The organism is Alteromonas sp. MmMcT2-5 (assembly GCF_022348315.1).
GTDB classification, from domain to species: Bacteria; Pseudomonadota; Gammaproteobacteria; order Enterobacterales; family Alteromonadaceae; genus Alteromonas; species Alteromonas macleodii.
In genome coordinates this window covers 1-53,241 of record NZ_JAKRFB010000030.1, presented here as the reverse complement: position 1 = coordinate 53,241, position 53,241 = coordinate 1, and the positions used below count along the sequence as shown (strand labels likewise).

At 45.6% G+C, this 53,241-nt stretch carries 50 protein-coding genes and 2 tRNA genes; 33 read left to right on the top strand and 19 right to left on the bottom strand.

The genetic code is table 11. The features are described from left to right. Positions 1 to 102 precede the first annotated feature (102 nt). Complete coding sequence (locus tag MHN09_RS13585) at positions 103 to 630, bottom strand: hypothetical protein (RefSeq protein ID WP_239241073.1); 528 nt, start codon at positions 628 to 630, stop codon at positions 103 to 105. Between the two features lie 437 nt (positions 631 to 1,067). On the opposite strand from MHN09_RS13585, the gene MHN09_RS13580 reads away from it, so the two are divergent. The 3 genes from MHN09_RS13580 (at position 1,068) to MHN09_RS13570 (ending at position 3,340) form a co-directional block, all read left to right on the top strand. Beyond that, positions 1,068 to 2,543: a catalase gene (locus MHN09_RS13580; protein ID WP_168533880.1), complete on the top strand. Its 1,476-nt coding sequence runs from the start codon at positions 1,068 to 1,070 to the stop codon at positions 2,541 to 2,543. Positions 2,544 to 2,806: 263 nt separating this feature from the next. Beyond that, on the top strand, positions 2,807 to 2,974 hold the full coding sequence (locus MHN09_RS13575; protein WP_014978132.1) for a DUF1328 domain-containing protein: 168 nt from the start codon (positions 2,807 to 2,809) through the stop codon (positions 2,972 to 2,974). A gap of 120 nt (positions 2,975 to 3,094) precedes the next feature. After that, positions 3,095 to 3,340, top strand: a complete 246-nt coding sequence (locus tag MHN09_RS13570; RefSeq protein ID WP_168533878.1) for a DUF4235 domain-containing protein — start codon at positions 3,095 to 3,097, stop codon at positions 3,338 to 3,340. 189 nt (positions 3,341 to 3,529) lie between these two features. Here MHN09_RS13570 and MHN09_RS13565 read toward each other — a convergent pair whose 3' ends face one another. From MHN09_RS13565 to argC, 7 genes are all read right to left on the bottom strand, one after another. After that, on the bottom strand, positions 3,530 to 4,426 hold the full coding sequence (locus tag MHN09_RS13565; protein ID WP_168533876.1) for an alpha/beta fold hydrolase: 897 nt from the start codon (positions 4,424 to 4,426) through the stop codon (positions 3,530 to 3,532). A gap of 185 nt (positions 4,427 to 4,611) precedes the next feature. After that, a complete protein-coding gene (gene argA, locus MHN09_RS13560) occupies positions 4,612 to 5,922 on the bottom strand; it encodes an amino-acid N-acetyltransferase (protein ID WP_168533874.1) in 1,311 nt (436 codons plus the stop codon). An 18-nt stretch (positions 5,923 to 5,940) separates the two neighbouring features. After that, positions 5,941 to 7,323: an argininosuccinate lyase gene (gene argH, locus MHN09_RS13555; protein WP_168533872.1), complete on the bottom strand. Its 1,383-nt coding sequence runs from the start codon at positions 7,321 to 7,323 to the stop codon at positions 5,941 to 5,943. A 53-nt stretch (positions 7,324 to 7,376) separates the two neighbouring features. Further along, the gene (locus MHN09_RS13550; RefSeq protein WP_110289422.1) at positions 7,377 to 8,588 is read right to left on the bottom strand and encodes an argininosuccinate synthase; all 1,212 of its coding nucleotides are present in this window, start codon (positions 8,586 to 8,588) and stop codon (positions 7,377 to 7,379) included. Between the two features lie 37 nt (positions 8,589 to 8,625). Then, positions 8,626 to 9,537 carry an ornithine carbamoyltransferase gene (locus tag MHN09_RS13545; protein ID WP_069943625.1) on the bottom strand — a complete coding sequence of 304 codons (912 nt, stop codon included), beginning with the start codon at positions 9,535 to 9,537 and terminating at the stop codon, positions 8,626 to 8,628. Further along, entirely contained in the window at positions 9,534 to 10,379 is an 846-nt protein-coding gene (gene argB, locus MHN09_RS13540; RefSeq protein ID WP_168533868.1) for an acetylglutamate kinase, read from the bottom strand. The genes MHN09_RS13545 and argB overlap by 4 nt, the downstream gene beginning before the upstream one ends. Further along, complete coding sequence (gene argC, locus MHN09_RS13535; protein WP_014948053.1) at positions 10,376 to 11,389, bottom strand: N-acetyl-gamma-glutamyl-phosphate reductase; 1,014 nt, start codon at positions 11,387 to 11,389, stop codon at positions 10,376 to 10,378. Before argC ends, argB begins: the two co-directional genes overlap by 4 nt. A 614-nt stretch (positions 11,390 to 12,003) precedes the next feature. Here argC and MHN09_RS13530 point away from each other — a divergent pair. Then, on the top strand, positions 12,004 to 12,414 hold the full coding sequence (locus MHN09_RS13530; protein ID WP_014948054.1) for a methylglyoxal synthase: 411 nt from the start codon (positions 12,004 to 12,006) through the stop codon (positions 12,412 to 12,414). Positions 12,415 to 12,467: 53 nt separating this feature from the next. On the opposite strand, the gene MHN09_RS13525 is transcribed toward MHN09_RS13530, so the two are convergent. Then, on the bottom strand, positions 12,468 to 13,424 hold the full coding sequence (locus MHN09_RS13525) for a hypothetical protein (RefSeq protein WP_239241071.1): 957 nt from the start codon (positions 13,422 to 13,424) through the stop codon (positions 12,468 to 12,470). 161 nt (positions 13,425 to 13,585) lie between these two features. Here MHN09_RS13525 and MHN09_RS13520 point away from each other — a divergent pair, with 161 nt between their 5' ends. Next, on the top strand, positions 13,586 to 14,335 hold the full coding sequence (locus MHN09_RS13520) for a flagellar basal body L-ring protein FlgH (protein ID WP_239241070.1): 750 nt from the start codon (positions 13,586 to 13,588) through the stop codon (positions 14,333 to 14,335). Between the two features lie 5 nt (positions 14,336 to 14,340). Continuing rightward, positions 14,341 to 15,594, top strand: coding sequence for a flagellar assembly protein T N-terminal domain-containing protein (locus MHN09_RS13515; protein ID WP_239241069.1), 1,254 nt, complete (start codon positions 14,341 to 14,343; stop codon positions 15,592 to 15,594). Between the two features lie 54 nt (positions 15,595 to 15,648). On the opposite strand, the gene MHN09_RS13510 is transcribed toward MHN09_RS13515, so the two are convergent. Beyond that, a complete protein-coding gene (locus MHN09_RS13510; RefSeq protein ID WP_239241068.1) occupies positions 15,649 to 16,530 on the bottom strand; it encodes a Spy/CpxP family protein refolding chaperone in 882 nt (293 codons plus the stop codon). 256 nt (positions 16,531 to 16,786) lie between these two features. Between MHN09_RS13510 and MHN09_RS13505 the strand changes: the two genes are divergently transcribed. The 7 genes from MHN09_RS13505 to MHN09_RS13475 all read left to right on the top strand — a co-directional run bounded on the left by MHN09_RS13505 (position 16,787) and on the right by MHN09_RS13475 (position 25,257). Then, positions 16,787 to 17,500, top strand: a complete 714-nt coding sequence (locus MHN09_RS13505; RefSeq protein WP_039225152.1) for a response regulator transcription factor — start codon at positions 16,787 to 16,789, stop codon at positions 17,498 to 17,500. Then, on the top strand, positions 17,500 to 18,861 hold the full coding sequence (locus MHN09_RS13500; RefSeq protein WP_014948060.1) for an ATP-binding protein: 1,362 nt from the start codon (positions 17,500 to 17,502) through the stop codon (positions 18,859 to 18,861). Before MHN09_RS13505 ends, MHN09_RS13500 begins: the two co-directional genes overlap by 1 nt. A 64-nt stretch (positions 18,862 to 18,925) precedes the next feature. After that, the gene (locus MHN09_RS13495; protein ID WP_239241067.1) at positions 18,926 to 19,903 is read left to right on the top strand and encodes an alpha/beta fold hydrolase; all 978 of its coding nucleotides are present in this window, start codon (positions 18,926 to 18,928) and stop codon (positions 19,901 to 19,903) included. 152 nt (positions 19,904 to 20,055) lie between these two features. After that, complete coding sequence (trmL, locus tag MHN09_RS13490) at positions 20,056 to 20,520, top strand: tRNA (uridine(34)/cytosine(34)/5-carboxymethylaminomethyluridine(34)-2'-O)-methyltransferase TrmL (RefSeq protein WP_039225063.1); 465 nt, start codon at positions 20,056 to 20,058, stop codon at positions 20,518 to 20,520. Positions 20,521 to 20,692: 172 nt separating this feature from the next. After that, complete coding sequence (locus MHN09_RS13485; RefSeq protein ID WP_239241066.1) at positions 20,693 to 21,871, top strand: efflux RND transporter periplasmic adaptor subunit; 1,179 nt, start codon at positions 20,693 to 20,695, stop codon at positions 21,869 to 21,871. 1 nt (position 21,872) lies between these two features. Continuing rightward, on the top strand, positions 21,873 to 23,843 hold the full coding sequence (locus tag MHN09_RS13480) for a MacB family efflux pump subunit (protein WP_239241065.1): 1,971 nt from the start codon (positions 21,873 to 21,875) through the stop codon (positions 23,841 to 23,843). Positions 23,844 to 23,847: 4 nt separating this feature from the next. After that, on the top strand, positions 23,848 to 25,257 hold the full coding sequence (locus tag MHN09_RS13475; RefSeq protein ID WP_239241064.1) for a TolC family protein: 1,410 nt from the start codon (positions 23,848 to 23,850) through the stop codon (positions 25,255 to 25,257). 58 nt (positions 25,258 to 25,315) lie between these two features. Here the strand turns inward: MHN09_RS13475 and gpsA are convergent, their stop codons facing one another. From gpsA to MHN09_RS13455, 4 genes are all read right to left on the bottom strand, one after another. Beyond that, positions 25,316 to 26,347 carry an NAD(P)H-dependent glycerol-3-phosphate dehydrogenase gene (gene gpsA / locus MHN09_RS13470; protein WP_014975504.1) on the bottom strand — a complete coding sequence of 344 codons (1,032 nt, stop codon included), beginning with the start codon at positions 26,345 to 26,347 and terminating at the stop codon, positions 25,316 to 25,318. Positions 26,348 to 26,357: 10 nt separating this feature from the next. Further along, complete coding sequence (secB, locus tag MHN09_RS13465) at positions 26,358 to 26,867, bottom strand: protein-export chaperone SecB (protein WP_014948068.1); 510 nt, start codon at positions 26,865 to 26,867, stop codon at positions 26,358 to 26,360. Between the two features lie 62 nt (positions 26,868 to 26,929). Further along, entirely contained in the window at positions 26,930 to 27,190 is a 261-nt protein-coding gene (grxC, locus tag MHN09_RS13460) for a glutaredoxin 3 (RefSeq protein ID WP_168533854.1), read from the bottom strand. Between the two features lie 12 nt (positions 27,191 to 27,202). Next, complete coding sequence (locus MHN09_RS13455; RefSeq protein WP_168533852.1) at positions 27,203 to 27,628, bottom strand: rhodanese-like domain-containing protein; 426 nt, start codon at positions 27,626 to 27,628, stop codon at positions 27,203 to 27,205. A gap of 253 nt (positions 27,629 to 27,881) precedes the next feature. Here MHN09_RS13455 and MHN09_RS13450 point away from each other — a divergent pair, with 253 nt between their 5' ends. The 3 genes from MHN09_RS13450 (at position 27,882) to MHN09_RS13440 (ending at position 30,662) form a co-directional block, all read left to right on the top strand. After that, positions 27,882 to 29,045: a peptidoglycan DD-metalloendopeptidase family protein gene (locus MHN09_RS13450; protein WP_039225056.1), complete on the top strand. Its 1,164-nt coding sequence runs from the start codon at positions 27,882 to 27,884 to the stop codon at positions 29,043 to 29,045. Positions 29,046 to 29,168: 123 nt separating this feature from the next. Further along, entirely contained in the window at positions 29,169 to 30,077 is a 909-nt protein-coding gene (locus MHN09_RS13445; RefSeq protein ID WP_168533850.1) for a divergent polysaccharide deacetylase family protein, read from the top strand. A 156-nt stretch (positions 30,078 to 30,233) separates the two neighbouring features. Further along, on the top strand, positions 30,234 to 30,662 hold the full coding sequence (locus tag MHN09_RS13440; protein WP_014948073.1) for a MerC domain-containing protein: 429 nt from the start codon (positions 30,234 to 30,236) through the stop codon (positions 30,660 to 30,662). Between the two features lie 122 nt (positions 30,663 to 30,784). Here MHN09_RS13440 and MHN09_RS13435 read toward each other — a convergent pair whose 3' ends face one another. The 4 genes from MHN09_RS13435 to rsgA all read right to left on the bottom strand — a co-directional run bounded on the left by MHN09_RS13435 (position 30,785) and on the right by rsgA (position 34,628). After that, positions 30,785 to 31,477 (bottom strand): glycerophosphodiester phosphodiesterase, encoded by a 693-nt coding sequence (locus MHN09_RS13435; RefSeq protein ID WP_342339960.1) that lies wholly within the window; start codon positions 31,475 to 31,477, stop codon positions 30,785 to 30,787. 32 nt (positions 31,478 to 31,509) lie between these two features. Further along, positions 31,510 to 32,385, bottom strand: coding sequence for a DMT family transporter (locus MHN09_RS13430; protein ID WP_014948075.1), 876 nt, complete (start codon positions 32,383 to 32,385; stop codon positions 31,510 to 31,512). 3 nt (positions 32,386 to 32,388) lie between these two features. Continuing rightward, a complete protein-coding gene (gene asd / locus MHN09_RS13425) occupies positions 32,389 to 33,336 on the bottom strand; it encodes an archaetidylserine decarboxylase (protein ID WP_239241062.1) in 948 nt (315 codons plus the stop codon). 248 nt (positions 33,337 to 33,584) lie between these two features. After that, the gene (rsgA, locus tag MHN09_RS13420; protein WP_039225052.1) at positions 33,585 to 34,628 is read right to left on the bottom strand and encodes a small ribosomal subunit biogenesis GTPase RsgA; all 1,044 of its coding nucleotides are present in this window, start codon (positions 34,626 to 34,628) and stop codon (positions 33,585 to 33,587) included. An 87-nt stretch (positions 34,629 to 34,715) separates the two neighbouring features. Here rsgA and orn point away from each other — a divergent pair, with 87 nt between their 5' ends. The 10 genes from orn to ilvN all read left to right on the top strand — a co-directional run bounded on the left by orn (position 34,716) and on the right by ilvN (position 46,215). Beyond that, on the top strand, positions 34,716 to 35,261 hold the full coding sequence (orn, locus tag MHN09_RS13415) for an oligoribonuclease (RefSeq protein ID WP_239241060.1): 546 nt from the start codon (positions 34,716 to 34,718) through the stop codon (positions 35,259 to 35,261). Between the two features lie 101 nt (positions 35,262 to 35,362). Continuing rightward, positions 35,363 to 35,438, top strand: a tRNA-Gly gene (locus MHN09_RS13410). Positions 35,439 to 35,491: 53 nt separating this feature from the next. Beyond that, positions 35,492 to 35,567, top strand: a tRNA-Gly gene (locus MHN09_RS13405). Positions 35,568 to 36,181: 614 nt separating this feature from the next. Beyond that, on the top strand, positions 36,182 to 38,653 hold the full coding sequence (locus MHN09_RS13400; RefSeq protein ID WP_239241058.1) for a TonB-dependent receptor: 2,472 nt from the start codon (positions 36,182 to 36,184) through the stop codon (positions 38,651 to 38,653). Between the two features lie 93 nt (positions 38,654 to 38,746). Beyond that, entirely contained in the window at positions 38,747 to 40,312 is a 1,566-nt protein-coding gene (locus tag MHN09_RS13395) for a tetratricopeptide repeat-containing sulfotransferase family protein (RefSeq protein WP_239241056.1), read from the top strand. A gap of 104 nt (positions 40,313 to 40,416) precedes the next feature. Next, positions 40,417 to 42,411, top strand: coding sequence for an alpha-amylase family protein (locus MHN09_RS13390; protein WP_239241054.1), 1,995 nt, complete (start codon positions 40,417 to 40,419; stop codon positions 42,409 to 42,411). Between the two features lie 242 nt (positions 42,412 to 42,653). Further along, entirely contained in the window at positions 42,654 to 43,115 is a 462-nt protein-coding gene (locus MHN09_RS13385; RefSeq protein ID WP_239241052.1) for a hotdog fold domain-containing protein, read from the top strand. Between the two features lie 233 nt (positions 43,116 to 43,348). Continuing rightward, on the top strand, positions 43,349 to 43,726 hold the full coding sequence (locus MHN09_RS13380; RefSeq protein WP_239241050.1) for a DUF413 domain-containing protein: 378 nt from the start codon (positions 43,349 to 43,351) through the stop codon (positions 43,724 to 43,726). Positions 43,727 to 43,999: 273 nt separating this feature from the next. Next, positions 44,000 to 45,718 (top strand): acetolactate synthase 3 large subunit, encoded by a 1,719-nt coding sequence (locus MHN09_RS13375; protein WP_039225051.1) that lies wholly within the window; start codon positions 44,000 to 44,002, stop codon positions 45,716 to 45,718. Beyond that, a complete protein-coding gene (ilvN, locus tag MHN09_RS13370) occupies positions 45,718 to 46,215 on the top strand; it encodes an acetolactate synthase small subunit (RefSeq protein ID WP_014975513.1) in 498 nt (165 codons plus the stop codon). Before MHN09_RS13375 ends, ilvN begins: the two co-directional genes overlap by 1 nt. Before the next feature lie 80 nt (positions 46,216 to 46,295). Here the strand turns inward: ilvN and MHN09_RS13365 are convergent, their stop codons facing one another. Continuing rightward, positions 46,296 to 47,357, bottom strand: coding sequence for a hypothetical protein (locus MHN09_RS13365; RefSeq protein WP_239241048.1), 1,062 nt, complete (start codon positions 47,355 to 47,357; stop codon positions 46,296 to 46,298). Between the two features lie 177 nt (positions 47,358 to 47,534). On the opposite strand from MHN09_RS13365, the gene tatA reads away from it, so the two are divergent. The 7 genes from tatA to hemB are packed head-to-tail and all read left to right on the top strand — an operon-like array spanning position 47,535 to position 53,098. Further along, entirely contained in the window at positions 47,535 to 47,780 is a 246-nt protein-coding gene (gene tatA / locus MHN09_RS13360; protein WP_230633705.1) for a Sec-independent protein translocase subunit TatA, read from the top strand. Next, positions 47,780 to 48,079 (top strand): Sec-independent protein translocase protein TatB, encoded by a 300-nt coding sequence (gene tatB, locus MHN09_RS13355; RefSeq protein ID WP_014948087.1) that lies wholly within the window; start codon positions 47,780 to 47,782, stop codon positions 48,077 to 48,079. Before tatA ends, tatB begins: the two co-directional genes overlap by 1 nt. Continuing rightward, on the top strand, positions 48,080 to 48,835 hold the full coding sequence (gene tatC, locus MHN09_RS13350) for a twin-arginine translocase subunit TatC (RefSeq protein WP_014948088.1): 756 nt from the start codon (positions 48,080 to 48,082) through the stop codon (positions 48,833 to 48,835). It abuts the gene before it with no gap. Between the two features lie 25 nt (positions 48,836 to 48,860). Continuing rightward, positions 48,861 to 49,403, top strand: coding sequence for a hypothetical protein (locus MHN09_RS13345; RefSeq protein WP_014948089.1), 543 nt, complete (start codon positions 48,861 to 48,863; stop codon positions 49,401 to 49,403). After that, a complete protein-coding gene (locus MHN09_RS13340) occupies positions 49,404 to 50,180 on the top strand; it encodes a TatD family hydrolase (protein WP_239241046.1) in 777 nt (258 codons plus the stop codon). Positions 50,181 to 50,192: 12 nt separating this feature from the next. Continuing rightward, on the top strand, positions 50,193 to 52,091 hold the full coding sequence (locus tag MHN09_RS13335) for a diguanylate cyclase (RefSeq protein ID WP_239241044.1): 1,899 nt from the start codon (positions 50,193 to 50,195) through the stop codon (positions 52,089 to 52,091). Then, entirely contained in the window at positions 52,088 to 53,098 is a 1,011-nt protein-coding gene (gene hemB / locus MHN09_RS13330; RefSeq protein ID WP_039225046.1) for a porphobilinogen synthase, read from the top strand. The genes MHN09_RS13335 and hemB overlap by 4 nt, the downstream gene beginning before the upstream one ends. Positions 53,099 to 53,241: the final 143 nt, after the last annotated feature.

Genomic DNA, 53,241 nt, shown 5'->3' with positions numbered 1-53,241 from the left:
GAAAACTGCACTCAAATGGTACAGCTCCATAGTCGACGGGGCCTGGACCGCAGGCACATGGAATTAAATTCGTGGGGATCCCTCAGACTCTGACCCCAATTTTCAGATGAGCTCTGCAACACTCTTTAAATAGGCTTTTTGAAGTGGTGTGAAATCCCACTCATTCAAAGCTTCATTAAATTCAAAATTGCCCACACGACCTCGCCAGCGTTCACTGGGTACTGCCGGCCAATTTTTCATATACACCAGCTTTCCATGAAGGCAGTGCAACACTTCAATTTGTGGTGATTTGGTATCGGCGTAAGTTACTTTCTCAGAGACAATAGCGCCTTCTTCACAATCTTGGTCGAAAAACACAAAGCCGCGATAGCTGCCGTTTTCTGTAATCGTAATGAGCGATGCATATTCTTTGCTCTTAGATACTTTTCTCAGCGCAGGCAAATAGCCATCGACTCGTTTTATTTGAAGCCCCTGAGATTTGTTGTGCCATTGCCATCCTGAGCTGCCCATAAAAGAAAGCTCGTTATTTTTATCGTTGAAATGGCTTAATGTTTCAAAGGTTTTCCAAGACGCAAAAGTGATAATGCACAGCATTAAAAAACCAGTAATGAAGATGAGTGGCTTTGCCATGTCTCAAGCCCTTTGCATTAGACAAACGTTTGTCTCTTTAGTTACAGACAAAGATCTAAGCTAGACTTTCATTGCAAAAAAGTAATACGCAGAGAGACAAATGTGCTGTGACCTTAAAGCGTCCTTGTGCTGGCTTAATAACAGGCGAGACGCCGCTTAACGCTTACCTGACATTAAATACAGCGACCTAAAAAGCCTCGCGTATTCATTGTCTCGATGTCACCACATCAATACATCCTAAGCATGAAACTAATTTTGGACAATGATTCAGTAATTACGATTAGAACTATCTATTTTGTTTACTTTAATTGTTTTATTAAATCAGCGACTATCTCTTTAAACGAAAAGCGTAATTAACACCATTTCTTTAATCACACACTGACACCCAATTTTAGTAAGACTAAAAATCGGTGAGAAATAAACAGAAGGAATTCGCAATGAGTAAGTGTCCATTTTCAGGTGCAGCTATAAAACCTACTACGCTAACGTCTAGCAATGGTGCGCCCGTTGCCAATGATAATCAGAGTCGAACAGCGGGGCCACGCGGGCCGGTGACTTTCGACAACCATTATTTGTTTGAGAAGCTTGCGCACTTTAATCGCGAGCGAATTCCAGAGCGCGTAGTTCACGCAAGGGGCAGTGCTGCGTATGGCACCTTTACGCTAACTAAAAGCTTATCTGACTACACGATCGCAGACTTCCTGCAGAAAGAAGGGCAGAAAACCGATGTGTTTTTGCGCTTTTCTACCGTAGGTGGTGGTCAGGATTCAAGTGACTATGCCCGTGATCCTCGTGGTTTCTCAGTGAAGTTTTATACCGAACAGGGAAACTGGGACATGGTAGGAAATAATACCCCGGTATTCTTCTTACGAGATGGCATCAAGTTTCCTGACTTCATTCACAGTCAAAAGAAAAACCCGCGTACGAACTTGCCGGATCCGCAGGCCGTGTACGAGTTTTGGGCGAACAACCCTCAGTCATTACACCAATCGACAATCTTGATGTCTGATCGCGGTATTCCACTTTCATATCGTCATGTGAATGGCTATAGCTCTCATACGTTGAGTTTCTGGAATAACGCAGGCGAACGCTATTGGGTGAAATGGCACTTTAAAACTAACCAAGGTATTAAAACGCTAACTAGCGAAGAAGCGGCAAAGATGCCTGCTTATGGCGCTCAGCAAGACTTGGTCGAAAGCATTGATAACGGAGAATTTCCATCGTGGACCGTGAATGTGCAGATTATGACTGAAGAGGAAGCGCGTAATTACCACATTAACCCGTTTGATCTAACGAAGGTGTGGCCTCACAGCGACTTTCCATTAATTGAAGTAGGGCAGTTGGAGTTAAACCGTAATGTTGATAACTACTTTGCAGAAACTGAGCAAGCAGCGTTCGCGCCGAGCAATTTGGTACCGGGTATTGGTGCGTCGCCAGACAGAATGCTTCAAGCGCGACTAATTGGATATCAAGATGCGCACAGATACCGTATTGGTGCAAACTACAACCAAATACCGGTAAACGCGCCGCGTTGTCCAGTGCACAATTATCAACGAGATGGAGCCTTTGCGGGAATTAACCCAGCACTTGCAGGAAGTGGAGCCAACTTCTATCCAAATAATCGCGCGCGAGTTGGTGAGCCGGCTGAAGCACCAGAGGTTCAAGAGCCGCCTATGCCGCTAGAGCAAGACGCATGGTTAGATATTTACGATAACCGTGACGAAGATAACTACTCACAGGCCGGTGACCTTTACCGCATTATGAGTGAAGATCAAAAACAGCAGCTGGTAAACAACATTGCTGACGGCTTAAGCCAAGCTACTAAGGACGTTCAAGAGGCAATGTTCGTTCAATACGACCTAGCTGATAGCGACTATGGTGAACGGGTGAGAAAAGCGGTAGCAAATAAATAGTAATTGTGGGGGAATCAGAGTTAATTAATGAAAATTACTCTGATTCTTTGTATTCGAGAAATATTTACAATTTTAAAGGTAAGAAAGCCTGAATATTTTGAAATAAGAGTCACGGCAGCGATAAAACGCATTTCCTTTCATTAACTATAATCAGCCTGTAAGCCTTATGGGCTGCGTGATAGCTAATATCAAGTCTCAAATAGGCCCATGGTTTGCTACTAGAATACTGAACGACTTTGAATGATGAAATAAGGAGATACATTATGTTACGTTGGGCTTTAATATTTTTAGTTGTCGCATTAATTGCTGCGGTTTTAGGATTTGGTGGAATCGCTGGCTCTGCAGCGGGTATTGCCAAAATTATATTTGGTGTTTTCGTTATTTTACTGATTATTTCAGTTGTCATGAATTTGGTTAGGGGCAAAAGTTGAATCACTGCCTGATCTAAACTTCATATTACGAATAGAAAAAGACAGCTGTTAGTCGTTTGGTAGTAGGCGGCTGTTTTTTATCTTTAGCCACATCAGCGGACAAAACTAATGGAGGCTACCGTGAGTAATAAACAGTTCATTACGAACGTAGGCATTGGACTCGCCGCAGCGTCTGCAGGAATTCTTGCGAGAAAAACGCTGCAAAAGTCTTGGGAAAAGGTAATTGATCAACCTGCATCTAAAGATAAACAAAGTGAAAATACAGACCTTAAAGAAGCCGTTACTTGGGCTGTGGTGTCTGGCATTGGAGCAGGTCTTGCACGGATGGCTGTTCAATATGCACTGGACAAGCGTAATCCAAAGTAGCACAACAAAGTTGTGCTGTTGAGTTGCTATACGGGCGAAAACGTGCAGGCGAATGGCTTGAAGCGCACGTTCTTTCCAATTGTTCCAAGTAAAACGGTTACTAATTTCGTGCTGATACAACGTATTCTCTAAGTAAGTATTGTTAGCAAACAGAATCACGTTGTCACGATGCCGCAACAACGTGTTGACTCACACATACTGATTAAAATAATCGGTAACCTTAGGCCATAAATGGTGACATTTACGGGAAAAAAACTTCATGTGACCTATTTCTTTTACGTCACAGGCCTGTGGATCTAGCTCCTCAACTTCTGCTTCCATATTGGGGAAAACGCTAATCATATCGTGAACGTTATGAATATTAGCAATATCGTCGTCGCTGGCGAGCAGCCATTTAGAAGGTATCTGAATGGTGTTGTAGTGGTGCTCGTTAACATCACTGCCAAAGCCTGTTTTTACGTAGCCTTTACCGTTACACCATTTTTGCCACTGGCGGGCCACTTTTTTAGGTAGTGGCTCTCCCATGCCTACCCACTGAGATTTAGTATGGCCGAACAGTAAATTACTCACGGGAATGTAGAAATTCATGAAGAAATGGGCTTTTAGCAAATAGCTTTTACGCATGTTTCTCAGACTGCCCGAAGAGCTACCAAAATTACAAAAGGCAGTAAGGTCGTGCACATTATGCATCAAACCCAGCAGCTGACCACCTGCACTATGACCAACAAGAAAGTAGGGGACGTTAGGGAAATGAATTTTCAATGTCTCTAGCACCGCTGGCATATCTTGCTCGCCCCATGTTACCAACGTCGCATCGCTTTGTTTAACGCTGCTTTTTACCGAACCGCCAATACCTCTGTTATCGAAGGTGATAACACCAAAGCCTTGTTCACATAAATAGGCGGCAAAAGCGCTGTAGAATTGCCGTTTTATACCCGTTGCAGGGCCAATCATAACTGCAGCTTTAGGGGAAGTGGTTGGAGAGAAAAGGGAAGCTGCAAGCGGCGTGTTATCCGCACAGACAATGGTGATATCTTCTACTTGGATGCTAGTGGCGGTAGCGTATTGCTTTGAAGTGCTCGACATGGAAAGTCTCGTGAACTCATCTGGTCAAACCAGTAAACCTTTTGCATGAATAAAATGCAATATTTTGACTATTTATTTTGCTGATAATTGGCGCTAAGCGAAAAGGTATGTGCGCTGAACACGCAAATGCTATCGCGTAGCTGGGATAAGTACGCCATAGCATGCACGCTTTAAAAAAGATTTCCTCACACGTTCAAAGTGAACACCTTAGAATTACGCTGGAAGTTATATAGCTCTTTCTTCACGGCAGGTAGCGCACTTATGTCAGCAGGTTCAAACCCTTGCTCTAAAAACCAGTGTGCGGTAACTGTGGTCAGTACAAAAATTCTGTTAATACCGGCTTCTTTAGCACGGGCGCGCACTTCATCTAAAATCCGTTCGCCACGGTTTTTGCCTCGATAGTCTTGATGGGTTGCCACGCAGGCTAACTCGGCACAGCCGTCTTCAGGGTATAAATACAAGGCTGCACAGGCGATGATCATGCCGTCGCGCACTATCACTATAAACTGGTTAATTTCGTTCTCTAGACGCTCACGAGAACGCTTTACCAATACGCCGCTTTCTTCTAGTGGTTTTATCAGCTTTAAGATACCGCCCACATCTTCGATGGTCGCTGCACGCAGTTGTTCATAATGATGTTCCATTACTAACGAGCCCGTACCGTCGCGAGTGAACAGCTCTTGAAGCAAGGCGCCGTCTTTTTCAAAGCTGATGCAGTGGGCACGGGGAACACCTGCAGCAACGCTGGTGGTAAGGGCACTTAACACCGTATCTTCGGTGGTAATGTCGCCTGCCATGATAAGCTGTTCTAATTGAGGGCGTTCAATGGTGCGAAGTAAACGACCTTCGCGGTTGTATACACCATCAAAATTCGAAAATACGATAAGTTTGTCAGCTTTAAGGGCTATAGCCGCCTGCGTAGCTACATCTTCGTGAGATAAGTTAAACACTTCTCCCGTTGATGAATAGCCCATAGGCGATAGCAGCACAATTGAGCCATCGTTTAAATGATCGTTAATGCCGGTCGTATCAATACGACGCACTAAACCGGTGTTTTCAAAATCAACGCCGCCTCGCACGCCCATTGGCTTGGCAACGACCAAGTTGCCCGAGCACACGCGTATTTGCGAGCCGTGCATAGGTGAGTTTGGTAGCCCCATAGTCAATAAGGCTTCTACCTGAGAGCGTACCGAGCCGGCGGCATCTTTAACGCACTCAAGGGTTTGTTTGTCGGTAATGCGTACACCGCTTTCAAAGCGACCTTCGATGTTGCGAAGGGCAACGCGCTGATCAATCTGTGGGCGGGCACCGTGCACTACGACCACGCGCACGCCCAAGCTGTTAAGCAGGGCAATGTCGTGAATAATATTAGGGAAATTAGGATGTTCGATGGCTTCGCCACCGAACATCAATACGAAGGTCTTTCCCTGGTGAGCATTAATATAGGGCAGTGAACTGCGAAACAGTTTTATGCCGTCATGATGCGCTAATACCATCTAAGCAGTTCCTTGTCGCTACCCTTGCTTATCCAAGTCTTCCAGCTCTTGATACAGTGCTTTCGTCACGGTTTCTTTGCTGGTGCCGCCCAAGATATTGCGTTGATTCACGCCGTACTCTAGCTGTAGTACCGGGTATACGTCGTCTTCAATTTTATCGCAAATAGCCTGCATGTCGCTTAGTGGTAAATCTTCAATGGCACAGCCTTTGTCAATGGCCTGAAGCACAACTCGTCCTGCAATATCGTGGCCTGTTCTAAACGGTACACCTTTACCTACCAGATAATCGGCAAGTTCAGTGGCGTTAGAGAACCCTTGGGTTGCCGCAACACGACAGCGCTCTTCGTTTAACTGCAGTGAATCAAGCACTTCGCTGGCAATACATAAACAAATATGCCACTGATTAACCGTATCGATAGCGCCTTCTTTGTCTTCTTGCATGTCTTTGTTGTACGCAAGTGGAAGGCCTTTCATGGTAACCAATAGTGCCTGCAAAGAACCAAACACACGGCCACATTTGCCGCGCATTAATTCAAGCGCATCAGGGTTTTTCTTCTGCGGCATAAGCGATGAACCAGAGGTTACACTATCGCCAAGCTGTAAGAATCCTGCTTCGCCAGAGTTATAGAAAATCATGTCTTCGGCAAGACGTGACAAGTGCATCATGCTAGTGCTGGCTACAAATAAAAGCTCTAGCACAAAGTCTCTGTCCGACACAGCGTCTAGGCTGTTAAGGCATGGAGAATCAAAACCCAGTTCTTCAGCAATGGCGTGACGGTCTACAGGGAAAGTAGTACCTGCCAATGCGCCTGAACCTAAAGGGCACTGATTCATGCGTACTTTCAAGTCGTCTAAACGGCTTAAGTCACGCTTTAGCATTTCAACGTAAGCCAAGCACCAGTGTGCAAAGTGAATAGGCTGTGCACGCTGTAAGTGGGTGTAACCTGGGATTATCGCTTCTTGATGACGGCTAGCGGCATTAAGAAGCGACTTTACTACACCTAAAACATCAGCGCGAAGTGAGGCAATATGTTCACGTACCCACAAGCGAAAGTCGGTGGCAACCTGATCGTTTCGGCTACGCCCGGTATGAAGCTTACGACCAATGTCACCAAGCTTCTCTATAAGCGCTGCTTCAACAAAGCTGTGAATGTCTTCTTCGCTAGATGCGTTAAAGTCTAGTTCACCTGCATCAGCTTTCGCTTTTAACTCGCTCAATGCAGACTCAAGCTGGGCTTGTTCATCAACGGCCAATACGCCTGCTTTTTGCAGCGCACGCGACCAACTGATAGAGCCTTGAATATCTTGGCTTGCCATAACTTGGTCAAACGGCAGCGAATCGTTAACCTGTTTAAACATACTACTTGCACCGGATTCAAACCGGCCACCCCACAACGCCATGTGATGCTCCTTAAATGCTGTTCTGATTTAAGCTTTACTTTTGTAGGTAAAGCTTATTGTTCACCTTGTTTTTTCAGTGCTTCAATACGACTTGAAAGGCTGAACAGGCGGATAAAGCCTTCAGCGTGCTTCTGGTCGTAAACATCGTCAGCACCAAAGGTGGCAAAGTCTTCAGAGTAAAGGCTGTTCGGCGATTTACGCTGGGTAACCGTAGCTTGGCCTTTATAAAGCTTAACCACGATATCGCCTGTCACTTTCTTAGCAAAAGACGCAGCGCCAGCAAGCAGTGCATCGTTAAGGGCAGTGAACCAACGGCCGTCGTACATCACGTGTGAGAACTCAAGACCAATCTGCTCACGGTATTTAAGCGCAGCTTTATCTAGCACCATAGTTTCTAGGGCTTTATACGCTTTAAGCAGTACGGTGCCTCCTGGGGTTTCATAACAGCCGCGTGACTTCATACCTACAAGGCGGTTCTCAACAATGTCGATACGTCCAACACCATGCGCCGCAGCAACAGTATTAAGTTTAACTAGCGCTTGATACGGCGAGAGTGCCTCACCATCAACATGAGTCAGTTTACCTTCGTCAAAAGACAGGGTTACGCGCTCTGGAGTATCAGGTGCATCTTCAGGATCAACGGTCATGGTCCACACTTGCTTGGTAGGCTCTTGCCATGGATCTTCAAGCTCGCCACCTTCGTGTGAAATGTGCCATGCGTTTGCATCGCGGCTGTAAATTTTGGTTGCTGATGCCGTGGTTGGAATATTGCGCTCAGCTAGATAAGCCAATAGATCTTCACGGCTTACCATGTCCCATTCACGCCATGGCGCGATTACCGTAAGGTCTGGGGCTAGGGCAGCAAAGGTACTTTCAAAGCGGACCTGATCGTTACCTTTACCTGTACAGCCATGGCATAGTGCGTCGGCACCTACTTTGCGCGCAATCTCAACTTGCGCTTTGGCGATGACCGGGCGTGCCATTGACGTACCCAGTAGGTATTCACCTTCGTAAACTGCACCAGTAGTAATAGTTGGGAAGATATATTCGCTTACGAACTCTTCTTTCAAATCAACAATGTGGCATTCGCTTGCGCCAGATGCGATAGCTTTTTCATGAAGCCCTTCTAGTTCTTCATCACCTTGACCCACATCTGCTGCAAACGCGACAACTTCACAGCCATAGTTTTCTTTAAGCCATGGAATGATGGCTGATGTATCAAGCCCGCCTGAATAGGCCAGCACGATTTTTTTAACGTTTTGCATCTAAATAATCCTTCTAAGCGTCTTTTTAGGCGTCTTTTTAAGCGTTAAGTAATTGAGTAAGAATGGCGTTTTGGCCATGCATTCTATTTTCGGCTTGCTGCATTAATAGCGATTTATCGCTATCAATCAACGAGCCCGTAATTTCTAAATCGCGATGGGCAGGTTGGCAGTGCATAACGTAGCTAGCACCGGTTGCATCCATCAACGCTTCGTTCACCTGATAAGGCATGAACTTTTCTTTGATCACTTCAAGTGGCGTCTCGTCACCCATTGAAAGCCATGTATCTGCATAGATAACGTCTGCGCCGTTAGCAGCACTAAGCTCAGTGCTTTCAACAATCGATACACCCGTTTTCTCGGCAATCGCTTTGGCTTGCGCCACAATTTCAGGTGCCGCTTCGTGCCCCTCTGGCGTGACTACAACTTGGTTGCAACCTAGAAGCGCCCCAACAATTAACAGAGAATGGGTTACATTGTTGCCGTCGCCTACATAGGCCATGGTAAGACCTTCGGTTTTGCCGAAGCGTTCAAACATTGTGAGGTAGTCGGCAAGGCCTTGGCATGGGTGGTACTTATCGCACAGCGCATTGATAACCGGCACGTTTGCCGCCTTAGAAAAGGTTTCTAGCGTATCGTGAGAAAATACGCGAGCAACAATGGCGTCAGCCCAGCACGCAAGGTTAGCGGCGGTGTCTACTGCGTCTTCACGGCCCGCTAATTTGCCCGACTGCACATCTAAATACACCATGTGGCCGCCAAGCTTGTTGATACCAATATCGAAGCTAACGCGGGTTCGCAAAGACGGCTTTTCAAACAGGGCAACAATTGACTTCCCCGCTAGCACGTTGCTGTAACTTGCTGGGGCTTGTTTAATTTCTACAGCCAATTGCAGCAAGTTTTTCATTGCGTCGGGTGTCCAGTCTGCAAAGGTTAGTAGGTCCTGTTTCATTGTACTTCTCCGGCGTTGCCTTTTGTAAAGTCGGTGTGGGGTAAATCAGCGTTTTTTGACGGTGTATTTGTCAGGGCTGAGGGCAGTATTTGCGTGCCCGTTTTCTTATCTAAAATGTCGTTGATGTCGGCGGCCCAACTCGCGATGTAAACTGCGCGGCCTAAATTCTCTGCAGACGCGAGTGCCGCATCCACTTTTACTTTCATCCCGTCGGTGATAACGCCTTCATCTGCGTACTTCGATATGCTTGCTGCGTTAAGTTCGCTAATAAGCAATTTGTCGCCATCAAGCACACCGTCAACATTGGAAAGGAGTAAAAGTTCAGCGTTAAGAAGCTCGGCAATAACCGTTGCGGCTTGGTCGGCGTTTACATTTAGTAATCTGCCTTGTGGGCTTGAACCAATAGAACTGATAACCGGTAGTGTTGACTGGGCTAATACGCTTTTTAGAAATGATGCGTCTGCTGTCGACGGCACGCCCACGGCACCATACTGGTCAGCTAGAGGCTCACACACCACCATATTACCGTCTAACAACGACAAACCAACAGGGGTTAAGCCTGAAGCCAAAGCCGCTGCGCATAGTTGCTTATTGGCAGAGCCTGCAAGCGCTCCGCAGATATAAGGCATATGTTCATCGGGCGTAACCCGAAGGCCATCTATTTTTGTGCTTTGAAGACCAAGACTCGCCATTAGCGTTTCCACTAATGGTCCGCCTCCGTGAACCACTACGACGGGGCGTGTGGCCTGCACGTCTTTTACGCTTAGAAATAAACGTGTCATTGCGGCGGTGTCGTCGAGTAATGCACCGCCAACTTTAATTACAATTGGTGAAACACTCATAGTACTAACCCTGTCTCTACTGGTTGTTTCGTCATTATGTTAAGGCACTGTATTGCCTGAGAGGCAGCACCTTTCATTACGTTGTCGATTGCAGCGGTAATCACTGCGTATCCAGATGCTTCATCTAACTTCCAATGCAGATCAACAAATGGGGTATGAGCAACGTCATCAATTTTTGGAAAACTCTTGCGCAAACGCACAATGGGTTTATCAGCATAGGCGTCAGTGTACGCTTGTTCAAGTTGTGCGCTGGTGGTACCAGCTTTAACCTTAACGGTTACGGTCGCCAAAATTCCTCTTTTAAAATTACCTAAGTGCGGCGTAAAGATAACGGGGGTACCCAAGTAAGCTTCAATTTCAGGGGTATGACGGTGACCTAGCACGCCATATGCCTGCAGACTAACTTCAAAAAAGCTTGTGGTTAGGCTGGCTTTCCTACCTGCACCCGATACGCCGGAAACAGCGTTAATTACGGGGCGTACGCTTTCATCTAGTAAATTGTTGTGAGCAAGAGGTTTAAGTGCACTAAGGCTCGCAGTGGGATAGCAACCCGGCACAGCGATAACGTCGGCAGAGGCAATTTGCGCTTCGTGCCACTCGGCAAGGCCGTAAACAGCTTGAGCCAAGCTTTGCTCTTGCGTATGTGGAAAGCCGTAGAACTGTTCGAAGACATTGGTGTCTTTTAGCCTGAATGCACCCGACAAATCGAGCACTTTGGCTTTGCCCGAAGATAGGACAGGCATCCAGTCGTGGCTCGCCTCGTGCGGTGTGGCAAGAAAGATAAAATCGACACCGTCAGCCATTTCTTTTAATGCCGCATCCGAAATAGGCGTCAGTGTGGCATTAACGTGAGCCAAGTTGCCGTGAAGCTCTGCAATATTTTTACTCGCATCGCTACTATTCTCAGATACGTAAGTCCCCGCTAATGCAAGTTTAGGGTGCTGAATAACTAACTGAACAAGTTGTGCCCCTGTGTAACCACTGGCACCAATAATCGAAACGCTGTACATAATTAAAAATTCAATAAAAGGAGAAAAAAAAACACTTTTTACCTTTGTAAACTGGTTGGGCGTAAATCCTTGCCTAACCGCTACCACATTACAAAGGTAAAAAGTGTGCTACCGCAAAAGCATAGAAAGGCGCACGCATCGTCGTACGCTATGCATCGTGTAGCCAGCCAGGGGAGAGGTAAACTCTTTATCGTTGCCAGTGGTTGAACCAACAACGCGAGTTGGTTGTGTCATCATCAATTCCTATCAAGTCGCAACTCAAAATTATGAGTTGGATGCTTTAACCGTCGACTAGTGTATCTAATCTGAATGTTTATGCAATAAAAATGTATAAATATTTTATTGGGTGGTTGCGGCGACTACGCCACAAAAAATATAACTAATAATATATTTATAGTTGTGACAGTAAGTTGACAAGTTACGCAATAGAACTGAATATTTATACTCACTGTATGGCATGGTTGAGTGGAAATGTTTACCAGTAATGCACGTCGTTCATCATTAATGCGTGATATGACTAGTTACAGTGTCTAACCATGCAAAGCTGGTAAATTGTTACCGTATGTCGACAGTGGCCGTGAGTATTGGTTGTTAGGATTAACTCGGAAAATAAAATGGGCAAACTTACCTTGGCGCTTGTTGCGCACGATCATAAAAAGCCTGAGCTACTTGCTTGGGTTAAGCAGCACATTGATGTGCTCAAACAGTGTAATTTAGTGGGAACAGGCACAACAGGCGGTTTAATTGCCAATGAAACGGGGCTAGAAGTTACGCGCTACAAAAGTGGCCCGCTTGGGGGCGACCAGCAGATAGGAGCACTCATCGCTGAGAATAAGCTAGATGCACTTTTCTTTTTCTGGGATCCGCTAAACCCAGCGCCTCACGACCCTGACGTTAAAGCGCTGCTACGACTGTGTTCGGTATGGAATGTACCAGTTGCCTGCACACCCGCCACAGCTGACCTAGTAATAACGTCGCCGCTTTTTCTGTCACCCGACTACAAGCCAGTTAAACCGAATTTTTAAGATTGGTTAAATCAACGGCCTTGTAGTTTGGTGGGCAGAAGCTGGTCTTTAGGTTAATTGAAACCTCGTTGAACGAACTGGTAGGCAGCATCTGCTGCCTTGTTGGTTATTCCGGTGGTTATATCATCAGTCTGAATAGATGCGGTGGCATCACTCGCCTGCGTTTGTGGCGCACCTGAAATGTTAGCACTTACCTTACTGTCGATGCTTGGATTGCTAAAAACTGACGCGAGTAAAGACTGCCCCATCGACCACATATTGTTTGAGATGCTTTGTCCTGTCACATTCTCTACGGTCAAATCGATAGCGTTATACATTAATCCGCCTATTCCGCCATATAAAAAACTTCCCGCCAAGCTTGCTGCCGCGGCCGTGTGATTTGACGTGGTTGCTTCATAAATATCCGAAACTATGGGTAGGTGATTTGCAATATTTAACGCATCAAATCCGTCTTTAAGATCAAGCCCATCGTCTCCGAAAGCGCCGGAATACAAATTATCGAAGAGTGTTGGAGTAGTATCACTTTGATTATTGGCAGCCGCGTTGCTATCACCATTTCCCAGAACGCTAGTAGTAGCATTTACGGACGTATCATTGTTGGTAACTAGCGATTGAAATACATTGTTTTGCAATGCATTTAACAGCGTGCCTTGCATGGTGGCAATTGCATCATCTGATAAAACCCCATTGACGCTACTCGTACCAGAAAGCAAAGATAATGCGCCTTGAACATCGCTGGCTGTGCCGGTAAGTATATTAGATTGTGTTGAGAGATTAGCTTCGCCTGATATTTTGCTGTCGATTGCATCAGCTTCATTCGGTTGATTCTCTATTGCGAGTAACGATGCGAACAAAGACGGCAAAGACTGGCCGCTGGTTGCCGCTTCATTGGCTACTTCCGTTGAATTTGCCGATTTACTTTCAATGTCAGCAGTATGTAAACCAAATTTTGAAAGTAGTGCGCTGACGCCATTTTCAGCAGTGTTAGTTGTTGTGTTTTCTAAGGCCATAACATCCCCTTACCCGCAGGCATATATTTGATTTGTAAAGGTTTTGCAAATAAGTCAAGTGAACGAGATTTCTTTTAATTTGTTCGTTTACACTTGCTCCTGTTAGGTCATGGATGGCACTTAATTTACACACTGCATAAAAACTAATACTGAGCAATGTCATGAAAGTTCGATGCCATATACACACACTAATCGCAATCTTTACACTTGGTGGTTGTGCCCAAACACTCACTGACGAAGAACAGGTTGTTCAAAGTAGCCCTACCAACCCAAATGTGTCGCAACGAGCTGTAAAGCCTGTTGAGGAAGAGCCGTCGCCTGGCGATCCCCGTTACTCACCCCCTAGGATGGAGCCAACGTCGACCTTGCATGTACCCACGGGGTCGCTATTTAATCCTGAGCACTCTGTAGGGCTTTATGAACGCCACGCAAGCTTCAAAGTGGGGGATATGATTCTAGTTAAGCTTGAAGAACAGACGCAGTCGGAGAAGTCGCTCGATTTTAATACAGACAAAAACACATCCTTTGATTTGTCTCCCGTCACACTAAAAGTGGGGGGAATTCGAATTGACGAAGATGACGTTGAGGTGGAGCACGAACAGGACAGTGAGTTCGCCAGCTCTGCTAAAACTAAGCAGTCAAATTCGATGAGTGGCAGCATTACCGTGTATGTTACGGGAATAACGCCGGCAGGGAATTTACTGGTAACGGGTGAAAAGTGGATAATGATGAACAGAGGAAAAGAATACATTCGCTTTTCAGGAGAGGTAAGAAAAAAAGATGTGGATGAAAGTAATACCGTATTGTCTTCAAAAGTCGGCAACGCGTTAATTGAGTATAGCGGTACGGGTGAGCTGCAAGATAATCAGCAGCGAACGGTGATTGGCAAGCTGTTTTCAATATTTGGATAAGCGCGATGAAAGGCACTATTTTGCCAAGCTTACGCATCAGTCTTACTGCTTTGCTGGTACTACTTCCTTCTTTGGTTACTCAGCACGCATGGGCTCAATGGGTACAGGGTGAAGCTACAATGGCACTCGCTGGCGCAGAACTTAGCGACGTGAGAACCAGCGCCATACAAAATGCCATTGCTGACGCGGCTTTTCGCAGTGGCAGTACCATTTCCGCGCAGGATATCACGGTAGACGGGCTACTCCTATCCAGCAAAGCCGAAATTCGTTCTCAGGGCAGAGTTCAAAGAGTAGAGATCATAAGCGAAACACTCAAAGACGACGCGCTTACAGTGGTGGTGAATGTAAACATTACGCCTCTGTTCAATTGCACTAACAACGGACTTGCCCATCGCATTTTAGTGACAGAATTTCCTTTAACATCACCCCAACAGGCCGCGACTGGCATGCTCTATTCATTTGGCAGTCACGTGTCTCAACGATTTGCTCAGCAACTCAACGGTCTTTATCAAAGTGGAGATGTAAGCCAGATTCCTGTTTCTCTTATTAACGCTAACACCTGGTTAACCTCCAGTTTGTCAGACATTGATTTAACGGCTATGTCGACCTTTCTGCGAAGTGAATATGGGCAGCAGTTTGTGGTATTCGGGTTTGTAAAGGACATTTCTCTTTTCGAACAGGTGTCGCAGGCTACCTCGGTATTTGAAACTGATGGTGTTGCGCTTCGCCGGAATTTTACCGTTCAGGTTTACGTGCTCGACACTTTCAAAGCCAAGGTGATTTTTAATGATAGCTATCACAGCGAGGCCGATTGGCCCTTTTCTCAACATTATTCGGTGGATATGAGCAACAGCTTGTTGTGGCGCAGTGATTTTGGCCGCATGGTCCTCAATACGGTACACGCTGCTATTACTGACATTCACGCGGCACTTCAGTGCGAAACGACTTATGCGCAGGTCATTGATATCTCGCCTGACTACATTGCTATAGATCTGGGTAAAAATAGTGGGTTAGCCGTGGGCGATGAGTTTTCATTGGTTAAGCAACGGGCGCTGCCTGCATTGGGCTTATCAAGAAAGCCGGGACTGTTTTCAACGAAGACTTTGACTTTGCAGGTGTACGAAGTTTCTGATGACGTCAGTTTACTCAAAGCGGAGTCAGGTAGTGATAGCGTACATATTGGTGATTTTGTCACGCCGTTAACTCTCTCGGCGAAACGTAGGCTAAAAGAAAGTCAGCAGGTTGGAAGCCAGCCATAAAAAAGGCTGGCCAAGGCCAGCACTTTTTACGGTGGGTTAGGGTGTTACTGAATACTAAGAACGCAGTAAGTCACGTAGCTTTCGACCTTCTTCGCGCTGCGCTTTTAACTCAGCTTGCTGTTCAGGCGTTAGTACTGCAAACATGGCCTGGCGCTGTTTGGCTTTTTCAACACCAGCACTGACAAGGTCGTCTTTGTACTGGGCAACAAGAGCGTTCCAAGAGTCTTGTGAGAAAGACGAGCTTCTAATCAGATCGCGCTGGGCATCCTTAAAGCTTCGCAACGTTTCTCTATTGGCTTTGGATGTACCCTTGAATGATTCACGAAGTTCAGCAAGATTTGCCAGCTGATCATCGGTCAGGTCAATGCCTTTAAACGGCGTGCCATCCCGCTGGTGATCTCTGTCGCCTCTTTCACCTTTACCGTGACCACGGAATTTTTTGCCTTTGCCTTCATCATCCATACGTTTTGCAAATTGTGACTTTTGCTCGTCAGACGCGTTGCGTCGCTTATCGCCTTTCGCCGCTCTTTTTTGATCTCTACTTTCTTCGCGTGCCAAGACTTTCGCTCGCTGCTCTTCACTTAGCACGTTAAAAATATTGTGGCGTAGTTGCGCAAGCGCAAAGTGTTTCGACTCACGCTCTTCAAGTTGAGTTTGTATAAAGGTGCTGATTTGTGCCTCAGAAGCAGTTTCAAAATCGAAACTTGGCTTCTCACTATCGTGATTTTCAGGTCGAGGGTTAGCGTCTTTAAATGCGCTTATGAGTGTTTTTATCTCTTCGCGTTGTGCGTCGCTTAAGCTTAAACCGCGAAGGTGTTTAACAATTTCTTTAACCGGTTCGTGGTGACGCATACCAGGGCCTGCTGGCTGAGCCAACGCAAGTCCACCTAAGCTAATCGCCGCTACAGTTGCACTAGCAATTAATAACTTTTTCATTGTCGTCTCCTTTTTGTTCGGACACGCTAATCCTAGCGTGATAAATACAAAAAGCAGTCAACACACTGTAAAGCTTCTGTAAAGGTGATGCCGTTTTGTAATTGTAAAGGTCTGAAAAGATATAGTATGCGTTTGTCAGTGTTTTTCGTTTAATTTAGACAAGACTCACCACAAGCGCAGGTTGAAGTTTATAAAAATTACAGGCACTTTCATGAATCAAAGGTCAGCAGTTCCAACCGTTAAAGAGTTTAATACCATGAGTTCAGATTTTCATTTGCAGTCTATCCTTGTTATTGATGATGACCTTGAGCTAACTGAAATGCTCTCCACGTACCTGTCGAGTATGGGTTATCAAGTGCAAGTGCGTAACGACGGCGAAGAAGGGTTATCTGAAGCTGTATCTGGACGACATTACGATCTTATTTTATTGGATGTGATGATGCCAAAGATGGATGGCTTCGATGTGTTGAAAAAACTTCGTGTCAGCCATAGCACGCCTGTACTTATGTTGACAGCAAGAGGCGATGATTACGACCGCATTTTAGGTCTGGAAATGGGCGCCGATGATTATTTACCGAAACCGTTTAACCATCGTGAGCTGGTGGCGCGAATAAAAGCGATTGTGCGTCGTCATAATCTTTCCTCAACGGGAGGAGCGGTTGAGCAAGATTTATTTGTGAATGGCATCTTTTTAAGCCCAAGTAGCCAGCTCGCTAAAGTAGACGATGTGGAATTAACGCTAACCACAACTGAGTTTTTAATTTTGCGCTTACTAATGCTAAATGCCGCTCAGCGGGTAACGAAAGAAGAAATAAGCTTAAAGATACTCGGCAAGCCACTGCAAGCTTTTGACAGAAGCATTGATATGCATGTTAGCAACCTGCGAAAGAAAATCAGTGCAGTAGCCGTAGATGAAAAAATCAAAACCATCCGCGGAGTAGGGTACATGTTAATTGTTGGAAGCCATTAATGGTAAAACTGTTACGCAGCATCAGCCCAACGCGGGCCATCATGGGCCGCTTGTTTCTGTGGTTTTGGGCAACGTTCATTGTTACATCGCTTTTGGCCATTTGGGGAAGTCGCCTCTTTTTTGAAGACCTTCAAGTTGTGCAAATAAAGCCTCGCGAAGTAGAAGATTTAAATCAAGCCATTGAGCGGATGCAGCGTGGGCGCTTTCAGGACCTACCGTTACATGAGACGCTAGATCGCAATTCACGTGGCGTGAGAGGTCGACTGGTTGCGGTAGATATTCGCGACAACCGCCTTATTTCAGGTGGAGGCCCTCCGCTTCGTGACAACGATAAAGAAGATTTACTGCGTTTGGTAAATCAAACCTCCCCGATTGCAGTAAAGCGCGGCGCATTCAAAATTCTCGGCCCGGTTTTCTTCGAGCGAGACAATTCACGCTTTGCGCTTTTTGCGGTAAAGCTAGATATGCCCGAAAAGCAAACTCCTCCGGTTCTGCTGTTTTTGGCGATTGCACTTATTACTACCACGCTTTTGAGCTGGCTATTCGCCAAAACGCTGACCAACCCTATTTTGCACATTCAGGGTTCAGCAAAACGTTTAGCAAGCGGCGACTGGCAAACGCGGGTGGGCAAGGCTGCCAAGCGTCAGGATGAGTTAGGCCAGTTGGCGCGCGATTTCAATAAAATGGCTGAACAGCTCGAATCAATGTGGGGCGCACAGAAGCGATTATTGGCTGATGTCTCTCACGAACTTCGTTCACCCCTAGCGCGACTGCAAATGGCGCTAGGTCTTGCTCATCAGCAAAATGTAGACCCAGCCACGTTATCTCGTGTTGAGCGGGAGGCTGATCGTATGGAAGCGCTGGTAAGCCAATTACTTACTCTTAGTCGTGCTGAAGCTGGCGAAGCCAACATGCAAAAACACGCTTTGTCTTTAGTGCTCAACGATGTGCTGACCGACGCTAACTTTGAAGTGGCAAACAAAAACAAGCAGTTAAAAATTGACGATATACCTAAAAAAACGGTAGTCATTGACAGCATGATGTTTTGTCGCGCTGTCGAGAATGTTCTTCGCAATGCCATACGCCATAGCAAACTCGTCACACATATTGCGTTTAGCGAAGATGCGCAGCATTGGTGTATTCACATTACAGATGACGGCGACGGGTTAACCATTGAGGAATGTGAGCGTATATTTTCACCGTTTTACAGGGCAACTCTTGCCAGAGAGCGCGAGTCAGGAGGCGTAGGCTTGGGCTTATCCATTGCAAAAGCGGCAGTTGAGTTGCATCATGGACGCATAATCGCTGAACCTGCTGAGCGCGGTGGGCTACGAGTTACTATGTCATTTCCGAAGTTATGATTGGGAACGTTGATAGCACTCCGTAGCCTAATAAAGAGCGCAATTTGACTGTAATAGGGTATTTATGAACTGGACGTTCACGTCTGAAAATAACTTAGCCAGCACTTTTGCCACGTATATCAATCCCTTCTGGCAAAACAATGTTACTCAGGGCCACTTCTCTGGGAAAGACAATATCAAGGTACGCTTTGCGCACTGTATCCCAGAATCGCCGCGAGCTACCATTGTAATATGCTCTGGTCGAATCGAATCTTATTTAAAGTACAAAGAGTTCATTTACGATCTCTATCAAAATGGTTTCGCCGTATTCATCTTAGATCACAGAGGCCAAGGTTTGTCAGACAGGATGACCCGTGACCCTCAGCATGGTTATGTTGCCGATTTTGACGACTACGTTGATGACTTCGTTATGTTCGTAGAAACTATCGTAAAGCCACTGCAGCAAGGCCCGTTACAGTTGGTATGCCATTCGATGGGGGGCGCCATTGGTGCACTCACGCTGCTGCGTCTTCCGAATTTGTTTTCAAAAGCCGTTTTAGCTTCACCCATGTTTGGCATTAAACCGGCTCTGCCCAATTGGTTGGCGAATGGCTTAATTCGCACAGGCCTTGCGGTAAACAGGATGAAAAAGAAAGATGCGGGGTACTTTTTTGGTCAAACCCCGTATATCGCGTTTCCTTTTTCACTTAATAAGCTCACCCACAGCAAAACCCGCTATTCCCTATTTCGTGAACTGTATGACGAAGAGCAGGATATTCAGCTTGGTGGCGTGACTACAGAGTGGTTGGCAGCGGCGCATCAGGCTATGAACAAAATTGAAAGTAGCGCACGCGCTATTACAACGCCCTCGCTTGTATTAAGTGCAGACGATGACGCGATTATTGATAATAACCGTCAGCGCCGCGTGGCTCAGCTTATGCCAAATGCAAAACTTGAAATAGTGCCCCGCGCTTACCATGAGCTATTCACCGAGTCTGACGACATTCGCGAGCGCTCTGTGGCGCGTATTCTCGACTTTTTGACAGAAGACCCGTCTACATAAGTGCAGCCAAAGCTAACATTTAGTTAGGTAATCATACTTAAGAGCAGCGCTTTCTATTTCACAGGTAATAAAAGTGTGTGCAAGGGTGATGAAGAATGGCGTTTCGGTATAAAATAAACGAGTTGTTAACTGTGAAGGTAATTTAAAAAAGCATGCTCGATATCGTACTCTATCAGCCAGAGATCCCGCCAAATACGGGAAACATCATCCGCTTATGCGCAAACAGTGGCTTTACGTTGCACTTAATCGAGCCCTTGGGTTTTGAATGGGACGATAAACGCGTTCGACGCGCAGGTTTAGATTATCACGAGTTTGCTCACGTAAAGCGCCACGCCAATTTAGACGCTTACCTAAATGATGCTAAGCCAAAACGGGTATTCGCTTGCACAACGAAAGGCAAAGCATTTCACAGCGATGTGTCTTATCAAAAAGGCGATGCGTTAATTTTCGGACCGGAAACCCGAGGTTTACCAGACGACTATATTCAATCGCTTCCCCCAGAGCAGCGTGTTCGCATCCCTATGTTGCCAGACAGTCGTAGTATGAACTTGTCTAATGCAGTATCGGTATTTGTGTATGAAAGCTGGCGTCAGTTTGGTTACGAGGGTGCTCGTTAGTACTTTCTTTAACGCTTACTGTTTTGCTAAAAACTCTTTTAACCATTTAAATCAAAAGCTTATTCAGCCTTTAAAAATGTCTGTAAAGATAGCGTAAATGTAAAGATTGTCTCTCGTGGCGAATCTTTACATTCGCTATATTGCATTCAGTTTTTTTTATGGATCGAATGCTTTGAAACTCCCTCTACCCATTAAAGTACTGCTCATTGCAATTATTGTGTTTGTGCCTGCTTATGCTGTTTATGCATGGCTATACTCACCTCAGACAAATACCGAATATCTCTTTCAAGATGCAAAGATACGAGACATCGAATTAAATTTGGTGTCTACAGGTCAGCTTGAGCCCAAGCGCTACGTAGAGGTAGGCGCGCAGGTTTCAGGTCAGGTAGACAATATTCACGTAGAAGAGGGGGATATTGTTAAAGAAGGCGATTTGCTGGTAGAGATCGATGCCCGTGTATTTGAAACACAAGTACAGAACTCTCAAGCGGCGCTGGACAGCAAAAAAGCACAGCTGGCTCAGCTGCGGGCAGAGCGAGAACTCGCCGAAGTGAGAGCGCAACGCAATCAAAATTTGTTTAAGCAAAATGCAGTCAGCCAAGATGTAGTCGTAAGCAGCGATACAAACCTTAAAGTTATCGATACCAAGATCACGGCGAGCATCGCACAGATTAAAGCCGACGAAGCCTCGCTGGAAGGGGATATTACTAAGCTCGGGTTTGCAAAAATATTTGCGCCAATATCCGGAACCGTAGCGACCTTACCGGTGCGTGAGGGGCAAACCCTGAATGCCAATCAAAACGCCCCCGTGTTGCTTCAAATTTCCGATTTATCAGTAATGACCCTACGCGCAGAAGTGTCTGAAGCCGATGTGCAGAAAATAAAGCGCGGCATGCCAGTCTATTTCTCTACCTTAGGCGATAACAAAACCTTTTACCACTCTACCGTTCGTCAAGTGCTACCTACACCCACTGTACTTAATGACGTAGTGCTATACCAAGTGCTAATCGATGTTGAGAATCCTGATCGCACGTTAATGGACGCCATGACTACCCAAGTGTTCTTTGTGCAAGAGCAGGTGAAAGGCGCGCTTTCTGTGCCGTTAGCGGCAGTAAAAGGACGAGCTCGCAATCAATTCGTGATGCTTAAACAGGGCGATGATGTGGTTCGCACGCCAGTAAAAGTAGGCATAAAAAATAGAACCCATATTCAAATTATAGAAGGCCTATCAGAAGGTGATGAAGTGGTTGTGGGTCTAGCAGACGGCACCGCTATGCCGGCCGCGGGTATGCGCAGAGTGCCGGGTGGGCAGCCGCCATCAGGCCCACCGCGCCGCCGTGACGGATTCTAATATGTCGTTAATACAGCTTAATGGCGTATCACGTCGCTACAAAACAGAAGGGTTTGAAGTCACCGCATTGGATAACGTTTCGTTATCAATCGATAAGGGTGAATTTGTCGCCATTATGGGGCAATCCGGGTCAGGAAAGTCGACCTTGATGAATATCCTAGGATGTTTAGACACCCCTTCAGAAGGGGAGTACCGTATCCACGGACAATCAGTGTCTTCGCTGAACCCAGACCAGCTTTCTGCTCTTCGCTTGAAAACGTTTGGTTTTGTTTTCCAGCGCTATCAGCTACTGTCGTCGCTAAACGCCACTGAAAACGTGGCGCTGCCAGCAATATACAGCGGTACGCCTAGCGAAGAGCGTACTCAAAAAGCGCAACAGTTGCTTGATAAACTTGGGCTTGCAAGCAGAAAAGAGCACAAGCCCGGAGAGCTTTCTGGTGGCCAACAACAGCGTGTCTCGGTAGCCCGCGCCTTAATTAACGGTGCAGAAGTAATATTAGCCGACGAGCCCACGGGGGCGCTTGACTCGGCCAGCGGAGAACAGTTACTGGCATTGCTTCGCGAGCTACACGCAGAAGGGGTGACTATTATTCTTATCACCCACGATAGTGCAGTTGCTGAACATGCCGACAGGCAAATACACTTGCTTGATGGGAAAATTGTAACAGATACTAAAACCGCTGCGCCTAGCACAAGTGAATCATTTGAAAAGAATGCGGCTTCAGTGCAGAACGCACATTCTCAAGAGCCTAAATCAGTACCGGCAATTAAACCTTTTCCAAGTATCTCACTTTCTTCAGCCCTATCTATGGCGTTCACTGCCCTTAGAATGAATTGGTTTAGAACCTTGCTCACACTCTTGGGAATTATTATTGGAGTAGCGGCAGTGGTGACCATGATGGCCATCGGTGAGGGAGGTAAACAGCAGGTACTAGAGCGCATTGAAACCATTGGCACGAACCTGATTTCGATTAGGCCGGGTGGACGAAACATGCGCTCATCCGGTGATATTGCATCGTTGACATTAGCCGATGCCACTGCATTGAAAAGTGTTCTGGGTGTGGCTTATGTCGCGCCGGAAAGAAGTGCAAGGGCAACCATCCGCTACAGCGAAAACGATTTTTCAGGACGTATTACAGGCACGACACCTGACTACTTTCATGCTAAAGACTGGGAAATGGCGCAGGGCGTGTTTTTCAGCGACGAAGACGTAACAAATTATGCACCTGTGGTGGTAATTGGAGATACGGTAGCAGAGACCCTGTTTGAAGATAAATATCGGGCAGTAGGCGAGTACATCTTGATGCAAAATGCCTTCTATCAGGTCGTAGGTGTACTTCATTCTAAGGGCGCCAGTGCAGGTGGTAACGATATGGATGACGAAGTGCTCATTCCGGTTACAACTGGCCGTTTGAAGGTATTTGGTCGGAATTACTTAAGCAGCATTACCATAAAGGCAGAAAGTACCGAAGTAGCCACTCAGGTAAAAGACGATGTGTTGGCACTGTTGGTAGAACGTCACGGACAAGAAGACGTGATGGTGCGTACCACAGAGTCTCTGGTAGAGGCGGTCACGGAAACGCAAGACACGTTAACTTGGCTCTTGGCGTCTGTTGCTGCCATATCTTTGTTTGTTGGCGGTATCGGTGTAATGAATATCATGCTGGTCAACGTATCTGAGCGCAAGAGGGAGATTGGACTACGCATCGCCACAGGCGCAAAACCTCGCGATATATTGCGCCAGTTCAATATCGAGGCATGGGTAGTGTGTATCTTGGGTGGTATCTTCGGCATTCTTCTGGGCTATTTTGTTGTCCTTATCGTAGCTTCATTCAGTGTGCCTGTCGCCTACACGCTAATGCCGCCCGTTTTGGCTTTTGTCACATCTCTCGCTGTAGGGCTCATTTTTGGTTATGCCCCTGCTCAAAAAGCATCAAAGCTTAATCCCATTGACGCGTTGGCAGAGGAGTAACGCCATGCATTCTTTTCTTTTTTCTGTGCCTCTTGCCGCTCGTTCATTACTGTGCGCGTTCTCTTGTATCGTGCTGACCGCAAGCTGCGCTTATTCACCTTCTACAACGTTGCCCGAAACTGACACGCAGGCGCTACAAAAAGCGAAGTCTGTGGACGCGACTAGTCAAATAACAACATCATGGTGGAAGGTGTTCGAGGTGGCTGAACTTGCGCCCGTTATGAAGTCGCTTGAAAGCCAAAATTTAACCCTTAATCAAGCCGAGCAGAGGGTGAAACGAGCGCAATTTCTGTTAGCACAAGTTAACGCAGGTGACGTTCCGACTATAACGGCGAGGACATCTGGACGCAGTGGAAGAGACCTAGATAGCGGCCGTTCAAGCCACTCTACCTCAGGTGGATTGGGGTTGAGTTATGACGCGGACATATGGGGTACACGAGATGCTCAGCAGCGCAGTCGTCAGTTAGGTATCGATACTGCACAGTATCAGTTTACCGATGCGCTGTTAGACACCCAGGCGTTGTTTATAAATACCCTTCTTGAGCAAATTTCACTGCAGTCGCGGCTGTCTATTGCGATGCAAAACGTTGAGATTAGCGAAGCGCTGCTAAATCTAGTTCAAATTCGCTTTGAAGAGGGGGATACCTCAGGTATTGAGGTTTCCCAGCAGCGCAATACCTTGATCATTGCTCAGTCGGAGGTGCTGCGACTGAGCAATAGTTTAACGCTTAATGAGCGGGCATTAGCGGTATTGTTAGGTAATGAATCTATGCAATTTAATACGCCTGAACAAAAAGCGCTGCTTTCCCTTTCGCTAACCGATTTTTCACTGCCCGAAGTGGCACCTATATTAAGCGCTGAGGTATTGAAGCAGCGTCCAGATGTTCAGTTAGCTATAGCGCAATTTAAGCAGGCTGATTTAGCGTTTTACGAAGCGTCAGTGGCAGGTCTTCCAGGCATGAGCTTAAGTGCAGATATTGGTGTGAGTGATCTTTTAGATTTAGCGCAAGGGTGGACCTTAGGCGCAGCAGTAAGCTCAGCAGCAACCCTGTTCGACGGGGGACGGTTAGAAGCTGCAGAGAAGGCGGCAAAAACGGATGTTGATTTGGCGATTTTACAGTATCAGCAGACGGTGCTTAGCGCGATAGAAGCGTTGTTAAACAGCCAAACTAACTTAGTATTCAATAAACAAAACTACCGCTACGCTTTAGCCTCGCTCGAGAACAATCAGCAGCTTTATCATCTTGCGGATATTCGCTACAAAGCTGGTGACACTGACTTTCTGAACTTGCTTAATGCTCAACGTAGCTTTTTCTCGGCTAGGCAATCTGTGATCAGTAGCTATCAAGCCGTACTCTCTTCTGTCATTGCCACCTACAGAGAAAGCGCAGGCGCCGACATCACTTCGTCATAGCTTTTAGATTTTCTCAAGCAGCAATACGAAAGCCCTGTGAACAGGGCTTTTTTGTGCATTAGGCTTCTTTTTTGAGGTCTCGACCAAGCAGAGCTAAGGCCGCCTCTTTAGGGGATTTTCCGTGATAAAGCACAGCATAAATTTGTTCACAAATAGGCATTTCTACGCCTACTTTCTTAGATAAAATGTGCACTTCTTCAGTGTTGCGATATCCCTCAACCACCTGTCCGATTTCGTCAATAGCAACATCGACACTCTTGCCTTGACCCAAAGCCAGCCCAAAGCGACGATTGCGCGATTGATTGTCGGTGCAAGTCAAAACTAAATCGCCAAGACCCGCCATACCCATAAAGGTTTCTGGATTTGCACCCAGCTTCACGCCCAAACGGGTAAGCTCTGCTAAACCTCGGGTGATCAGCGCCGTTCGCGCGTTTGCACCAAAACCAAGGCCATCGGCTAAGCCCGCGCCTATAGCGATAACGTTTTTAACCGCACCACCAAGCTGAACGCCAGTAAAGTCTGAGTTTTTGTATACTCTGAACGACTTTGCGCAATGCAGCTTTGCTGCAAATTCGTCACTCAGCGTATCGTCAGTGGAAGACAGCGAAATTGCAGTAGGTAAGCCTGCTACCATTTCTTTAGCAAAAGTAGGGCCTGATAACACGGCTAGGGGATAGTCGGTACCCAGTATTTCCTCTGCCACATCGCGAAGCAGACGGCCAGTTTTTGGCTCAAGTCCTTTGGTCGCCCAAATAATGCGTTGATGCGGTTTAAGCAATGGCTTTAAGCTTTGAAGCATAGCCGCAAATGCATGGCTAGGTACAACCACTAAAATATCTTGGCTGGCGGCTACCACTTCTTCTAAGTTGGCATTTACCACTAGGGCATCTGGAAATGTTGCGCCTGGAAGATAACGAGCGTTCTCTCGGTTCGCTTCCATTTCGGCAATGTGCTTTTCATCACGGCCCCAAAGCAGTGTGGGGTTGCCATTTCTGGCAAGACAAAAAGCAAGGGCGGTGCCGTAAGACCCCGCCCCTAATACTGAAACAGACTCTGAAACCGAATGCGACTTCATGTCCACGCCTTTCATGTTCACCTAATTAGGCGTCCATTTTTGGCGCTTCGCCCTGCGCTTGCTGTGCACGTTTTTGCACGTAAGCTGCAAAGATAGCGTCGAAGTTTACAGGCGCTAGGTTAAGTGGAGGGAATGTTCCACGGTTAACCAAGTTAGAAATGGTTTCACGCGCATATGGGAAAAGCATGTTCGGGCAGAACGAGCCCAGCGTGTGCGCTTTGTTTTGGTCTGGCATTTCGCCAATAGCGAAGATACCTGCTTGTTGCACTTCACAAAGGAATGCTGTTTCTTCACCAAGCGTTGCCGTAACGGTAACTGAAAGTACGACTTCAAATACATTTTCTTCTAGCTTGTTAGTGCTAGTGTCGATGTCTAGTTTAATTTCAGGCTTCCACTCTTTTGTGAAAATAGCTGGCGCGTTTGGAGACTCAAAAGAAATGTCTTTTGTGTAGATACGTTGAATATTGAACTGAGCACTCTGTTGCGCTTGTGCGCCCGCTGCTTCGCCGTTATTTGTCTGATTTTCGTCAGCCATGGTATTTCCTATTTAATTGTCGTTTTAATTTAATGTAGTGCGTTGCTGTATGCGCTGACGCTTTACGCCAAACCCAACATTGGATTTAGTTTGCTTTGTGCTTCCAAAGCCATCATATCGTCACAGCCACCAACGTGCTGATCGTCAATGAAAATTTGCGGAACAGTCCAGCCGCCGTTTGCGCGTTCAATCATCTCGTCGCGCAGTTCAGGCTTAACATCTATTGGGTATTCTATAAATTCTACACCTTTTTGCGTTAGCAATACTTTTGCACGGTGGCAGTAAGGACAGTGGCCCTTGGTGTAAAGTTCTACTTTGCTCATAAAGGTTACCTGTTATTTAGAAACGGGAAGGCTGGCACTTTGCCACGCGTTCATTCCGCCTTTTAATACACTCACATTCGCGAAGCCGTCTTTAAGCATCGCATTTGCTGTACCACGAGCCTGATTACCCATAGCGCATACTACGATAATGGGTTTGTCTTTACTGTTTTCAAGTTTCTTGAAGTTTTTCTCACGCAACTCTTCAGGTTTAATTTGTCTGGCACCCAAAATATGGCCAGCTTTAAACTCTTTCGCAGGGCGTGTATCTAGCACTATCGCATCGTCTTTATTCATCAAAACCGTTGCTTCGTGCGTGCTTAATTCTTTTACTGAAGATGTCCATGCACTGATATAGCTAAATATCAACATGGCAACCAGCGCAACCCAAATACCAGCAAGAATAAAGTTGTTGCTAGCAAATTCAATTAGTTGATCCATTACCTCTAACCCTGTCTACAGACCATGAAAAGAGTGCAAAGTATATAGAAAAATGGGCGAGAAACCAGCTTACCTTTCAGTATGATGAATGTCAGTCATAGCGGGTTTGCGCTAAATACTTTAGATGATTGATATTACGAACAAATTGCACTGGGCATATGGAGGAGCGTCAGATACACTGGAAAACGTTGTTAACAGCAACGATGAAACACATTAAGTCATCAATGAAAAAGTTAAGGTTCTAGGCGCACGTATGTCAGTACGATTATTTCTTTCAATCATTGGGTGCATAGTTGCCCTTGCAATTATGCCGATTGGAAGTAGTGCTATTGCACAAGAAGGCGGTGCGAATAGTCAAAAAGAAAAATTAGCTGAGTTACAGGCCGAATTGCGCGCTCGACAGCAAGTATTAGAGAACAATAGAGCCAGTGCACAGGAATTGGAAAATGTGCTGAAGGCCTCTGAACTCGAAATCGCTAAAGTGGCGAAAGCACTATCCAGCACCCGACAGTCACTTAAAAACATTGAGCAAGAACAAGCGAAGCTCGAAGAAGAACAAGAAGGGCTTAAAACGGCTATCCGTAAACAGCAGTCACTTTTATCGAGCCAGCTTAAAAGTGCATTTATGGCGGGGCATTACGACTATGCAAAAATGCTGTTTTACCAAGATGACGCGCGAACCTTCGAGCGTGTCATTACCTATTATCAATACGTGGCAAAAGCGCGCCAAAAAGAGATTGAGAGCTTTAGGGGCAATGTTGCTAGGCTTGAAGAAGTTAACGCAGAGCTTAGCGAAAAAGCCTTGTCACTTGCCGCTTTGAAAGATGAGCAAGAAGGTCAGCGAGCAGTACTTATAACCCGCCAAGACGATAGAAAAGCAACGCTTAAGAAAATAAACAAAACCATAGCCTCTGAAAACCAGCGTATTGCGTCGCTACAAGCTGATGAAAAAGCGCTGAAAGACGCTATTGAAGCTGCGCGGATTGCCGCAGAACGGGCTGCCCGTGAAGCCGAAGTGAGTATGGATGGACTTGCCAAATTAAAAGGTAAGCTGGCAGCGCCTGTAAAAGGCAGAATACGAAACTTATTCGGTAGTCGCCGCCAAGGGCAAGTGTCTTGGAAAGGCATTGTGATAGATGGTGCCGAGGGCGACCCTGTAAACAGCATTGCGCCTGGAAAAGTGTTGTACGCCGATTGGTTGCGCGGATTTGGTCTGGTCGCTATTGTCGATCATGGCGAAGGGTATATGAGTGTTTACGGTCACAACCAAGCGTTACTAAAGCAAGCTGGCGATGATGTCAGGCAAGGTGAACGCATAGCCCTTGTGGGCCGAAGTGGTGGTCAGGAATATCCTAACCTTTACTTTGAAATTCGTCATAAAGGCAAGGCGCTAAATCCAAGCTCTTGGCTAGACTAGGCAGGTTAATCCTAGATTGACAGACACTAAGTTGAAACTTAATCAGTTGTTGGTATTCTAGAAAAAACACAGCATTGTGTAGTGTGCGCTTAATAATAATGATGAAAAACGGATGTGACTTAGATGCTTTTGCGTCTGCTAATGCCTTGTATAATCTTTGTTTTATGCGGGCTAACTAGCCTTCAAGTAAAAGCAAAGTCAGACATAATTATAATATTAGATGACCTGGGATACAGGCCGTCCGATGTCGCTGCTTTTTCTCTCCCTAAAGAAATTACCTTTTCTATACTTCCGCAAACGCCGCTGGCTTCTAAAATTGCGCTCCGCGCTGAGCAAGAAGGCAGGGCCGTTATGCTGCATATGCCTATGCAGGCGCAAAGTGGAAAGGACATGGGGCCCCTTGGATTAACCACTGACATGTTCGCAGGTGCCATTACTTACAATTTGCGAAAGGCAATGAAGAGCGTGCCGAACGCGGTTGGTGTGAATAATCATATGGGAAGTGCGTTCACGGGGCAGCAAAAAGGAATGGAAGCGCTCTTAAAAGAGGTGAAGCGGCAAGGCTTATTTTTTGTGGATAGCCGAACCACGGTACTCACAAAAGGTGAAGAAATTGCGCAGCGGTTAGGTGTGCCTAGCGCAAGTAGACAGGTCTTTCTGGACCATAAGCTTGAGCCTGCATTCTTACTTAAGCAGTTCAACCACATGAAACGTATTGCTAAAAAGAATGGTCATGTTGTTGTGATTGGTCATCCCCACCCAGAAACCGTCGATTTCTTGAAAACTCATTTACCCTCACTTGAAAAAGAAGGTTTAACCCTTACCTCAGTAGCCGACTATTTTTCGCATGCACCAAAAGTGGCAAAGCAGTTTGGCAAAGAACGCAATCAAACGGCTTCGCTTAATAACGCCGATGTGAAGGATAGCAAGGTAAGCATGACCGAAGAAAATGCCTTACATAGCAGTGGGCTAATGCACAGCTCCGCAGAAAAAGGCGTTGCTGAGCGCTTAGGTACAGCGCCAAACGAATAGCTTTTTTTCCCCACTTTATACGTAGTTAGTTCATTTTCATCTCGTTAAGATCAAAATTTAATGTGGGAACGTTTCTCATTTCTGTGAGTCTGTTATAATATAACGTCTCTGGCGAATAGTTCGCGAACTCATTTTTTCACGGTGGTAATTAGGGTAATGACTCCAATTGACGAGAATCCAACAAAACTAGACAAACTTGGCATTTGGGTGTCGAGCTTGTGTGCGTTGCATTGCCTCGCGCTACCTGTTTTGGTGCCTCTGCTGCCGCTGATCGGTTCTAGCTTTTTTGCACAAGTGTGGTTCGAAAGAACGATATTAACCTTTTCGTTAATTGTAGGTGCAGTCGCCTTGGTTAGCGGTGCGATTCGCTATCATGGCAAATACTACCCGCTGGCACTGCTGTTTACGGGTGGAGCCATTTATTGGCACAAAGATATTTTTGGGCATCACTACGAACCCTTTACCATCGCGATAGGTGCAGCACTAATTGTAGCCGGCCACTGGGTGAATATGAGATTGTGTAGACAATGTAAGTGCTGCAAGAATACGGTGTTTTCAGACCACCTTTCAACTGAATTTAAGTAGTCGACCAAGCTGCATTTCAAGAAAAGCATTCCAAAAAAAACGAGCCAATGGCTCGTTTTTTTATAGTGTGAGTATGTATCAGATACGCGTTCTACAGACTTTTCGCATTGAAAAAGTAGGGGTTAATGCGACAACACACTAAGCGCTACATCGGGCACGTTAGTGAATATGCCCGTCACTCCCCACTCTTTAAGCATAAGCATGTCTCTCGGCTCATCTACGGTATAAACGAATACGTCAAATCCGTCTTGCTGCGCCGTTTGCACAAACTGCTTATCAACGGCGTCTAATGCAATGTTTACGGAATAAGCGTTCAGAGCCCGGGCGCTCGCCGTACAGTCAAGCTCGTAGCTTGCAGATAAGGCGCCGATCTTCACTTCGGGCCACTTAAGCGCAATAGCTTGAAGCCAGTGATGGTTAAAAGAAGAGATAAGTAGCTTATCAGCATTAATACCGCTTTGCTGTACCGCCGTTTTAACGTCTTTAACCCAGCTGTCTACGTCGCGTAAGTGTTTTATCTCAATATTGCACCACTTGTCTTTTGGAACACAATTCAGTGTTTCGGTCAGGGTCGGTATGCGCTCTCCATCCCCAATGTCCATTTCTGTAAGGGATTGCCACGGTACGTCAAGTAAATAGCCGGATTCCCGTGCTCTGCGCGTAAGTGTTCTATCGTGAAAAACAATAATGTCGCTTTCGTGCTGATAGGTATCAAACTCAATGCCATCGGCACGTTGTTCGAAAGCCAGTTTAAATGCCTTTACTGTGTTTTCTGGGGCGGCTTTACTGGCACCTCGGTGAGCAAAAATGAGCATAGACATTTCTTCCTTAAAGATCACAACACGGCTTAATCATCTTTTGCATTATGCAACTTATGCGTGTTGAGCGTTTCATAAACTGATGCTGACGTAATAAGAATTCCACCTAACAACGCACTTAAACCAGGTTTTTCGTTAAGCAGAATAATAGCAAGGAAAACGCCATAAAGAGGCTGCATGCAGGCTATGAGCGAAAACGTTTTTGCCCTAAGGTGACGTAGGCTCGCAGCAATAAGTGCATGAGGAAGCGCAGTAAATACGGTACCTAAAAGCAATAGCATTAGCCAAGAACTAGTAGACGCTGAGGTTATTGCTGCACTGCCTACCGGCAACATTAGAATACTGATAACCAAGGTCTGCCACGCCATGGCTTGCGCACCGCTGTAGTGCTTAAAGTGCTTACGATGAATAAGGTTTCTAAACGAATACAAGATGGCGGAAGCAATACCGATAAGAACGCCAAGGGTAATGTCATTTTCCAGTGATGTCTCTGGCACTATTAAATAAACGCCAACGACCACCGTAACGGTAGATACGATATCCTGCCAGACCAGCCTTACCCGCTCAAAGAAAGGCTCGATAAGTACCGTGATTACAGGAAAGGTAAAAAGGGCAATCATGCCAACAGACACCCCAGCATATTGCATGGCGGCAAAATAGGTGACCCAGTGCAATGCCATCAACACGCCTAAACCGAGGGCAACGCCGTAGTCTTTTTTTGAATTCAGCTTTATTTTGTTCTTCGCCAATTTCAAAAAGGCAAACAACGCTATGCAGGCAAATACTGAACGAACAAGAGTGATATCACTGGCGCTAAGTGGTACAAGCCGAGAGAAAAGGGCTGTACCACCAAGTAAAATTACCGTGAAATGAAGTGAGATCAGGCTTTTTTTAACAGCATCCATAAATTAGCTGTCAGCGCCCTCTGACGAAGCCTCGTTCTTTTCGTCACTGGCTGTTTCATCGCTAACGTGCTTATCTTTAGCCCTAGCCTGTGCGGTTGATTTAAGCGCCATAGGCTCACCAAGGCGTGTAACCATACCAGGGGCGAGGTCTTCAAAATCAATCATGTCTTTTTCGAAACACACCACAATGGTCGAACCTAGCTTGAAGCGGCCTAGCTCGGCACCTTTTTCAAGGAAAACTGCTGCTTCACTGTCTTTTTCATATGTCCAGTGCTGAACGTTTTTACCCGCAGGTGGCGTAACCGTGCCAGCCCAAACTGTCTCAATACTTGCCACTATGGTAGCGCCTACAAGCACCATTGCCATTTTGCCCACAGGCGTGTCGAATAGCGCGACAACACGTTCGTTACGTGCAAACAGACCTGGAATATTTTGTGCTGTAAGAGGATTTACCGAAAAAAGTTCGCCCGGCACATACAGCATATCAGTAAGCGTGCCCTCAACAGGCATGTGAATTCTGTGATAATCAGGAGGGGCAAGGTAAATGGTAGCAAACTTACCATTTTTAAATGGCGCAGCTACATCAGGCTTGCCACCTAATAATGTAGTTAGGCTAAAGTCATGGCCTTTCGCCTGAAAAATACTGTCGCTATGGATATCGCCAAACTGACTTACCGTACCGTCAACAGCATGGATAAGTACGTCATCGTTTTCGTCAATGGTGCGGGCTTCAGGTTTAAGCGGGCGGGTGAAGAACTTATTAAAGCTTCTATAATGCTCTGGTTCCTCATGCAGCGCTTCTGACATATCAACGTTGTATTGCTTAATAAACGCCTTGATGAAAAATGTCGTAACGCTACCCATTTCTGCTTCTGCAAGTTTGCCTACAAGGCGTGAAAGCAGGTGCTTTGGTGTAACGTATTGTAAATTAACTTTAAGCCAATCTAACACAAAATATCTCCGTTTCTTTTATGCAAGCAATAACGCATTGCATAGATAGCGTTATTGTATAGTAAGTCGTGGTATTAAGAGCAACTTTAGGGTTATGAGTGCTTACACAAAAGCATAAGCACGTGGTTCACACCAAAAGAATAAATCGCCGAGTTAGTGACGGCTATTACGCGTAAGTAGTGCGTGTACTTCTTCGGTCGCTCCAACGAGTTTAGCGCTCCAGTGAGGTTGAAACCTAGTGGCAGTTGTTATGCCCCGGGAGGCTGGCTGTGACTAGGGCGCTGCTCTTCCATGGTGGTTAATATTCTATGGTAGCTGTCGAAGCGTTCTGCGCTAATTTTTCCTTCTTCTACAGCTTCTCTTAGTAAGCACCCCGGATCATTTAAGTGCTTGCAGTCTCTGAATTTGCAGCCGCCCAAATAATCTCTGAACTCAATAAAGCCCCATGTAATACGTTCGGTAGGAATGTGCCACAAGCCAAATTCACGTACCCCGGGAGAGTCAATCAAATCACCGCCGGCTGGCAAGTGAAGCAATTTGGCCGCCGTCGTTGTATGTTGACCTAGTCCCGAGTTATCTGAAATATCGCCGGTTAATTCATCGGCGTCTGGCAGAACTTGGTTTATAAGGCTCGATTTGCCAACGCCGGACTGCCCTACGAAAACGCTGATGTTATCATTAAGGTATTCATTGAGTTTGCTAATGCCTTCACCGGTTTTACAACTGGTAAACAGCACTTCGTAGCCTAAATTTTCGTACGTTTTAAGCTGCTCTGTAACGGTTGCGCGTTCCTCTTCACTGAGCAGCTCTACTTTATTAAGAACGATAAGCGGCGTGATACCAATGTCTTCACAGGCAACGAGATAACGGTCGATAATATTCAGTGAAAGGGTGGGTAAAATAGCGCTAACCACTATAATACGGTCGATATTCGCGGCGATGGGTTTAATACCGTCGTAATAATCTGGGCGAGTCAGGACAGAGTGCCTGTCTTTTACAATTTCAATAACCCCACTTACACCTGACTCAGCGTCATCCCCTTTACTGAAAAACACCTTGTCACCACACACTACAGAGTCTACCGTGCGGCGAATGTGGCAGCGAGATACTGCGCCGTTTGCGTCTTCAACGTCGGCGTGTTTACCAAAGCGACCAATTACCGTACCGCTTTCTAGCGTGCTTTCATCAAGGTTCGCCGCGCCCTTTGATGCGTGCTTTTCACGCAAGCGTTTGCTTCTGTTAGCTGCAACTTGTCGTTTTTGTCGTTGTGTAAGTTTTGGTTTTTTCGCCACGATTCTTTTCTAGTTTCACGTATACTATGGTCAATAATACCGTTTGTAGGGCATGGTTGCCATGTCTGTAGCGCAAAGAGGAAAGTAATGAGTAAACACGACAGTAACCTTGTTTGGATAGACATGGAAATGACAGGGTTAGATCCTGAAACCTGTGTAGTAATGGAAATTGCGACCATTGTTACCGATGCACAACTAAACATATTGGCTGAAGGCCCCGTAATAGCGGTACATCAAAGTGATGACGTGCTAAACAATATGGACGAGTGGTGTACACGAGTTCATGGAGAAAGTGGGCTAACTGCACGTTGCCGAGAAAGTAAAATAAGTGTTGAAGAAGCATCAGCGCAAACTATTGCCTTTTTAGAGCAATGGGTAGATGCAGGCAAGTCACCGCTATGTGGAAACACCATAGGGCAAGACAGACGCTTCATGGTTAAGTACATGCCCGAGCTTGAAGCTTACTTCCATTATAGAAATATTGATGTAAGTACAATAAAAGAACTAACGCGCCGCTGGAAGCCTGAAATTTTAGACGGTTTCGAAAAGAAAGGCGTACACCAGGCGTTAGATGATATTCGCGAGTCTATTGAAGAAATGCGTTATTATCGTGAGAAAGTGTTTACGATTTAAGCATTCAAACATTGAGGTGCAAAAAAAGTAGAATTAAAGGTTGCGTTACCCCAAAATTTTTGTAAAATGCGCACCACTTCAAACGAAGTACCTCTTTTGTTGCGGGAATAGCTCAGTTGGTAGAGCACGACCTTGCCAAGGTCGGGGTCGCGAGTTCGAATCTCGTTTCCCGCTCCAAATTTTAATCTAGGTCTCTAGATTGCCTATAAGATGCACAGCATCGACTCTATGCGGGAATAGCTCAGTTGGTAGAGCACGACCTTGCCAAGGTCGGGGTCGCGAGTTCGAATCTCGTTTCCCGCTCCAAATTTTTATACTCCTACTTTTATAACAGCCAGTGAGGTTGAATCTATGCGCCCCCTTTATGGGCCCGCGACCGAGTGTCGGCCATTGCTTCACAACGAGAACAAATCTGTTTCTCGCTCCAAATTCACTTGTATCGAACGGTGTTCCTCTAAGCTTTCCTTTCCCACAAAACCCTGCACTGATTCTGGGTATAAATTCGATTTTTCACGCACCAAAGTCGTGCGACTTTAATATAGTTATGTGTCTATTTCTATAAGGCTATGATATTTCAGTTAAAAGTAATTATTTTATGAGCTCTCATAAAGTGGGGCCGCCCCAATGCGCAACGCGTTGTGGGATTATTTGCATTTTAAATGAATAAATATCCTGTTTTGCTCTGGCTTTTGACGTTCTTTATATTAGAATGCGCGCAAATTCCGGCACGTATTCTGCTGAGTCTTGGGTTCTAGGCCCTTTTCACTGAGTAGCAATGAATAATAATAAGAACGCTACAAAGAACGAGCCGGTACACATTTTTACCCAATTCACGCTAAAACGCTTAATTAGAAGGACTCTGTTTTTTCCTATGGAATGGGCTAGTGGTTTTTAGCAATGTCCATTTTAAGAGAGAGAACATGCATAGTAAGAGTGCTCCTTTCCATATTTCCGCTGTAGCAGGCGCCGTGTTAGCCGCTTGCTCAAGCCCAAGCGTATATGCCCAAACGGTTACAGTAGACGAAAAACAAATTGAAAAAGTAGAAGTAACCGCAACGCGCAGAAGCGGCACCCTACAAGAAGTGCCTATTAATATCTCAGCGCTAACCTCTGACGTTTTAGACCAACAGAATATTGAAGATCTTGACGGCGTAGCGCGTTGGGTACCTGGTCTTACGGTGACAGATCAAGGTGGACGAAACGACTCTCCAATTATCGTACGTGGTCTAAATACTAATTCATCAGGCCCTGGTTCAAATGGCGGCACGGTAGCCACCTACTTTGGTGATATCCCTCTTTTCCTGAATATGCGTCTTGTAGACGTAGATCGCGTTGAAGTTCTTATTGGTCCGCAGGGTACGCTTTACGGAGCAGGAACCTTGGGCGGTGCTATTCGTTATCTTCCTAAGAAAGTCGATTTAGAGTTTATGTCTGGGGAAGTAACGGGTGATGTGTTCAGCATTAGCGAGAGCGATTCACTAGGTGGAGAAAGCAGTATTGTCTTCAACGCACCTATTATTGATGGTGAATTAGCCGTACGCGCGTCATTGAACTATTTCAATAACCCAGGCTTCCTTGACTACAACTATGTGGTAAAAGAGGGCGGTGTGTCACTGCCAGACCCAGACTGGTCTAATGAAGAAGAGGTGAATAGCAACCTACGTCGTGTTGAAGATGCTAACGGTGAAGATACGCTAACAGGCCGTATTGCAGTACGCTGGGCGCCGAACGACTGGTTTGACAGCACATTGACTTACTTTTACCAAAAGCAGGACGTTGAAGGTCGCTCTATCACACATTACGACGCGCTTTCGGACGAAAATCCTTTAAGCGATGTTATCGGCAAGTACGAATCAGCCTATCGCTACGAAGAGCCGCGTGAAAAAGAAGACGAGCTATTAAGCTTAGAAGTAAGTGCTGACCTGGGCTTTGCAGAATTAGTATCTGCAACCGGTCTATCTAACTTTGACGCGAACGGCCAACGTGACCAAACTGATCTTTTAATTCGTTTAGACTACAGCTATGAAGAATTTCCAGCATTCTCGGCGTACACGGAAGAAGTGGAAGAACGGGAAGTTTTTACGCAAGAACTGCGCTTAGTTTCTCAAACCAGTGGGCCTCTATCATGGATCATTGGCGGCTTTTATTACGACTTAGACAGTGAAGGCAGTAGTAAAGAATTTACACCTAACTTCGATGCTTACGCCATTGACGTGTGGGGTGTAGAAGGCAATTACCGTCCTGATGCACTTGAGTACTTCTCAGTAGATGAAAGCGAGGTTACTGAAAAAGCGCTATTCGGAGAACTTACTTACGAGTTGACGAGCGATTGGGACATTACATTAGGTTTACGTGCATACCAATATGATGTGCATTCACGTTCGGCTGTCGACTTACCGCTTTACAACTCAGTATTTGAACGCAGAGCGTCTGACTCTATCGTACTAGATTATGGTGAGACAGAGGCTGACGATAGCGGCACGTTATTCAAGTTCAACACCAGCTATCAATTTACAGCCAGCACAATGGGCTATTTGACCATTAGTGAAGGCTTCAGAATTGGTGGCGCGAACAGCGTTGGTGCTTGCCCAGATAATGTCGATGATCTGAATAACCAAATTGTTTGTGCTACTCCTGAAGAGCAACTCTTTGAGGCGGATACCACAACTAACTATGAGCTAGGCGTTAAAACCAGTTTCTTCAGAAACAAACTTCAGCTGAATACGGCGCTATTCTACGTTGACTGGCAAGACCCTCAGGTGTCGGGTGCCACAATCAATGGTCAGCAGCCGATTATCGTTAATGCTGAAGGTGCGGAGTCGAAGGGAGCGGAATTCTCGGTTCGCGGCATTATTGGCGACAATATCACGACTTATGCAACATACGCCTACACACAAGCTGAGTTAACTGCAGACGCACCATTCTTATTTGGTGTGTTTGATGAGCAAGGCACAGAGCTTCAAGACTTTTACGATGGTAAAGATGGTGACCGTTTACCGGGAACTGCAGAGCATCAGTTCTCATTCGGTATCACATACAGCCAAGAAGTATTTGACGATAAAATGTTGAATGTGAACTACGGTATCACTGCGCAAAGCGATGTGTATACCACGGTTGGCCTTCGTCAAGATGGTGAGGCGCTGCCTGGCTACGCAGTAAGTAATTTGAACGCGACAATTTCAGATGAAGATTGGTCGGTAACCCTCTACATCGACAACTTATTCGATAAGTATGCGTTTACTTCAACTCGTCGTAACGTAGGCGATATTGGTTTAGGTCAGTTTAACGACACCCTAGAACCAAATGGCATCGAGTTACAGCGAAACTATGGCCATTATGTGCTAACACCGCGTACTGTGGGATTGATGTTTAAGTATCAATTCGGCATGTAGTATAGTTATCGCTATAAGATACAATAAAAAGGCGCTTACGCTTAACGTGTAAGCGCCTTTTTCGTATTAAAACGGTTTTTAAAAAAGATAAAAATGAATACAAGTAACACTCGCTTAGACGACGCCGTAAGGTTTTTATCACAACGTGATTATCAGCAAGCACACCGCTGTTGTGTAGAAGTGATTCAACAATTCGGGCCGCATGCTCACGCCTATTTTTTACTTGGCATTATTCATGTTGAAATCGGACAGATAGAAAAGGCGATTGCCTTGTTAACTAAGTCTAACGAAATAGAAAACCGTTCAATTACCTTTGCCTATCTGGCCAAATGCTTTGCGTTAAAAGGCGACATGCAGCAAGCGCTAGACTGTGTGGCTCGTTCGCCAGTAAAGAGCCTTACCCGTGCTCTCGACTTAGATACGGTTGGCGTTTCATTATCGAGAGTAGGCCTACATGAGGATGCAATCGCCTATTTTGAAAAGGCCCTTGCTTTGGCGCCATCAAATCCGCAATACCACTACAACTATGCAGTCAGCTGCAAGTTTGCGGGAAAATTTGAGCTAGCCAGAAAGCATTTTGAACAAGCCATCGATAACGAGCCTAATTTCTTTCAGGCGCATTTTGCCCTGTCTGATCTCGGCGGCATTTCGCGTGAAAATAATCATTTAGCGCGACTTGAGCCCTTAGCGGAAAAAGTAAAGGCAAACCCCGATGCACGACTTCACATAGGGCATGCTCTCGCGAAAGAGTATGAAGCACTAGGTGATTACACTCGTGTTTTTGAATCCCTGCAACACGCGAAAGCGCCCCAGAAGGCACGTAGTGAAAATACGCTGAAAGATTATCAGGCAATATTTAATACTCTTCATGCTAATTTGCAATCACAGGTTAGCTCGGACGCTTTTTCCACCAATCTTTCTCAAAGCGACGCCCCCATTTTTGTAGTGGGTATGCCGCGCAGTGGCACAACACTGGTTGAGCGTATTTTAAGTCATCATTCGTTAGTTGCCTCTGGAGGAGAGCTACAAGACTTTGGCGTTGCTGTTAAACAGGTAACCCAAACTAGCAGCCAACTAGTGCTTGATACGCCTACCATTGAAAGTGCATATCAGAGTGACGTGGCCAAAATTGGAGAGCTTTATCTTCAGCGTACGGCTTTCTTGCGACAAGATGCAAAGCACTTAGTCGACAAACTGCCGTTCAACTTTTTTTATATCGATCTAATTCGGCAGGCGCTGCCTAATGCAAAAATTGTTTGTTTGCTGCGTAACCCAATGGATACCTGCGTAGGTAACTTCAAACAGTTGTTTTCTATCCACAGCCCTTACTACGCTTACGCCTACGACCTTGAGGTGATTGGACAGCTTTATCAAAGCTTCGAAAAGTGGGTGAGGAAATTTGCTGATACATATCCGAATGCTATTCGCCTGCAATCATACGAGCAACTTGCTCAGAATCCGCAAGCTGAAGTCAAAGATCTATTAGCATTCTGTAACTTGCCTTGGGAAGCGCACTGTCTACAAGTTGAAAACAATACGCTCCCTGTTTCGACCGCCAGTAAAGTGCAGGTTCGAGAGCCAATTAATACAAAGTCTATTGGACGCTGGAAACGATATGAACCGCAATTGGATGTACTTAAGGCAGTGATTTCGCAATAAAGGCACTGCATACGTATTCATTTGTTCTTACATACGCATGCATATTTAACAAATCTGAAACACCTGTATTACTTAGTGTTCACAAAATAAGCAGGAACACACCCATGAAAATCTCTTCTACTACTGCCGCTTTGGCACTTTCGTCTACGTTGTCAATAAGTACCAGTGCTATTGCTTCTCCCACTACTTTTGTACATTTATTTGAATGGAAATGGGAAGATATCGCTACTGAATGTGAAACATTTCTAGGACCTGAGGGTTATGCCGCGGTACAAGTGTCTCCGCCTAACGAGCACATTACGGTGTCTCAATGGTGGGCACGTTATCAACCGGTAAGTTATGAGCTTACCAGTCGCGGAGGTAACAGAGCTCAGTTTGCTGATATGGTGCAACGGTGCAAAGCGTCCGGTGTTGATGTTTACGTTGATGCGGTAATAAACCACATGGCAGCTGGAAGTGGAACGGGAACGGCGGGTAACACATTCGGAGCTAAACAATATCCTATTTACTCGCCGAACGACTTTCACCCGACATGTGCCATAAGTAGCTATAACAATCGTTACGAAGTGCAGCACTGCGAGTTAGTGGGTTTAGCTGATTTAGATACTGACAGCACTTATGTACAGGACACCATCGTAAATTACTTAAACGACTTAATTAGTTTAGGTGTTGCAGGCTTTCGGTTTGATGCAAGTAAACACATGCCAAGTGGAGATATCAATAGCATTGTCGCGCGTTTGAATAACACACCACTGGTTTTTCAAGAAGTCATTGACCAAGGCGGTGAAGCAATTAGTGCCAACGAATACTTTGGAAATGGTTTGGTTACTGAGTTCAAGTATAGCGTTGAAATAGGCAACACTTTCCGTAATGGCAAGCTAGCATGGCTGAGCAACTTTGGGGAAGGTTGGGGCTTTATGCCTAGCTCGAAAGCTGTGGTTTTTATAGACAATCACGATAATCAGCGCGGCCACGGTGGTGGCGGTAACGTTATTACGTTTGAAGATGGCAGGCTGTACGATTTAGCCAACGTATTTATGCTTGCTTATCCCTATGGTTATCCAAAGGTAATGTCGAGCTACGACTTTGGCGGTGATACTGAAAGGGGGGGTCCAAACGTCCCCGTTCATAACAATGGCACATTGGAGTGCTTTGGCAATAACTGGAAGTGTGAACATCGTTGGTCCTACATAGCTGGTGCCATGGCGTTTAGAAACGCTACTGCATCAAATTTTTCGCTAACTAATTGGTGGTCGAATAACAACAACCAGATTGCCTTTGGCCGCGGAGATAAAGGATTTGTTGCCATTAATAAAGAAGACAGCGTGCTATACACGTCGCTCGCCTCAAGCATGCAACCCGGCACCTATTGTAATGTATTAAAAGGTAACCTCAGAGCTGATGGCAGCTCGTGCACTGGAGAAACCGTTACAGTAAATGCCGATGGTACGGTTAACGTTGACCTTGCACCATGGGATGCTCTTGCTATTCATCATGAAAACCGGGTTAATCCAACAGATAATACTGGTGCAGATTGGCAGCGCACCGTGATCTTTATTGAAGCAGAAACCCAAAGTGGACAAGATATGTTTGTTCGCGGTGGGATCGATCATGGCTATGCAGCATCAGTGTTCGGTACGACCTGCACAGATAGTAATTATTTATGTGCCATTCCTGTAAGGCACAACAACCTGCGCAATGCGACAACTTCGCCATGGAAGCAGGGCGATAACTTCCTTGATTGGTATGGTATTGAGTCTGCACAAAGTACTGAAGCAGAAGGAAGTGCAATGGATTGGACAACGAATAACTGGCCTGCTCAGTGGGGCGAGACAAAAGCCGTGGCGTCTGACGGTTTTGGACTTGAACCACTCAATGTTTGGGGACCACACCATTGGATGCTAGACGTTGAAATGGATTGTAGTAAAACAGTAAACGGCTGGTTTGAACTTAAAGCATTTATCAAAAACGGTCAGGGGTGGGAAGCTGACGTAAACCAGTCCAATACACCTTACTCATCAGGTAATCACTTTGCCCAATGTGGCAAGGTAAATCGTTTCGTTTTTGGTGATAGCGCCTATACAATGCAGAATTTTTAGTTGGTCATTTTTCTAAAAATTGGCAAGTAATTAACGCTTACTTACTTGCACTGCAGAAAAACATAGTTAAGCAGCACTGTGTGCTGCTTTTTGCGTTTACCGCTATTCAAAAGTTGCAACCCATTCACACAACGATTATGTTTATAGGTATTTAACTGGTCAAACCAGATTGGCGACACACGTAATCTACGTTGTGTAAAGGCGAACTTTTGTAAGGCTTAATTGAAGCTAGCGTGGACACTATGTCAAAGAACTATATATTAAATACCTATAATAAATTCATGAAACTTCCGTTTGGCAAGAAGCTATTTAGCTGGTACTCAGCGCGAAGAGCACCGTATTTTTCCACTGTTTCGCCAATTATCTCAGACATTAAACCAAACTACTGTGAAGTGCTTATTTCTAAACGTAAAGCGGTAGAAAATCACATTGGAACGGTTCACGTTATTGCAATCTGTAACGGCTTAGAGATGGCAATGGGATTTATGTGTGAAGCGTCAATTCCAAAGAACTTGCGTTGGATCCCAAAAGGTATGGAAGTGAAGTATCCCGCTAAAGCAGACTCAGATATTCGTTGTGTAGCAGAAGTGCCAGCTGACGCATGGAAGCCAGGTGATTTACCTATTTCTGTTAAGGCGTATAACGCTGAAGGCACCGTGGTCGTCGACGGAACCATTACGGTTTGGGTAAGCGAAAAACGCTGATATCCCACTTATATTAAAAGGCCGCGCTTGCGGCCTTTTTTATGCTCTTTTAAAACATTCAATATTAAGTTTTTACTACAGCTACTTTTCTGTTTGACAGAAAATAAAAATCCAACTAAGAATAACCTTGAAAGCGATTAAGGCGCTATATCAGTAGTCTATTTCATTCAACAGTTGGTGTTGCAATTTTGTCTGTGTTTACAACGCAGGTATTAGCGGTGGAAGAGGTTAAGATGTCTGTAATCACAAAAGAGCAAGTCGCAAGAAAACCCTTTATAGATAAGAAAAATTACCCGTACGGCTTTGCCCGTTCAGGAGATTTTTCAATTAATGAAAGTAAGCTTCTTCAGGCTCATGGTAGTTTGTTCGCTGCACTAGTGGACGGGAAAATTACGCCAGAGAATGATGAAGAACAAGCCTATTTGGAATCGGCTCTTGGTCATCGTGACCCTGCAACACCGCAAGAGAAAGCGTGGTTGAAATACCAAGCCAGAATAAACCGTCCAAAAACAGCGAGTATTTATGGCTCTAAGCGTGCTGCTGAACAAGATGTTGACGATGACGACGATATGAGCGATAACAGTGATCTTGATATCGACCTCGATAATTAAGCTTATGCCTTTATGCATCAAAAACGTGTAAAGGCGCCCCTCTTAAAGCAATCATGTTTATTGTTTGCGCTGTTAATTTTGTGTAAATAAATATCCTATTTTCTGTCAAGATTACACTTAAGTCGAAATATTTATCCTAATTATTGCGAATATTGGGATATATATCTCACTTTTACGCAATTTGGTGTTTTATCTTCCTATTACCTTAGATATAGTCGGGGCATCGTCAACGTACGCTGACAAACCCCCCAACCCATTACAGGAGAAAGCACTGTGAAAATGATGTCGGGCGCAGCCATGGTGGTTGAAGCGCTAAAAGATGTAGGAGTGACACACGTGTTCGGTTACCCAGGTGGTGCCGTATTAGACATTTATGATGCGTTATTTGCGCAAGATGATGTCAAACACGTCCTCGTACGTCATGAACAGGCAGCCGCCCACATGGCGGATGGTTATGCACGTTCAACTGGCAAAACCGGCACAGTGCTCGTCACATCAGGTCCAGGCGCTACGAATACTATTACAGGTATTGCTACTGCATATATGGACTCTATTCCGATGGTTATTTTATCGGGACAGGTGCCGTCGAAGCATATTGGTGAAGACGCATTCCAAGAAACTGACATGGTGGGGTGCTCACGCCCTATCGTTAAGCACAGCTTTTTGGTAAAGCGCGCGGTTGATATCCCAGAAGCGATTGCTAAAGCTTATTATATTGCCAACACAGGCCGTCCTGGTCCGGTGGTAGTAGATTTGCCAAAAGATATTGTGAACGTAGCAGAAGAACACCCGTACGAGTTCCCAACTGACGTGACCATGCGTTCTTACAACCCAACTGAAAAAGGCCATCCTAAACAGGTCAAAAAAGCAGTTGAGTCGCTACTTAAAGCAGAACGTCCCGTACTGTATGTAGGTGGTGGAGCTGTAGCTTGCGATGCGTCTGCAAAGGTTATTGAGTTAGCCGAGAAGCTTAATGCACCGGTAACTTGTACGCTAATGGGTCTTGGTGCTATGCCGGGTACACACAAGCAATTTATCGGCATGCTAGGTATGCACGGTACGCTTGAAGCGAACAAGACCATGCATAATGCCGACTGCATCATTGCACTAGGTGCACGTTTTGATGACCGTGTTACTAATAACGTTGATAAGTTCTGCCCACATGCGGATATTATTCACGTTGATATTGACCCAGCATCGATTTCTAAAACCGTAAATGCGCATATTCCTGTGGTAGGTTCGGTAGATAAAGTACTTGATCAAATCTTAAGTCAGGTAAATAAGAAAGACTTATCAGGTCAAAGCGAAAAGCTGGCCGATTGGTGGCAACAAATTGAAACCTGGCGCGCTCGTCAGTGCTTAAACTACGCACAGGGCGAAGAGGTAATTAAGCCTCAGCGCGTTATCGAAGCCTTGTACAAACACACAGACGGTAAAGCCTACGTAAGTTCTGATGTAGGTCAGCACCAAATGTTTGCTGCGCTTTATTACCCTTATGATAAACCGCGTCAGTGGATCAACTCAGGTGGTCTTGGCACCATGGGCTTTGGTTTACCGGCTGCAATGGGTGTGCAGTTTGCACACCCAGGTTCAACCTCTGTTGTAGTAACGGGTGACGGCAGTATTCAAATGAATATTCAAGAGCTATCTACTTGTTTGCAGTACAACCTGCCTATCAAGATTATCTCATTGAATAACCGTGCCCTAGGTATGGTTCGTCAGTGGCAGGATATGATTTACAAAGGACGTCACTCACACTCTTACATGGATTCAATGCCTGACTTTGTGAAGTTGGCAGAAGCTTACGGACACGTGGGCATTAAAGTAGACAAGCTTGACGAGCTAGACGCAGCAATGGAGAAATGTTTCAGTTACACAGATCGCTTAGTGTTTATGGACATAGCAGTAGACCAAAACGAACACGTATATCCAATGCAAATTAAGTTTGGCGCAATGGATGACATGCGCTTAAGCAAGACGGAGCGAACCTGATGAAACGTATTATCTCTGTATTAATGGAAAACGCCCCTGGCGCACTATCTCGTATCGTTGGTGTATTCTCACAACGCGGTTACAACGTCGATTCACTGTGTGTGGCACCAACCGACGACGCGAGCCTTTCGCGTCTAACGATTATCACGCACGGCGACGACAAAGTCATAGAGCAAATTACTAAGCAAGTGAATAAGCTTATTGATGTGCTAAAAGTGGTAGACCTTACTGAAGGTACGCACATTGAACGCGAACTTATGCTGATTAAAGTCGCGACTCGTACAGAGTCGGTACGTGCTGAAGTGAAGCGGAACTCTGATATCTTCCGTGCGCGTATTGTGGATGTGAACGTAAACAACTACACCATTGAAATTACGGGCACCACAGATAAGCTAGATGCATTTGCCACGACTATGGGGCAGTGTGCTGAAATTATCGAATCATCGCGCACCGGTGTGTGTGGGCTTGCTCGAGGTGATAGGGCGCTTCGTCCTTAAGTTTTTTTCTGAGTTTTCGCGCAAAGCGTTTTTTCGAAAGGCTGTCATTAGACAGCCTTTTTTCATTCTAGGGAATTACCCTAAGTATCGCGCCCATAATAGGCTTCTACGCGCAGGGCTACGCCGTATGAGGTTTTAAAATCCTCTTCACGTAGCCATAAAACAAAAGGCTCTACCTCAAAGAATAGCCAATCGCGCAGCATGTTGTTACGCCACCTAAACCCGCCATAGACTTCTTCTACGCGAAAGTTGGGTTGGCTAAGCCCTTCCACCATAAAGTGAGGAATAACGGCGTTATGTTGATCTACCGAAAACAAATGGTGGACCTCGTGACGCCATAGCCAGTCGTTGGTATCGTCGCGGTAGTAGTAGCGATTATTTTGTCGAACCAGGTGCTTTTTATTGATTTCGTATTGAAAAGCGACGCCCACCTCCGCACCCAAACGGTCACGGGTGTAATAGTAAAGTTCGGCGTCGTATAGCATGGCCCATTGTTTAGAAAAGGCAAAAGCATCTCTGTATCGGGTCATCGCATATAGCTGGTCGCGGCGACCAGCACCAATTCTAAATGAGTAGTGAGAGTCTTGCTCAGGACGAAAGCGAAGTGCAATGGTCGTTCGATCGCGGTTGTTATTGCCGGTATCCCTCGCGGCTCGTATTGTGTTGTTCTGTGTCTCGTCTTCGTTATCACTTAATAGTAAATCAACGCGTTCTTTTAAAGCCGGTAGGCGAACTCTTACCCTGAAGCGCAAATCCGTATCCGAGAGCATGCCACTTCTTGGCTCCCAGGCAAGTTGAACACGACCTTCGGCTCTGGCTTCCTTCTGTCCTGAAGCACCTATTTCATCTGAACTTTCAAACAAACCATCAAGCTGTTTAACGGTGAAGTCTATGGTGTCGGTGAAGCTACGCTGCCAAATATCAAACCATTGCTCATTAGGTATTGAAGGAGGCAAGGAGTGTGTACTTTCTTTTGTCGAGTTAGCGCGGTTAGAAAGCGTATTTTCTGGCCGAGCAATATCCCGATAGGTTATACCTACACTGGTCGCATTTACGGGGGAGTTCAACGTGTCAGCAGCTGAGTCAGGTGCAACAGGTAAAGCGAGCAATAAATGGCAATAGACCACGGTAAGGCATAGCATTGCTCACTAACTCCTTGTAAAAATTAGCATAGTTGAATGTTTCGACCATTCGCATTGGGGATATACAGAGCATGGATTGTCCCAACCAAAACGTCAATCTTTATTCATTGAAGTAAATATTCAGGTGAAAGCATCAGCAGGCAATGGCATACTGTGCCAATCGATGTAAGGGAGATTATTTTTATGGGTGGTATTAGTGTTTGGCAGTTGCTGATCATACTGGTTATTGTGGTGCTTTTATTTGGTACGAAGCGTCTTAAAGGTATAGGTACTGATTTAGGCGGCGCAATCAAAGGCTTCAAAAAAGCAGTCACCGAAGAAGACAAAGACGCAGACTTTGAACAAAAGAAGCAAGTTGAAGAAAAGTCAGCAGCAGAGCCTGTTTCAACTAAGACGCAGAGCGACGTTAAAGAAAAATCCTAATGTTCGATATCGGCTTTTGGGAGCTATTGGTTATCGGTGTACTGGCGCTGCTTATTTTAGGGCCAGAAAGATTACCGGGTGCCATGCGCTCAACTATAAATACAATTCGTAGCGTGCGTAATGTAGCAACGGGCTTTAAGCAAGAAGTTGAGCATCAGTTGCGCGTGCACGAATTGCATGAAAATTTGAAAAAAGCAGAGCAGCAAGGGCTTAAAGATCTTTCACCTGAACTTGAACAAAGCGTCGATGAGCTAAAAAAAGCTGCAGAGTCGGTTCAAGAACCTTATAAAAAGCAATAGATGTCTGACGCTAATAACCTTATTTCTCATTTAATTGAATTGCGTAGCCGTATTCTCAAAGCCCTTTTGAGCGTACTTATCGTCTTCATTTGTCTTGCGGCGTTTGCGCAAGACCTTTATAAGCTATTGGCGATGCCATTGCTTGAAGCCTTACCTGAAAATGCGAGCATGATTGCAACCGACGTTGCATCACCTTTCTTTGCTCCGTTTAAACTTACACTGGTGTTATCGTTTTTTATTGCTATTCCCTACGTGCTCTATCAAGTATGGGGGTTTGTGGCTCCGGGTTTGTACAGAAATGAAAAGCGCCTGGTAGCGCCTTTACTACTTTCCAGTACGCTGCTGTTTTACGCAGGAATGGCGTTTGCCTACTTTGTGGTATTTCCAATAGCGTTCGCGTTTTTTACAAGCGTAGCACCTGAAGGTGTAACGGTAAGTACAGATATATCCAGTTATTTGAACTTCGTCTTGAAACTGTTCTTTGCGTTTGGGGTCTCATTCGAGATACCGATAGCCATTATTCTAATGTGCTGGACTGGGGTAACGGATGCTAAGTCTTTACGAGCCAAGCGCCCGTACGTGGTTGTTGGTGCATTCGTGGTTGGCATGTTGCTAACACCGCCAGATGTTATCTCTCAAACATTATTAGCTATTCCAATGTGGTTGCTGTTTGAAGTAGGGGTTATTGTTGGAGGATTTTACGCGGGTAAAACACCAAAAGACGATACATCTACTGAAACAACAGACAACACATAGATGTCAAAAAAAGAAAGGAATAAAAATGAAAACCCGACTGCTATCTCTTGCCACTATTCTGTGCGCGTTTGGGGCGTTTAATGTACAAGCTGAGACAGTTGCTGATGCATTGGAGAAATGTCGCAACACGGATAATAGTTTAAAGCGACTTATGTGCTATGACAGCGTCGCGAAATCACTCAACAAGTACGAAGGTTCAGACGCTCAGATTGAGCAACTACAGGCCTACAAGAGCAACAATGGTAATCAGATGAAGCCTCGCCCAGCGCCTGTCGCTCAGGGACAAGTTCAAGCCTCTGAACCTAAGAATGACTTTGGACTTGAACATAAGCGAGATTTGTCTGACGAAGCTTCTGAGATTGCTGTCACTATCGCTTCAATCAAGAAGAATGTGCGTGATAAGCATGTTATAACTTTCAGCGATGGTTCTGTATGGCAGCAAACTGATGGAACCTATATGAAGCTTAAGGAAGGTCAGTCGGTAGCCGTAGAAAGGGGCTTACTGGGTGCATTTTTCTTAAGTGTAGAAGGGCTTAACAAGCGCATGAAAGTAAAACGCGTAAAATAAATGCCTTGGTTTGATGCTGGCGTCAACTTGCTTGATAAGCGATTTGACGCCGATGAAGTTATACAACGAGCAAAAAATGCAGGGGTAGAAAAACTCTGCATTATCACCACGCACCCCAGTGAATGGGACGCCGCAGTAGCGCTATATAATAAGTATCCAACCCATTGCTGTTACACTATCGGTGTCCATCCTCACAATGCAAAAGATGTCACGCCAAGTGATTACAAGCGGTTACGCGAACTTGCACAACAGAATGGGTGTGTTGCAATTGGTGAATGTGGTCTGGATTTTAATCGCAATTTCTCACCACAGCCCGTTCAATTGGCAGTGTTCGAAGCCCAGTTAGACATTGCGGCTGCATTAGACTTACCCGTGTATCTACATGAAAGGGATGCGTTTGACGAACAAGTCGCGTTATTAACCGAGTATATGCCTCGTATAAAAGGTGGTATTGCCCACTGTTTTACTGGGAATGCAGAGCAGGTCGAGCACTACCTTGCGCTGGGGCTTTACATTGGTATTACTGGCTGGGTATGTGATGAGAAGCGAGGCGAAGCACTACGCGAAGCCGTGAAGTCTATACCTTTAAACCGTCTTATTCTTGAAACAGATGCGCCTTATCTGTTTCCCAAAACCCTTCGACCGAGAAAACGTAATAACGAACCTGCTTTTCTACCCCATATCGCTAAACAATTAGGCGAATATCTGCAAGTTGAGACTGATAAATTACGTATTAGCAGTTATGCTAATAGCTGTGAGTTGTTTTCTCTCAGCTAAACATAGGTTTATATGCAGACAAATCTGAAAGCGATGCGCAAGTATGATGCGGGTCTTATTCTTATCACCCTAGTGGCCGTCGTTGCATTTGTGTCTGTGTTGTTTAGTTTGTCTCCTAACACCAGTGCAACACCACGTTTCTCGCAGCTTACTTATCTCAATGTAGATAATGGCAATGCGCTCGATTTTACTACCATTACTCAAACGCCGCTTACCGACTGGACACCAATATCTTCACCCATTAACTTGGGTATGAACACAAACGTACATTGGTTTTCAATGGTCATTGCGCCAACACAAAGCAATGAAAGTCGATTTCTATTGCACATCGACTATCCCCTTTTAGATAGTTTAGACGTTGCGATTTACAGCCAAATAGGCAGCACGCCTATTGCTACTTATTCAGGTGGCGATGGCCTGCACTTTGACAACCGGCCTGTTTCTCATGTGAAGCCACTATTCCCCCTACCAGTAAGCGCTCAGTCGCAGCGGGTGATTATTCGAGTACAAACCTCTGGCAGCGTACGCCTTCCTATTCGTATATGGGAAGAAACAGAGTTTATTGCCTATACATCAAGCCGTAACCTGGCATTGGGGATATTTTTTGGCATCTTGGTAGCAATGGGCGTGAGTAACGCATTTTTAACGGTAACGACAAGTAACGTGTCGTTCCTTTATTACTCTGGCTATGTAATGAGTTTGGCGCTTATATTGGCGACGTTACACGGCTACGGCTTCTCCTATATGTGGCCGGGAAGCACATGGTTTCAAGGTAAAGCAATTCTTGTGTTTGCTAACGCGACTATTATGTTTGCGGCGATGTTTACGCGAAGCCTACTACCTATTAGAGCCCACAGCGTAAAGCTAGATAAAATCACACAGGCAATCAGTTGGGTGTGCGGGTTAAGTATAATCCTCGGCCTTATCTTGCCTTACTCGTTCATGATAAAGGCGTTCCTGTTACTGCTTAGCCTCATCGTTATTTTTACTCTTGGGTTAGGTATTTGGCTAACGCTCAAAGGGGTGGTCGTAGCACGTTATTTTACCATTGCTTGGGGTTTTCTATTAATTAGTGGGCTAAGTGCGAGCCTTGATAACGTTAATATTATTCAGTTGCCTATTTCGTCAAATAACCTGCTGATCATTGGTGGCGCGGTTGAAACGCTCATCTTGGCACTTATCTTAGCGATTAATTATAGCCACAGTCGCGATGATCTCATTGAGGCGCAGCAGTTCGCGCTAGAGCAGGAAAAACAGGCAAATACGGCCAAAGAGAATTTACTTGAAGTACAAAAGCGTTATCAAGATGACCTGGAGTATAAAGTACAAGAACGCACGTTAGAGCTAGAAATTACGTTACGCGAATTGTCTGAAGTTAACCAAGAACTGGAAAGGTTAAATGCAATAGATCCGCTCACGGGAGCGCACAACCGTCGACATTTCGATAAGCGTCTGCGTTCTGAAGGGCGACGCAGTAGACGTGAGCAAACACCATTATCTCTCATCATTGTTGACGTGGATCACTTTAAGCAAATTAATGATCAACACGGACATGATGGTGGTGACGCGTGCTTAATTCACGTCACCAATGTCTTTCAGAAGCACATCCATCGCCCTACAGATGACTTGTGTCGCATAGGTGGTGAAGAGTTTGCCATTATATTGCCTAATACCGATCTTGAAGGCGCTTTTCACGTTGCCGAAAATATGCGAGATAACCTTGAGTCGACCCCACTTGATTACGAAGGGGAAACCATTAAGCTAACTGCAAGCGCGGGCGTTTCTACAACCATTATTATTGATGAAGAGCACGCGCAAAATCTTTTCAAGTTCGCCGACGAATGCCTTTACGAAGCCAAGGCTGCGGGCCGCAATACAGTAATACATAAACATTTACAGGAAAAACTATGACATCTTCACCTTTCCCTCAAAGAAGAATGCGCAGACTACGCGCCAAAGATGCTTTAAGAGGGCTTGTGGCAGAGCACCGTTTAACCACTGACGATCTCATTTACCCTGTTTTTGTACTACCCGGTGAGAACGCACGAGAAGCCGTACCTTCTATGCCTGGTGTGGAAAGACTTTCTATCGATTTGCTAGTGCAAGAAACGGCGAAATGGGTAGAGCTGGGCATTAGAACGATTGCGCTTTTCCCTGTGACACCTATGTCTCTTAAAACCGAGTGTGCAAGCGAAGCGTTCAATCCTGAAGGGCTTGCTCAGCAAGCTATGAGAGCGCTCAAAAAGGCGTTTCCTGAAGTAATGCTGATGTCTGATATCGCATTAGATCCATTTACGTCTCATGGTCAAGATGGCCTCTTAGACGAAACTGGTTATGTGATGAACGACGAAACAGTCGAGGTGCTCATTAAGCAAGCGTTATCGCATGCTGAAGCTGGCGCTGATATTGTTGCGCCTTCTGACATGATGGATGGGCGCATTGGCAGTATCCGAAAAGCACTTGAAGAAGCAGGTCACATCAATACGTGTATTATGGCTTATTCTGCTAAATACGCGTCTGCGTACTACGGTCCATTTCGTGATGCCGTCGGCTCCGCTGCAAATATAAAGGGCGGCAACAAGAAAACCTATCAAATGGATCCTGCCAACACCGATGAAGCTCTCCACGAAATTGCGCTTGATATAGAAGAGGGCGCTGACATGGTAATGGTGAAGCCAGGTATGCCGTATTTAGATGTTGTGCGTCGTTGTAAAGACGAATTTAAAGTACCGACATTCGCCTATCAAGTAAGTGGCGAGTACGCTATGCATCAAGCTGCTTTTGCTAATGGTTGGCTAAATGAAGACGCGGTGATCCTAGAATCGTTATTAGCGTTTAAGCGCGCTGGCGCCGACGGGATTCTGACTTATTTCGCTCCGCAAGCTGCTGCGCTTTTAGCGAAGCAAAACGACAAGTAATACCAACAACCAAAGGTTCGACAACAAAAAAGCCGTGCAATGCACTAATGCCGTTCACTTAAGGTGAGCGGCATTTTTCTTTCTGCTGTATCGCTGTGGTCTCTTCTTAACTGTTCGGGGGAAGCTGCGTTCTCGCCGTGGAG

What these genes read in the sequence shown, in the direction of transcription:
- MHN09_RS13585 (WP_239241073.1), bottom strand. Translation starts at nt 630, where the DNA reads ATGGCAAAGCCACTCATCTTCATTACTGGTTTTTTAATGCTGTGCATT.
- MHN09_RS13580 (WP_168533880.1), top strand. Translation starts at nt 1,068, where the DNA reads ATGAGTAAGTGTCCATTTTCAGGTGCAGCTATAAAACCTACTACGCTA.
- MHN09_RS13575 (WP_014978132.1), top strand. Translation starts at nt 2,807, where the DNA reads ATGTTACGTTGGGCTTTAATATTTTTAGTTGTCGCATTAATTGCTGCG.
- MHN09_RS13565 (WP_168533876.1), bottom strand. Translation starts at nt 4,426, where the DNA reads ATGTCGAGCACTTCAAAGCAATACGCTACCGCCACTAGCATCCAAGTA.
- argA (WP_168533874.1), bottom strand. Translation starts at nt 5,922, where the DNA reads ATGGTATTAGCGCATCATGACGGCATAAAACTGTTTCGCAGTTCACTG.
- argH (WP_168533872.1), bottom strand. Translation starts at nt 7,323, where the DNA reads ATGGCGTTGTGGGGTGGCCGGTTTGAATCCGGTGCAAGTAGTATGTTT.
- MHN09_RS13550 (WP_110289422.1), bottom strand. Translation starts at nt 8,588, where the DNA reads ATGCAAAACGTTAAAAAAATCGTGCTGGCCTATTCAGGCGGGCTTGAT.
- MHN09_RS13545 (WP_069943625.1), bottom strand. Translation starts at nt 9,537, where the DNA reads ATGAAACAGGACCTACTAACCTTTGCAGACTGGACACCCGACGCAATG.
- argB (WP_168533868.1), bottom strand. Translation starts at nt 10,379, where the DNA reads ATGAGTGTTTCACCAATTGTAATTAAAGTTGGCGGTGCATTACTCGAC.
- argC (WP_014948053.1), bottom strand. Translation starts at nt 11,389, where the DNA reads ATGTACAGCGTTTCGATTATTGGTGCCAGTGGTTACACAGGGGCACAA.
- MHN09_RS13530 (WP_014948054.1), top strand. Translation starts at nt 12,004, where the DNA reads ATGGGCAAACTTACCTTGGCGCTTGTTGCGCACGATCATAAAAAGCCT.
- MHN09_RS13525 (WP_239241071.1), bottom strand. Translation starts at nt 13,424, where the DNA reads ATGGCCTTAGAAAACACAACAACTAACACTGCTGAAAATGGCGTCAGC.
- MHN09_RS13520 (WP_239241070.1), top strand. Translation starts at nt 13,586, where the DNA reads ATGAAAGTTCGATGCCATATACACACACTAATCGCAATCTTTACACTT.
- MHN09_RS13515 (WP_239241069.1), top strand. Translation starts at nt 14,341, where the DNA reads ATGAAAGGCACTATTTTGCCAAGCTTACGCATCAGTCTTACTGCTTTG.
- MHN09_RS13510 (WP_239241068.1), bottom strand. Translation starts at nt 16,530, where the DNA reads ATGAAAAAGTTATTAATTGCTAGTGCAACTGTAGCGGCGATTAGCTTA.
- MHN09_RS13505 (WP_039225152.1), top strand. Translation starts at nt 16,787, where the DNA reads ATGAGTTCAGATTTTCATTTGCAGTCTATCCTTGTTATTGATGATGAC.
- MHN09_RS13500 (WP_014948060.1), top strand. Translation starts at nt 17,500, where the DNA reads ATGGTAAAACTGTTACGCAGCATCAGCCCAACGCGGGCCATCATGGGC.
- MHN09_RS13495 (WP_239241067.1), top strand. Translation starts at nt 18,926, where the DNA reads ATGAACTGGACGTTCACGTCTGAAAATAACTTAGCCAGCACTTTTGCC.
- trmL (WP_039225063.1), top strand. Translation starts at nt 20,056, where the DNA reads ATGCTCGATATCGTACTCTATCAGCCAGAGATCCCGCCAAATACGGGA.
- MHN09_RS13480 (WP_239241065.1), top strand. Translation starts at nt 21,873, where the DNA reads ATGTCGTTAATACAGCTTAATGGCGTATCACGTCGCTACAAAACAGAA.
- MHN09_RS13475 (WP_239241064.1), top strand. Translation starts at nt 23,848, where the DNA reads ATGCATTCTTTTCTTTTTTCTGTGCCTCTTGCCGCTCGTTCATTACTG.
- gpsA (WP_014975504.1), bottom strand. Translation starts at nt 26,347, where the DNA reads ATGAAAGGCGTGGACATGAAGTCGCATTCGGTTTCAGAGTCTGTTTCA.
- secB (WP_014948068.1), bottom strand. Translation starts at nt 26,867, where the DNA reads ATGGCTGACGAAAATCAGACAAATAACGGCGAAGCAGCGGGCGCACAA.
- grxC (WP_168533854.1), bottom strand. Translation starts at nt 27,190, where the DNA reads ATGAGCAAAGTAGAACTTTACACCAAGGGCCACTGTCCTTACTGCCAC.
- MHN09_RS13455 (WP_168533852.1), bottom strand. Translation starts at nt 27,628, where the DNA reads ATGGATCAACTAATTGAATTTGCTAGCAACAACTTTATTCTTGCTGGT.
- MHN09_RS13450 (WP_039225056.1), top strand. Translation starts at nt 27,882, where the DNA reads ATGTCAGTACGATTATTTCTTTCAATCATTGGGTGCATAGTTGCCCTT.
- MHN09_RS13445 (WP_168533850.1), top strand. Translation starts at nt 29,169, where the DNA reads ATGCTTTTGCGTCTGCTAATGCCTTGTATAATCTTTGTTTTATGCGGG.
- MHN09_RS13440 (WP_014948073.1), top strand. Translation starts at nt 30,234, where the DNA reads ATGACTCCAATTGACGAGAATCCAACAAAACTAGACAAACTTGGCATT.
- MHN09_RS13435 (WP_342339960.1), bottom strand. Translation starts at nt 31,477, where the DNA reads ATGCTCATTTTTGCTCACCGAGGTGCCAGTAAAGCCGCCCCAGAAAAC.
- MHN09_RS13430 (WP_014948075.1), bottom strand. Translation starts at nt 32,385, where the DNA reads ATGGATGCTGTTAAAAAAAGCCTGATCTCACTTCATTTCACGGTAATT.
- orn (WP_239241060.1), top strand. Translation starts at nt 34,716, where the DNA reads ATGAGTAAACACGACAGTAACCTTGTTTGGATAGACATGGAAATGACA.
- MHN09_RS13400 (WP_239241058.1), top strand. Translation starts at nt 36,182, where the DNA reads ATGCATAGTAAGAGTGCTCCTTTCCATATTTCCGCTGTAGCAGGCGCC.
- MHN09_RS13395 (WP_239241056.1), top strand. Translation starts at nt 38,747, where the DNA reads ATGAATACAAGTAACACTCGCTTAGACGACGCCGTAAGGTTTTTATCA.
- MHN09_RS13390 (WP_239241054.1), top strand. Translation starts at nt 40,417, where the DNA reads ATGAAAATCTCTTCTACTACTGCCGCTTTGGCACTTTCGTCTACGTTG.
- MHN09_RS13385 (WP_239241052.1), top strand. Translation starts at nt 42,654, where the DNA reads ATGTCAAAGAACTATATATTAAATACCTATAATAAATTCATGAAACTT.
- MHN09_RS13380 (WP_239241050.1), top strand. Translation starts at nt 43,349, where the DNA reads ATGTCTGTAATCACAAAAGAGCAAGTCGCAAGAAAACCCTTTATAGAT.
- ilvN (WP_014975513.1), top strand. Translation starts at nt 45,718, where the DNA reads ATGAAACGTATTATCTCTGTATTAATGGAAAACGCCCCTGGCGCACTA.
- MHN09_RS13365 (WP_239241048.1), bottom strand. Translation starts at nt 47,357, where the DNA reads ATGCTATGCCTTACCGTGGTCTATTGCCATTTATTGCTCGCTTTACCT.
- tatB (WP_014948087.1), top strand. Translation starts at nt 47,780, where the DNA reads ATGTTCGATATCGGCTTTTGGGAGCTATTGGTTATCGGTGTACTGGCG.
- tatC (WP_014948088.1), top strand. Translation starts at nt 48,080, where the DNA reads ATGTCTGACGCTAATAACCTTATTTCTCATTTAATTGAATTGCGTAGC.
- MHN09_RS13345 (WP_014948089.1), top strand. Translation starts at nt 48,861, where the DNA reads ATGAAAACCCGACTGCTATCTCTTGCCACTATTCTGTGCGCGTTTGGG.
- MHN09_RS13340 (WP_239241046.1), top strand. Translation starts at nt 49,404, where the DNA reads ATGCCTTGGTTTGATGCTGGCGTCAACTTGCTTGATAAGCGATTTGAC.
- MHN09_RS13335 (WP_239241044.1), top strand. Translation starts at nt 50,193, where the DNA reads ATGCAGACAAATCTGAAAGCGATGCGCAAGTATGATGCGGGTCTTATT.
- hemB (WP_039225046.1), top strand. Translation starts at nt 52,088, where the DNA reads ATGACATCTTCACCTTTCCCTCAAAGAAGAATGCGCAGACTACGCGCC.